Annotated in this window: 42 protein-coding genes (1 of these 42 running past the window's edge); 18 read left to right on the top strand and 24 right to left on the bottom strand. The window is 58.0% G+C overall.

The window, feature by feature from the left end; all coding sequences use genetic code 11:
• The 4 genes from EN857_RS06190 to EN857_RS06205 form a co-directional block, all read right to left on the bottom strand.
• A protein-coding gene (locus tag EN857_RS06190) for a hypothetical protein (RefSeq protein WP_135858122.1) crosses the window boundary here: on the bottom strand, window positions 1–984 show its beginning. It extends 1,269 nt beyond the left edge of the window; the window shows 984 of its 2,253 coding nt (coding positions 1–984); the start codon lies at window positions 982–984; its stop codon lies off the left edge, out of view.
• Window positions 981–3,056, bottom strand: a complete 2,076-nt coding sequence (locus EN857_RS06195; RefSeq protein ID WP_189521633.1) for an AAA family ATPase — start codon at window positions 3,054–3,056, stop codon at window positions 981–983. The genes EN857_RS06190 and EN857_RS06195 overlap by 4 nt, the downstream gene beginning before the upstream one ends.
• Window positions 3,057–3,061: 5 nt before the next feature.
• Complete coding sequence (locus tag EN857_RS06200; protein ID WP_135858126.1) at window positions 3,062–4,621, bottom strand: primase-helicase family protein; 1,560 nt, start codon at window positions 4,619–4,621, stop codon at window positions 3,062–3,064.
• A gap of 422 nt (window positions 4,622–5,043) precedes the next feature.
• Entirely contained in the window at window positions 5,044–6,003 is a 960-nt protein-coding gene (locus EN857_RS06205) for a hypothetical protein (protein ID WP_135858128.1), read from the bottom strand.
• A 268-nt stretch (window positions 6,004–6,271) separates the two neighbouring features.
• Here EN857_RS06205 and EN857_RS06210 point away from each other — a divergent pair, with 268 nt between their 5' ends.
• The 6 genes from EN857_RS06210 to EN857_RS06235 all read left to right on the top strand — a co-directional run bounded on the left by EN857_RS06210 (window position 6,272) and on the right by EN857_RS06235 (window position 12,127).
• Window positions 6,272–7,150, top strand: coding sequence for a L,D-transpeptidase family protein (locus EN857_RS06210; RefSeq protein ID WP_135858130.1), 879 nt, complete (start codon window positions 6,272–6,274; stop codon window positions 7,148–7,150).
• Window positions 7,151–7,287: 137 nt separating this feature from the next.
• Window positions 7,288–8,058, top strand: coding sequence for a hypothetical protein (locus tag EN857_RS06215; RefSeq protein WP_135858132.1), 771 nt, complete (start codon window positions 7,288–7,290; stop codon window positions 8,056–8,058).
• 148 nt (window positions 8,059–8,206) lie between these two features.
• The gene (locus EN857_RS06220) at window positions 8,207–9,088 is read left to right on the top strand and encodes a zincin-like metallopeptidase domain-containing protein (RefSeq protein ID WP_135858134.1); all 882 of its coding nucleotides are present in this window, start codon (window positions 8,207–8,209) and stop codon (window positions 9,086–9,088) included.
• Window positions 9,089–9,149: 61 nt separating this feature from the next.
• Window positions 9,150–10,115, top strand: coding sequence for a non-homologous end-joining DNA ligase (gene ligD / locus EN857_RS06225; RefSeq protein ID WP_189521634.1), 966 nt, complete (start codon window positions 9,150–9,152; stop codon window positions 10,113–10,115).
• A gap of 296 nt (window positions 10,116–10,411) precedes the next feature.
• On the top strand, window positions 10,412–11,548 hold the full coding sequence (locus EN857_RS06230) for a hypothetical protein (protein WP_135858138.1): 1,137 nt from the start codon (window positions 10,412–10,414) through the stop codon (window positions 11,546–11,548).
• A gap of 264 nt (window positions 11,549–11,812) precedes the next feature.
• Window positions 11,813–12,127, top strand: coding sequence for a hypothetical protein (locus EN857_RS06235; RefSeq protein WP_135858140.1), 315 nt, complete (start codon window positions 11,813–11,815; stop codon window positions 12,125–12,127).
• Between the two features lie 532 nt (window positions 12,128–12,659).
• Here the strand turns inward: EN857_RS06235 and EN857_RS06240 are convergent.
• Window positions 12,660–12,884: a helix-turn-helix transcriptional regulator gene (locus EN857_RS06240; protein ID WP_135858142.1), complete on the bottom strand. Its 225-nt coding sequence runs from the start codon at window positions 12,882–12,884 to the stop codon at window positions 12,660–12,662.
• A gap of 157 nt (window positions 12,885–13,041) precedes the next feature.
• Here EN857_RS06240 and EN857_RS06245 point away from each other — a divergent pair, with 157 nt between their 5' ends.
• The 5 genes from EN857_RS06245 to EN857_RS06265 all read left to right on the top strand — a co-directional run bounded on the left by EN857_RS06245 (window position 13,042) and on the right by EN857_RS06265 (window position 20,732).
• Entirely contained in the window at window positions 13,042–14,187 is a 1,146-nt protein-coding gene (locus tag EN857_RS06245; protein ID WP_135858145.1) for a hypothetical protein, read from the top strand.
• A gap of 342 nt (window positions 14,188–14,529) precedes the next feature.
• The gene (locus EN857_RS06250) at window positions 14,530–15,879 is read left to right on the top strand and encodes a DUF3560 domain-containing protein (protein WP_135858148.1); all 1,350 of its coding nucleotides are present in this window, start codon (window positions 14,530–14,532) and stop codon (window positions 15,877–15,879) included.
• Window positions 15,876–16,481: a methyltransferase type 11 gene (locus EN857_RS06255; RefSeq protein WP_135858151.1), complete on the top strand. Its 606-nt coding sequence runs from the start codon at window positions 15,876–15,878 to the stop codon at window positions 16,479–16,481. The genes EN857_RS06250 and EN857_RS06255 overlap by 4 nt, the downstream gene beginning before the upstream one ends.
• A 121-nt stretch (window positions 16,482–16,602) precedes the next feature.
• The gene (locus EN857_RS06260) at window positions 16,603–17,199 is read left to right on the top strand and encodes a hypothetical protein (RefSeq protein ID WP_135858154.1); all 597 of its coding nucleotides are present in this window, start codon (window positions 16,603–16,605) and stop codon (window positions 17,197–17,199) included.
• An 80-nt stretch (window positions 17,200–17,279) separates the two neighbouring features.
• Window positions 17,280–20,732: a DNA methyltransferase gene (locus EN857_RS06265; RefSeq protein ID WP_135858156.1), complete on the top strand. Its 3,453-nt coding sequence runs from the start codon at window positions 17,280–17,282 to the stop codon at window positions 20,730–20,732.
• 264 nt (window positions 20,733–20,996) lie between these two features.
• On the opposite strand, the gene EN857_RS06270 is transcribed toward EN857_RS06265, so the two are convergent.
• Window positions 20,997–22,409, bottom strand: a complete 1,413-nt coding sequence (locus EN857_RS06270; protein WP_135858160.1) for a UvrD-helicase domain-containing protein — start codon at window positions 22,407–22,409, stop codon at window positions 20,997–20,999.
• Window positions 22,406–24,136 carry an ATP-binding protein gene (locus EN857_RS06275; protein WP_135858161.1) on the bottom strand — a complete coding sequence of 577 codons (1,731 nt, stop codon included), beginning with the start codon at window positions 24,134–24,136 and terminating at the stop codon, window positions 22,406–22,408. Before EN857_RS06275 ends, EN857_RS06270 begins: the two co-directional genes overlap by 4 nt.
• A 177-nt stretch (window positions 24,137–24,313) precedes the next feature.
• Here EN857_RS06275 and EN857_RS35520 point away from each other — a divergent pair, with 177 nt between their 5' ends.
• Together EN857_RS35520 and EN857_RS06280 are read left to right on the top strand one after the other, a co-directional pair.
• Complete coding sequence (locus EN857_RS35520; protein WP_245511269.1) at window positions 24,314–24,646, top strand: DUF262 domain-containing protein; 333 nt, start codon at window positions 24,314–24,316, stop codon at window positions 24,644–24,646.
• 25 nt (window positions 24,647–24,671) lie between these two features.
• Window positions 24,672–25,616, top strand: a complete 945-nt coding sequence (locus EN857_RS06280; RefSeq protein ID WP_245511270.1) for a hypothetical protein — start codon at window positions 24,672–24,674, stop codon at window positions 25,614–25,616.
• A gap of 146 nt (window positions 25,617–25,762) precedes the next feature.
• Here EN857_RS06280 and EN857_RS06285 read toward each other — a convergent pair whose 3' ends face one another.
• Window positions 25,763–25,996, bottom strand: a complete 234-nt coding sequence (locus EN857_RS06285) for a hypothetical protein (protein ID WP_135858163.1) — start codon at window positions 25,994–25,996, stop codon at window positions 25,763–25,765.
• Window positions 25,997–26,300: 304 nt separating this feature from the next.
• Between EN857_RS06285 and EN857_RS06290 the strand changes: the two genes are divergently transcribed.
• A complete protein-coding gene (locus EN857_RS06290; protein ID WP_135858164.1) occupies window positions 26,301–26,855 on the top strand; it encodes a hypothetical protein in 555 nt (184 codons plus the stop codon).
• A gap of 23 nt (window positions 26,856–26,878) precedes the next feature.
• Here the strand turns inward: EN857_RS06290 and EN857_RS06295 are convergent, their stop codons facing one another.
• From EN857_RS06295 to EN857_RS06305, 3 genes are all read right to left on the bottom strand, one after another.
• Entirely contained in the window at window positions 26,879–30,349 is a 3,471-nt protein-coding gene (locus EN857_RS06295) for an AAA family ATPase (protein ID WP_135858165.1), read from the bottom strand.
• Window positions 30,346–31,608, bottom strand: a complete 1,263-nt coding sequence (locus EN857_RS06300; RefSeq protein ID WP_135858167.1) for a DNA repair exonuclease — start codon at window positions 31,606–31,608, stop codon at window positions 30,346–30,348. Before EN857_RS06300 ends, EN857_RS06295 begins: the two co-directional genes overlap by 4 nt.
• Window positions 31,609–31,694: 86 nt before the next feature.
• Window positions 31,695–37,265: a DUF3320 domain-containing protein gene (locus EN857_RS06305; protein ID WP_135858168.1), complete on the bottom strand. Its 5,571-nt coding sequence runs from the start codon at window positions 37,263–37,265 to the stop codon at window positions 31,695–31,697.
• Between the two features lie 787 nt (window positions 37,266–38,052).
• On the opposite strand from EN857_RS06305, the gene EN857_RS06310 reads away from it, so the two are divergent.
• The 4 genes from EN857_RS06310 (at window position 38,053) to EN857_RS06325 (ending at window position 41,300) form a co-directional block, all read left to right on the top strand.
• Window positions 38,053–39,270 (top strand): hypothetical protein, encoded by a 1,218-nt coding sequence (locus EN857_RS06310; RefSeq protein WP_135858169.1) that lies wholly within the window; start codon window positions 38,053–38,055, stop codon window positions 39,268–39,270.
• Window positions 39,267–39,896 (top strand): hypothetical protein, encoded by a 630-nt coding sequence (locus tag EN857_RS06315; RefSeq protein ID WP_135858171.1) that lies wholly within the window; start codon window positions 39,267–39,269, stop codon window positions 39,894–39,896. The genes EN857_RS06310 and EN857_RS06315 overlap by 4 nt, the downstream gene beginning before the upstream one ends.
• A gap of 94 nt (window positions 39,897–39,990) precedes the next feature.
• Window positions 39,991–40,437 (top strand): MucR family transcriptional regulator, encoded by a 447-nt coding sequence (locus EN857_RS06320; RefSeq protein WP_189521635.1) that lies wholly within the window; start codon window positions 39,991–39,993, stop codon window positions 40,435–40,437.
• Window positions 40,438–40,571: 134 nt separating this feature from the next.
• Window positions 40,572–41,300, top strand: coding sequence for a thermonuclease family protein (locus tag EN857_RS06325; RefSeq protein ID WP_245511271.1), 729 nt, complete (start codon window positions 40,572–40,574; stop codon window positions 41,298–41,300).
• A gap of 47 nt (window positions 41,301–41,347) precedes the next feature.
• On the opposite strand, the gene EN857_RS06330 is transcribed toward EN857_RS06325, so the two are convergent.
• The 13 genes from EN857_RS06330 to EN857_RS06390 all read right to left on the bottom strand — a co-directional run bounded on the left by EN857_RS06330 (window position 41,348) and on the right by EN857_RS06390 (window position 57,573).
• Window positions 41,348–42,883, bottom strand: a complete 1,536-nt coding sequence (locus tag EN857_RS06330; protein WP_135858175.1) for a hypothetical protein — start codon at window positions 42,881–42,883, stop codon at window positions 41,348–41,350.
• A 50-nt stretch (window positions 42,884–42,933) separates the two neighbouring features.
• A complete protein-coding gene (locus EN857_RS06335; protein WP_135858177.1) occupies window positions 42,934–44,091 on the bottom strand; it encodes a DUF4236 domain-containing protein in 1,158 nt (385 codons plus the stop codon).
• A 58-nt stretch (window positions 44,092–44,149) separates the two neighbouring features.
• A complete protein-coding gene (locus tag EN857_RS06340) occupies window positions 44,150–45,196 on the bottom strand; it encodes a hypothetical protein (protein ID WP_189521636.1) in 1,047 nt (348 codons plus the stop codon).
• Window positions 45,193–46,506: a hypothetical protein gene (locus tag EN857_RS06345; RefSeq protein ID WP_135858179.1), complete on the bottom strand. Its 1,314-nt coding sequence runs from the start codon at window positions 46,504–46,506 to the stop codon at window positions 45,193–45,195. The genes EN857_RS06340 and EN857_RS06345 overlap by 4 nt, the downstream gene beginning before the upstream one ends.
• The gene (locus EN857_RS06350) at window positions 46,506–47,102 is read right to left on the bottom strand and encodes a hypothetical protein (RefSeq protein WP_135858180.1); all 597 of its coding nucleotides are present in this window, start codon (window positions 47,100–47,102) and stop codon (window positions 46,506–46,508) included. Before EN857_RS06350 ends, EN857_RS06345 begins: the two co-directional genes overlap by 1 nt.
• A 214-nt stretch (window positions 47,103–47,316) precedes the next feature.
• Window positions 47,317–48,756, bottom strand: a complete 1,440-nt coding sequence (locus tag EN857_RS06355; RefSeq protein WP_135858181.1) for an MFS transporter — start codon at window positions 48,754–48,756, stop codon at window positions 47,317–47,319.
• Window positions 48,757–49,002: 246 nt separating this feature from the next.
• A complete protein-coding gene (locus tag EN857_RS06360; protein WP_135858183.1) occupies window positions 49,003–50,187 on the bottom strand; it encodes a S1/P1 nuclease in 1,185 nt (394 codons plus the stop codon).
• Window positions 50,188–50,242: 55 nt separating this feature from the next.
• Entirely contained in the window at window positions 50,243–51,454 is a 1,212-nt protein-coding gene (locus tag EN857_RS06365; protein WP_135858185.1) for a hypothetical protein, read from the bottom strand.
• Between the two features lie 20 nt (window positions 51,455–51,474).
• Complete coding sequence (locus EN857_RS06370) at window positions 51,475–51,906, bottom strand: hypothetical protein (protein WP_135858187.1); 432 nt, start codon at window positions 51,904–51,906, stop codon at window positions 51,475–51,477.
• A gap of 186 nt (window positions 51,907–52,092) precedes the next feature.
• On the bottom strand, window positions 52,093–53,490 hold the full coding sequence (locus EN857_RS06375; RefSeq protein WP_135858190.1) for a hypothetical protein: 1,398 nt from the start codon (window positions 53,488–53,490) through the stop codon (window positions 52,093–52,095).
• Window positions 53,487–54,842: a CHAT domain-containing protein gene (locus tag EN857_RS06380; RefSeq protein WP_135858192.1), complete on the bottom strand. Its 1,356-nt coding sequence runs from the start codon at window positions 54,840–54,842 to the stop codon at window positions 53,487–53,489. Before EN857_RS06380 ends, EN857_RS06375 begins: the two co-directional genes overlap by 4 nt.
• A gap of 2 nt (window positions 54,843–54,844) precedes the next feature.
• Window positions 54,845–56,242, bottom strand: coding sequence for a hypothetical protein (locus EN857_RS06385; protein ID WP_135858194.1), 1,398 nt, complete (start codon window positions 56,240–56,242; stop codon window positions 54,845–54,847).
• A 2-nt stretch (window positions 56,243–56,244) separates the two neighbouring features.
• Window positions 56,245–57,573, bottom strand: coding sequence for a hypothetical protein (locus tag EN857_RS06390; RefSeq protein ID WP_135858196.1), 1,329 nt, complete (start codon window positions 57,571–57,573; stop codon window positions 56,245–56,247).
• Window positions 57,574–57,671: the final 98 nt, after the last annotated feature.

Below are 57,671 nucleotides of genomic sequence, written 5' to 3' on the forward strand. Positions count from 1 at the left end.
CCAGAGCCCAGACAGCCGATCCCGGTCCGACAACTCACTGCGGAAACGATAGTCGCGCAGCATCTGTTCGACGGTGTAGACGAAGGAGTCGGGCAACACCTGTTCGTCGCCTTGATCGTACGCGGCAGCGCGCAGCCTTGCAGTCCACGCGACCACCAAAGCCGTCCACAGGACGAGGTCGTGGCCCATGACGTCCTTGGTCCGCCCGCCGAGACGCCTGGCACTGAGACGATGCAATTCGTCGACGAGCAAACTTTTGGACCACCCATTCCTCAATCTCAAATCGATCGCATGAGCGATGTCGGCCTCGTGGCTCGAGAGCGGGTCGCGCACAAAGGCCACCAACGGTCGAGCCAAAAGACTACGCTCCTTCGCTTCCGTCTCCAGTTGCGCGTCGTCGACCAGCCGGCCCGATGCCATATCGACATGTAGCGCCACATAGCTGTCGAACGCATGGACCAGCTCTGGTACCGCTACCTTGCCGCCTGATAGGTGGGCCTCGAAACGGACTTTGAGCTCTTTTGTTTCCAGGGCCTGCTGCGGAGCCAGGTCGCAGCTTATCCGGAGAAAATCCCAGATCGCCGCGGGGACTGCGTCGGTTGCTATGATTGGCTCCTCGAGCATCAAAACGCCGTCGGCGCCGATCCACGAACGATCGGAAAACAACCGAGACCCGTAACTGGCGAAGATCGCGACGTTGGACGTCGAGGGGCTAGTGATCGTCGAAATCAACGAAGCAATGTCCACGCCGGCTCCGCTCGAAAGTTCGCAGAAGTATGCGCCAGGAATCAAAGAAGCGCCACTTCCCACAATCTCAAGTTCCGACGGCTCGCATTGATGAAGGTCCAGACCATGCTGTCCGTAGAGATCCCGCAGAGTATCCATCAAACGGCGCCGCAGAGCGCCGGTCCGCATCCGGTAGACAAGCACGCGGGCTGGCAATTGCGGTTTGAGCAGAAACTCAACGTCAAGAGCGGTTGTCATGGCATGGCCCTCCACCAGCCTGTCCAGTGCCGACGCCGGGCTTTCGCTGTGGCCCACTCGGCAGTAAGCCGCTGCCTTTCGGCATTGACACGTTCCGCGTCATAAATCGCCAAATCTGCCACTTGCTGACGGCGGCTCGCGCACTCCTTGATGCGATCCCTGTGCTCTTTCAACTCCCATCCGGATGTGAGGTGTCCCAAAGCTCTATCGTCGAACGCTGACAGGAACTCCATGCCGTTCGCAGTGGCTGCGTCAATGGCCGCGTTGCCGACAAGGCCCTGGAAGTACAGTACCCTAAACGGCAGCATCCCCGGCTGCCGCCAGTCTTTTCTTATGCCAATGTCCCTCAAGGCGCGAGTGGCGCCTTGATCGTCTTCAATAAAGGCCTCTCCACCGAGACCCGCGCAAAGCTTGAACACTTGGGCCCAATGAAATCTCATGCCCTTGTTGTCATTGGAGAACGACACCTCGACGTCGTGCCCGTCGGCGCCGCCGTTGGCCTGGTCTCCCCGGTCGCACCACCTTCGAAGTCTTGGACCGCGGGATGGATCATCAAGACCCTCAATGTGAGCACAGACGTATCCGATGACATTGCCCGTCCCACTCGCCTCCAACACGGTAATCGAAGCAGTGGACCGAGGCAGATCAGGTCCGCCAACCTGCAAGGCGCGAACGAAGTCCGCAATGAACGTTGTTGTCGTCGCAAGCTTGATGTCGGAGGCTAACGGCCGGATTTCGAAAGCAGCGTTCATCGTCCAGCCTGTTGCCTGCGTGAACCAGCTCGCTCGATTTACGATTTCGCGGACATCTTTGAGACTGAGGCTTTGCTGATCGCCCAGCTCGTCGTCGCCCTGGCCTAGCCCCAGCAGATCGGCGTCAGGGTATTCTCGATGCCGATCGCTATGATATTCGGCAAGTAGATCGTGTTTTGCCGCTCTGAAGTGATTAGCTCGCATGGGAGGAGTTGCCGAATGGTTCAGCGAACCTGCCAAGCGATGGTTGACCAGATCCTGAAATAGGGCCAGTCGCAGCTGGAAATCAGCTTCCTGGACTGAATGCGACCGATCCCAAAATGACAACATGCGCTCCCAATAGGGAAGGAGCTGGATCGATGACTGAAGGCCCAGTCGGCGACAAAATCCTTCAACAATGGCGGCTCGACCGTCCTTGATCGAGAACGTGATTGGGTCACCGACGAAATCAACGCCGAGAATGTCGCAGTATCGGATCGATGTGAGGAAGGCGCGAATCCAATCGATCTTGACCGATAGCTCCTCCGGCCAATCAGCCAGCACTTTCAGCTGTCTGCCCTCGTCGCCGCTCGCCAGGGCCAGAAACAGCTCGACGAGGCGCTCGGTTTGATCGAGGCCGAACATCTCCTTGACGGCGGCGACGGTGACGGCCGTATCCAGGCCTCCGACCTGGTCGAGACCCATCAGCAGATCACGGGGATAGCCCCGCTTGATTGACGCCAACAACGCCAGGCCGTCGACATCGTACTCGATGCCCTCACGATCGGCGACATCGCGCAAAAGCCGGACGGCATCGCTTAAACCGAGACGCCGCACCTCAAGACGCATAAGACGCGATCGAAGCGTATACCTCAAGGCGCTTGGCTCTGTCGTCGCGAAGACGAAAGCAACGCCTGGCGCTGACTCTTCTACTCTCTTCAGAAGGCTATCCGCAGTCCTTGGGGATAGACCGTGAGCCTCGTCGAAAAAGAGCACTGACGTCTTGTGATCGACCGGCGTTCGATAGCGGCCCTCGAGCCAAGCTGCGACGTCGTCCTCGCTCCCACCCTTACCAGGCACATCGTACTCGAACAGGCCGTCGCGATCCGTGCAGAAGGCGCATATGTTGCAGGGTGAACCATCCACAGCAACGTTGGAGCAATTGAGCGCCTTGGCGTAGATGCGAGCCAACGTCGTCTTGCCCGACGCGTGCGAGCCGCACAGAAGGAGATGTCTCGGTCGCGCCTGGCAGAGCACCAGGCGCGACAAATAGCCAACAGCATGCGGCTGGCCCAACACGTCCGAAAACCGCGTTGGGCGATACTTGTTTGCGAGGTCCACTGTTCTCACTCCGGCAGTTCGGTGCCGCCAGGTTCAAGGTCCGGCGATGCTGCTGGCGATGCGGGCGTTGGTGGCGTTGACGGTGATGATGGTGGTGGCGGAGGTGGCGGAGGTGACGGAGGTGGTGCAGATGGCGGGGCTGGTGGAGGTGGTGGTGATCGCGGGGGTGGCGAAGATGGCGGGGCCGCTGCAGGCAACACGCCCGCAGCACGGCGCTTGAAGATGTAGACATAGCCGGTCTTGAGCTTCTGCCTTCCCGAGAATGGAACGTCGGGGTTGTCGGCGTTCTTGAGAATGTCGTTCGAGAACGCCTGCGGGCTAGGTTCTTGTCTCGTTTGCTTCATGTAAAGCTCATGCAGCTCACCGGCCATGACACCGGATTTGTGTGAGATCGCCCGGACCTCGGGAGAATTTACGTCCAGCCTTTTCAACCACGACAGGATCGGGCTTTCGGGAATGAAGCGACCTTGATGCCGGTAAAGTTGCGTGAGGAATACCCGGATGGGCGACGGCTCGAACGGCGACACCGAACGCCACAGCAACTCGTAATCAAGCGCCTTCACGGTCTCCCAAACGCGTTCACTACCGCCCTTCTCTACCGATCCGTTTCGGAACGGCATCATCGCGAAGCGCCTGTTGCCGGTCTCGTCGCGGACCAAGTGTTGGATTTGCGTGTTGGCCGTTCCAATGAACGACGAAAGCACCCGGTGACGCGCGGTGGAAGATGTACCAAGGCGCCGGTTCGTCGCGATATCCGCCGTCAGCCAGGACTTGAGGATGGGTACGGCCCGCGGCTCAAGCGCTTGCATGTCATCGACAACAACTACCGGGAAGCTGAAAATCTGCCCTGCCCGCGTGTCGGCGATGTCGCTGAGAAAGGCAAATGAGGCAAGCTCTTCAAGCTGTGCAACCAGCGCCTTCACGAAGGTAGTTTTGCCGGACCCTTGGTCGGCCCCCCAGACGATCGGCATCAAGTGATGCTGCATCGGCAGTCGCAGCGCCTTCGTCTTTACCTGCCAGACGAAGTGCTGGAGGATCGCCACACTCAGGTTGCTGTCCATGGCGAAGAGCGAGGCGACATCCGACCACTGCGATCGTGCGGCGACGATCTCGACATCGCGAAGCTTGCGTTCGATCAGAGGACCCAGCACCGCTTCCCGGCGTGCCCCTTTTTCGCGCTTCACCACCTGTCGGCAGGCGGTCGAGATGGCTGACCGCTTGAACGAATAGTGCTCCTTCTGCGCGAACAAGACCATCCGGTCAGTCAGATCTGCGATCGTCTCGTCTTCCTTGGCGAGCGTCTGTTTCACGGTCTCGGGCGTCGCTGGCTTTGGTTCGGAGCCGAGCTGCGCAATCGCACCGTCGTAGAGAATCCGAATGCGGTGGAGGCGAAGGAAATCAGTCACAAAGGCAACCGGATCGCTCTCGTGTAGACGTGGTGGCGGAGGGACCGAGACATCATTGGTCTCCCTCGACAAGAGTAGATCGGCGCCCTCGGCAAGGTCGGGCTGATGAGTTAGTTCGATCGCTGCAGGCTCAGCCGGCAATTTTGTGATGTCGTCCATAGCGGGTTCTCCGTTGCTAACGGACGCATAGATAGTTCCTCAATTTTCGGACGCGCAGACTGTAAATGGATCTGTTTCGGACGCACTTACCATTCACATGGCAGCCAATGGCGGGCGCCTCTTTGCATCGGAAGACTCTACCATCCAGGAAGTCCCTGCAGGATGTATCTACGTCTGACAATCGCGGAAATATGTGCTTGAACGGCCTGGTAGAAATGACATTAAAAAGCCCGCCAAAGGCGGGCTTTCGAAGGCGATGGGTCATGGAGCCATGACATCAACTGGCGCTAATGCAGCCAGAGGTGCCCCTTCTTGGGACGGACGATGTGGTCGAACATTTTCATGGCATCACCTTTCGTGAGAAACCGCTAAATAACGTAGGTATGGCTCTTTGGTTCCGCAAGACCCGTCCCACGCTGCCGCTAGCGTGGACAAGAACCAGATCCGGTCAATTTGGCTGGCTTGTCGAGGGTCAGGGTCATCGGTCGGCTCAACTCCGCGCCGAGATGCGCCAATTCGTCCCTCACTCTTATCTGAATCTTGCCTGACCAGTTGGTGAGATCCTTGGCGTCAGCACATTCGATCATTGCGGCAATCGGCACACCCTGTCCTTCTGTCAAGCTAAAGGCCTTCAAAACGCTTTCGCTTCCCAAAGCCTTGGCGATGGAGAAGGTCTTCCAGTCATCAACCCGCTTCAGGTCGATGTTGGCCGACCATGCCGCCGTCTGCGAGTCTGCCTTCAGGCCAACCACTTCAATCGATGCATCAACGTCGCCGTCATTCGTGACCACTAAGCCGTCGATGACAAAGCCAAGCACGAGGGTGAAGTCCTCCGGCTTCTTGATCGTGAAATAGTTGCCGGGCCTGACTTCGAGCCGCGATACCGCCTCGCCCTGTTTTAGATGCTCGTCAAACAGGCGTTCGTGGCTAAGGGATAGGGCCTTCGGGATCGGAGGCGGTGGCACCGGGCGGGGCAGGAGATAGTAAACCAGTCCTGCCAAAGCGATTAGCAACAAGACAATTGAGGACCATCTTGCTAGATCACGCCTTGCCAATGCACGTGTATCGACAATCTTTTGCAGATCGACGCCGTTCTTGATTTTGTCGTACAATTTTGAGGCTTGAGCGGTATCCTGATTTTTATGGGCCAGGAACGCCCGGAGCGCTTTCAATCGCATCGCATCATCTCGGAAGGTCCTGAGGATCTCCAAGACCTGGCGTTCCGTGAAAAGCGGATAGCCTTCAACAATGATCCGAAGCGACTCCTCCGCCGCTGTGACTTCCTTCGCGGGACCGACTACATAAAAATAGGCAATGAGAGCAAGGAAACCGAAAACGCCGGATGTGCCCGCTATTGCAGCGACGACCTGCGGCTCCACCACGATGCGACCCCTCCATCCACACAGCAGCACGCCGCATCATGGCGCTTCGCCGAGATCTCAACCTAGCACGACTGCCCAGAGCTAAACAACTTCTCGAACGGGCGATCAGCAGTCGATTGTCGCCCTCTCAGCAACAATGTTCGGTTCCGAACTCGTGTCATTTTGCTGTCAATTATGTTCTCACTGATTTTTTACGCCTTCTGGCTTTTACAAACTGCTCCGTTTTGTCTTATGGTGCTGCGTGGGTGTAATTCTGGGGGTGCAGTACATGCCGCGCAATTTCGATCAATTGTTGAAGGACTTGAATTCTGCGACCGCCGTCGGGTCACTCTCGGAGACTTACGAAAATGTTTTGCTGCCGGATGTACTGGCATTCGGCGCCAATGTAGAGAGCAGTCCGACTCAGGACAACATCGCGCAGTGGCTTCGCGTATATTCAATTATATCGGGGCTGGCGATCGAGGGAGCCCCTGAAATAACGGAGCGTTTGGCCGCTGCCCATCCAGCAGAATATGATTTGGCCCTCAAGTCGTTGCCGGCCCCAGTCCAGAGCGACTCAAATGCGTTGATACTCGCCACGCACGGCCCAGCTTTCACGTTCAAGGATCTGGAAACAGCAACCTCCGAAATCTTCGCATCGTCGACCATCAGCGCTGCGCTAAGCGGAGGGTTACCCGTTCTTGCCACATTCGTTGCCACAGCCGCGATGGATACCTCGCGCGTGGCTCGATACACCGGGACACTGACGGTTTACGATCCCAACAAGAATGTCATCGGGACCTATAGCGCCTCAACCGGCGGATTCGTCGCGGACTACAAAAAGCAGAATGGACCGACCCCTCCCGGTCTCTACATCGTCAGCAATTATCGCTCGGATCGGACTGGCGCTCCTGGGATGAGCCGCGGAGGGATCAGCTACTCATTCGATCTGTCCGAAGTGGTCCCAACCGCGTATAGGCCGGGCGTCTATCGAAGTGCGTTTCGGATTCATCCTGATGGTCCGCCGCCCGGCACACACGGGTGCGTTGGTGTCGACGAGGACGGCGCGACGCTGCGGGACTGTGCTCAAAAGCTCAGTCAGACCCTTCAAAGCGGACACTTCCAATTGCTGGTCAGCTATGGGTCGAATCCCCTGGCCACAAGCTGATCCCGCAGCTTCGAAGCTACCCGTGAGGTTCCGGAACGCTGCTGCAGCGTTCTCCGCGGCTTGGCATTAAGAAGCAGAAAACCGTTGGCAAGTAGACCTCCATCTTCCCGCCCCCCTTAACGATCAACAATTTCCGGATGAAAATCGCCATGCCTGACCCCTCTCGCTACGCTACTCCACCAGACAATGACAACTCAGCCTTGGCGTGGCAAATCGTGCAAGAAAGCATCGAAGCCATATGCAATGCAGATCCGGGCGCGGTGAAGGAAATAATCCTTGTTACGCCGGTCAAGGACCAGATCAAGAATGGATCGCTCGCAACCCATCTTGGAGAGCAGAGCGCAACGTCCCTTTTCAAGGGGGACAAAATCGTGTTGCCCTCGGGGGTTAGCTGTCGCCATGCGAGTCTGAAGACGATGGGGCGCTCTGCCACCGATGCTGTCGTCGTCGTCTACTATGCCGATGACGAAATGCTGGAGAAAGCAGATGGTCTACTAGGGCCTCGCGGAATCGTCGCCGTTCCCTGGGTCGATGGCGATATCGACAAATGGATCAAGCGCTGGAACCCAACGATCATTGGCAAGGCCCCTGCTCCGGCTGCAACGTTGCTCAGCGATAAGGTGGTCGAGCGGGCGCTGCTGGCGCTAACCCAATCGGTCAATCTGTCTAAAGGCGCCCTTGGTCCTCTCGACAAACGTGATGCCGAGGAAGTGCTGCGCATTCTGCGAGCACATGGCCACGCGTTGACGCCTGACGATATCAAATCCTGGGCCATAAAGAATCGCTGGAAGCCTTCAGCGGCCGCCGAGTTGGGGAAGCTCGCGGCAAAAATTGGCAAGCTTAAGGCCAAGCCGTCGCTTTCCAAGTATCACAAGCCACATGATCGATACCAACGATGGCTTCATTGACGTCGAGCGGGCTAATGCATTTGCAGCATGAGCCCATACCTTGACCGGGCCTGGTCTGTTTCCTCGCCGAGCCCAATCCTAAGCCACAAGGCAACACGAGCACCGCAAAGCTGAACCCACGGCCATCTGATGATCGGAGGGTTTTAGAATGAGAGGGTTTTACCGCCAGATTACGGACGCCGTTCTCGCGCAGCTCAATCAGACAAGCACTGGCACCTGGATTTGCCCCTGGCATCGTCCCACGGGTGGCCTGCCCATCAATGGCATAACGGGACAACGATATCGCGGCGCAAATGTTCTGAGCCTTTGGTGCTCCAGCGACCGCGCCGGGTATGCTGATAGCCGGTGGGCAACCTATCGCCAGTGGCACAACCAAGGTGCACAAGTTCGCCGCGGTGAAAAAGGCACCGTCGTGGTCTTCTACAAACCCATGGGGAGCCCCGACGGCGACGGAGTCGCAAATGCCTCGTCCGACCGCCGTTACGTCCTGCGCATGTCCGTGGCCTTCAACGCCGAACAATGCGATGGCGTCATCCCGCGGCGAGAGCAGGCGAACGCCCAAGGTTGGACAACCTCCAACTTCGATGAGTTCGTCGAAAAGACAGGCGCCACTATTCGCTTTGATGGAACCAAGGCTTATTACAGCCCAGTCTCCGACGAAATCCGGCTACCTGCACGAGACTGCTTCAGCAATGCGCAGGGCTATGCAGCCACCCTAGCCCATGAACTCATCCACTGGTCTGGGGCCAAGCCGCGGCTAGCGCGCGATCTTTCCGGTCGCTTTGGCGATCGAGCCTATGCGGCGGAAGAACTCATCGCGGAGCTCGGGGCCGCCTTCGTCCTTGCGGGGCTGGGCCTGGCAAGCACCCCTCATCAAAATCATTCGGAATACATAAAGGACTGGCTGCCCCTCTTGCGCGAAGATCCTGGCGCGATCTTTTCCGCGGCAGCCCAAGCCTCACGAGCCGCGGATTGGCTCTTCGAGATCACCGCGCAAAATGCTGGCGAGAACGGGCCGCCCGCTGGCTGAGGACGACGCAAAAACATCAGTAGCTCGACGAAACCCCACAGCCCTTTTTCCGAGGCGGTTCATGCTCAAATTCGTTCCATGCCAACTCGCCACGCCCTCTCGCACTCTGCCTTCGGGTGACAACCTTCTTTTCGAGCCGAAATACGACGGATACCGGTGCCAGCTCTGGGTCCGAGACGGCAAGCTTCGGCTCTTCACCCGAGGAGGACTGGACTGGACAACGCGTCTCGGTCGATCGCTACCGAGCGAGGTGCCACATGAGCACGACTACGTGCTCGACGGCGAGATCTGCGTGCTCGACAAAACAGGCCGGCCTGACTTCGGACTGCTCTGCAAAGCGCTTTCCGATGTCAGTCTGCCCTTTTCATTTTTTGCGTTCGATTTGCTTGCGAGTTTTGGGCAGGACCTGACCTGGCTGCCGCTACGCGCCAGAAAGGACGTCCTTTCTCAAGCGGTCGAGAGCCTGAACATCGAGGGGCTGAACTTCGTTGACCATTTCAGCGATGGCGAGGCCCTAGCCGCAAGGCTTGAGGCAGCCCGCTGGGAGGGCCTGATGGCAAAAGATGGCCACGCGCCTTACAAGCCAGGCGAAAGGTCTCCTGCCTGGAGAAAATTCAAATTCAAGCAGCGTCAGGAATTCCTCATAGCGGGATGGCGACCCGACAACAAAACCGGTGCCGTCAAGTCCATCGTACTGGCGACCATGGATGACGGCGCCCTTACGCTAAGGGGTAGCGTAGGCAGCGGCTTTTCTGGGAGCCAAAGAAAACAGCTGGCCGAATTCCTCTCAAACCCCGCCTCTCTTGACTTGTCAGCGCCTCAAGCGACCATCAAGGGCGACATCCGTTTCGTGTCTCCACAGCTCGTCGCCGAAGTCGAATTTCTGGAATTCAGTTCGAGCGGTTGCGTGCGGGGCGCGAGCTTTATCGGCCTACGAGAGGACAAAGCGGCGAGGACGTGCAGCAGGAGACGTTTGCCTCTGACTCCACTGAGAAAATCGCTGAGCCCCTGGCCGCATAGCGGCTAAGACTTGGCTGGTTAAAGCCCTATTTATTATTACCCGATGACGACGTACGTAGACCTACGACGATCTCCGATGAACACCCGCCAAGACCCAGACGAACACCCAAGACGAACACTCCAGACCAACACCCAAGAACGACACCAGATATGAACAGAAAAGGTCCACCTACCCAAAATCGACCAATGACCTCAGCCTAAAAAGCCTACCAATTTCTTGATCTATGATCCGGCCCTCTAGGGCGTCTCCAGAAATTGCTGCCCCCCTTCATTGAACCTTCCGTGTCACTGACAGGAGTTCAAATGGAAACGGCACTATCTCTCACCTACATCGAACCTACCTTTGGCAGCTCCGACCGAGCCCGCACTGTCTTCGAACGACCGCTGGTTCATCCGCCGCTGATCCCTGACTTTGTCCGCAGGGCCAAGCACGCCTTCGTCTCGACGGACAACCGCTTCGGCGCCGCCGCTAGGCTCCTAAGCGCCCTCTGGCGCGAAGAGCACAAGCTCCCGATCGGCGCACTCATCGTAGGCTCCAGGGGCGATACACGGAGGATCAAGCTCGGATCCCGAATATCCGCCGCAGCGGCCCGGGCCGGCGCCAACTTCATGACCAACGACGTCACCGCCTTGGCCAAGGCCGAGCTTCTCTTTCGTGAACCGGGATCCGTATGGGACGAAGAGCGCCTGTGGACCAACCTGCTTTCGTCCCAATGCCTCACAATCAACCTCTGGGCGCCATTTGCCTTCGACCTCGACCTCGCCAGTGCCGTTTGGCGCAACCTCTTGCCGGACTTCGTCCAGACCGTGACGCGAATCCGGTTCGAACATAGTCCCGGCCGATTCCAGGAAAACTACTTCGGCGATGGCACCGCCTTTGACGTCGTCGCGGAAGTCGTCACACCGGACGGTGAGATCGCTTTCATTGCCGTGGAGGTTAAGTACGTCGAAGAGATGCTGGCGCCCGCTGCGCGCCACCGCGATCGCTATGACGAGACAACGCGCGAATCCGGGCTTTACCTCGACCCTGAGGATCCCTTGCTCAAGCGCCCTGGGTTCGAACAGCTTCGTCGCGAACATGTCATGGCGCAGCTCATGGTCGACCACGGCCTTGCCGCACGAGGCAAATTCATAACCATCGCACCACGCCTCAACCGACGCGCCATTGCGTCGAGCGCGATGTACGCCGCTGAACTACAGGACGCTTCAGGCAACACCCAGCACGACGACGGAAGAGAGCGTGTGGGCTTCGAAGCCTTCACTGTCGAGACCATCATTCGTGCGATCGCGGACGCGGGCGAAGCGGAATACGCCTCCCAGCTTTGGGGAAGGTACTGCGACTTTCATCGAGTCGTCCGTCACGTGATGGAGACGATCGTCACAACCCCGGCCGGCAAAGCCTTCGACCGAAACAGTGAGGATGTCCAGGACGAAGCCTGACCCGTTCATTTCCGGCACTGACAGCTAAGGCGACCTGCGCGGCGGTGACGTCCCCGCGCAGGTCAACCTTCAAATCGCTGCCCCACTCGGCTTCGGTCCGATGCTCAAGCGGCTGTAAAGGCGCTACATTATGCAGCCGTTCCTATCCATCGCTTGATCGATCCTTCGATCGCTCTCCCATCCCTTCCCTTCCATCCTTCCATCTCTTCCATCCCTTCCCCTCAATCCGAGAACCACGACAACCAAATCCACCAAGAGGAAAACGTGCAATCTGCCCTCCACAAACCCGACGACTCCATCCAGATGCAACGCGCTATCAAGCGCCTAGTGAGCAACGGATACGACGTTTTGAGGAAATCGCCTCACCAACTGAAAGTCGGGCCGTTCAACTTCTATCCGGACAGGGGCACGATCACTCAGGATGGCGCCAAGCGAATCGAACAGAAGGGCATCGAGCACTTCATCACTCGTCTGAAAGAGCGCGAGGTCCCCACGAAGTCCAGGTCTCTGTTTCGTAAACGAGAGAACAAGGACGCCAGCCTTACGATCGTACTCGAGCCCGATAGCCTGCCGTTCTAAGCGTCAAAGTTCGCCGCAGAACTCGAACGAGAGCAGTGGCCGCCAACTACTTCGAGGCTAAGCCAGCTTCCACCAATCGACGGAATGCCTCCGATCTGGTGGGGAGGTCAGGCTGACCGCGTCGCCATTCGTCAACACGTGCAAGCAAATCACTCGAGAGCCGCAACTCGAAGCGCTCGGTTTTGGTGTCGGCGGGATCAGGAGTATTTGACAATCGGAATGTCCGTAATGTACGGTATGTACGTAACAAGTGGTTCGCTCTCTCAGCCGAACGACGTGCTGCAACACGTCGCTCGGCTTAACCACACCCCAAGCTGTACGGAGCTCGGATCATGGCTGATTCCGACAATACCACGACTTTGCCTTTCGTCATCGGCAGGAGCACATATGCCCCAAACGCTCATTGGGATGCGGGTCGCGATCGACGCACACATTCATCATCCTCAAGAAGGAATTCTCGCAGTGCCGCGGTGCCTACGATTCGCGATCAATTTGGCAGCGTCTTGGCTAACGCGCCCCTGGCGCCTCCAATTTATCTGTCCCGTTTCCCGAGAGGCGTCAGAAGATCCAAATAGCTAACCCCCAGCGCCTCAGCGAGTTCATACACAGTGATGACGGTCGGATTACGCTTACCACGCTCTAAGTCACTCAGGTACTGCTGACTAAATCCTGAGCGGGCCTCAACCTCCTCTTGGGTGAGTCCCTTTTCACGTCGAAGGCGAGCGAAATTCTCTCCGACCAGAGCGCGCATATCCATGCAGCACTGGGTTGCGGAATTCGTCGCGCAAAAGTATCAACTATAATATGTATTTGCCAACGCGCTTCATCGCAGGCGGCCCTCCCCTTGGACGCAAGCAATCTTCGTGCCGCTCAACTGAACCCGCCCAACGCCACAACAGCCACTGAGGGAAGAAATGGACGTCAAGCGACTTCTAGCGCCATCACTATTGGCAGCGGTCCTCGGCATCGAACCAGTAGCCGCTTCGTCGACAAGTTCGTTCATCGATGTCTTGAGCGGCGGGAGCAGCTCCAAAATGGACCTAGTCGCACAGAGCGAGAGCGACGAGCAAGTCGTGCCAGGCATCTCACCCGTATTCCTCGCGAAGCTCTCGGCAATCACAGAAGACGCCTCCCCCACAGACAAAAAGCTATCCGACATTGACTCGCTGGTGCGCTCCTACGGATGGCCATCAACCCCACCAGCCATTGCGCAGGTTGTCGCCGCTGCCCGCGTCAAAATACTGGCCCAAAAAACGAAACCGGCAGATCTGATCGTCGGTGAGATCCCCTGTGAAGATGTCACAATCGACTTCAACAGCAAGCAGCAGTGGTACCCTGGAGGAACTCCCTTCGGAATCCCTTTCGAACAATGGACCGTTAGTTCATTCAACGCGTTGAAAGCCCGAATATCCGAATGTGGAAACCCAGATGGACAAGGTCTGATCAGCTACCTTGATTATTCCGTGGGAAATCCGATGGCAGAGCGAGAGGCGGACTCGGATCGTACGAAAGAACTCCTGGATGAGCTCGCCGCAATCGTACGGGATCAGAAAAATCCGACGCAAAGACTGGCCGCTATCGACGACTTTCTACGGCGCCTCAAATGGGCGGCCCCGCCCGAGGTGGAGCGAGAGATAGAGCGAGCCATGGCAGTCGCGCAGGTTGAGGAGCGAGCGACAGAATCCGCTCAATCCCAAGCCACAAGGCAACGAGAAGAAGCAACCATAAAAATCGACGACGCCGCCCTCCAGGAGGCGCAGGAGGTTACGATTTTCAGGCAATTCTCCACAAAATACTACGTTGCAAACTATTGCGCGGAACACGACGCCTTTTTCACGGCCGAGGAGGTCGAACGCCTTCGAGCGGAACTCCAGTCGACATTCGCCGCTATGCACTTATCCCAAGAGAAAAGAGACGCGGCGTGGAACCACATCCAGGCCACAGCGCCAGCGCAGCTTGCAGGCGTTGCCGATGAGGATTGTGCATCCGAGAAGCGAGCCTACGCACTGATTTGGCCTCAGGTTTTTGCTCCGACCAGCCCCGTCGAAAACCCGTTTTAGATCGGCAGATGTAGAGCCCAACGCCGACAGCCCTTTACGTCGAGCGCCACGATGGCGCTTGGCCTGTCTTCAAGACGATCCAAACGTCCTCGCCGGCACTCCCGGCGCCGTCCCGCTCTCATCATGCCCTACGAGCATTGCGCCACGCATATTCCGGCGGGCGAAACAACGCCGCTCTAAATGCTGGACGGTGGTAAAGAAGAGCACACGCCAAACGAAAATTGATTGCGGCTGGGCTGCCCTGCATCACTGAGCCGAGCCTGGTTCACGCCTGCTTTGGCTCGTGTCGGCGCCCCGCCGGGCCCCCAATTCATTCAACAGCTCGAGGGAAACGATCCGCAGATGAAGATCAGCGCAACCTACTCGGCGGAAGACAACAAGGTTCGGCTTTACGCTTCTTCTCGCCTGGATAGCGAGACCTACCAACGCGTCAGAGACGCTGGTTTCGTCTGGGCGCCAAAACAGGAACTCTTCGTCGCTCCGAAGTGGTCTCCTGCGCGAGAGGATCTGGCCATCGAATTGGCCGGTGAAATCGAACCGGAAGAGATGACGCTCGCGGAACGCGCACAGGCCAAGGCTGACCGCCTCGACGAACTCGCAAACAGGCGCCATCGCCAGGCAAATGCATTCCAGCGCGCCGCGCAGGATCTATCCGAGGCGTTCGCCTTTGGACAGCCAATCCTGGTCGGACATCATTCGGAACGCAAAGCGCGAAAAACCCAGGAACGGATGCAAGCCGCCATGACCAATGCCAACAAGGCCGAGAAGTTGGCAAACTACTGGCTCTATCGCGCCGAAGGCGTCCAACTGCACGCCAACTACAAAAACGACCCCCGCGTGCGGGCCAACCGCATCAAAACTCTGCTTGCCGATCTGCGCGACATGCAGCGCGAGATCAATCACGCCCACCTCACACTCGCGATGTGGGAGAAGATTACCCAGGACGAAGCCATCAAGGTCGCGGTCGGCCGCAGCATACCCACGGGCCAACTTGCACCTTGGGACCTTTGGGGCAAGGTCGAGAAAGGTGAGGTGTCGCCCCAGGAGGCGCGGCAACAATGCATTGATTCCGCGCAACGATCGATTTCCAGCGACAAGCGGCGCCGCTACATCCAACACACGCTCAACCGGCTCAGCTACGAACGCGAACTGCTCGGGCCGGTGCGCCGATACAAGGGTGAGCTCACGCCAGTGATCCTACAGGCCTTTGCCCGCGAACACGGCGCGCACAAGCCGCAAGCGCGTGCGATCGACTCCGACACCTTCGTGCTCGAAAGCGAGGCCACGCTGCCACTCCACCTCGCCAACGACACGAAGCTTTCATTGTCCGCCGAACAATGGCGCGACCTGATGCAGTCCGCTGGCTACGAGGTCCCGCAGGAGAAGGATGCGTTGCCGCCCATCCTGAACCTGAAGGCAAAGGCGCTCCGGTCGCGGCATCGCTATTACCGCGATCAGGTACAAACCTTCCGGGTGGTCGAAATGACCAAATCAAGATATGCCCAGTTTCATCTTGAGCAGCGTGGATGTCGGTTGTCTCTTTGCGGCGGCTTTCGCTTCCGCATCTGCATCGACCCGAACCATGAACCACGCCACCTGGCGCCCTTCGTGGCCGCCTTCTTCACCGACGCAAAGGCCCACCCAATGCCCGACAGCGTCGCCACGCTCGAAAACTTGGATGGCGCACAATGAAGCGCGCCATCTACACCCGCCCCGATAAGCCGATGCGGATCCTCGTCAAGCGCCGCGACAGCTATGGCAAGCTGGAGCCCATCCGGGTCAACGAACCCGTCATCGTCGACAAGTTCACTGAGTGCCACGTCACACCCGACGACGTGGCCAACCGCATGGTCGCATACCTTGGTCCGCAGGGCGATTTCCTCACGCTGGAACCCAGCGCCGGCACCGGACAACTCACCAAGGCTTTACTGGCGTCCGGTCACAGCCGATACGAACTCACGCAGGTCGAACGACACACCAGGCTCGCGAGCGGACTTCATCAATTCGGCCCAGTCATCAACCGGTGCTTTCTTGAGTGGGCTGCCGAGGTTAGAGGACGCGTCGAATACCCGCGCATCATTATGAACCCGCCCTTCAGCGAGGTCCGCAAACACGTCGCGGCCGCACTACCATTGCTCGGACGCGGCGGTCATGACCTACCCGCGGTCCTGGTAGCGTTGGTGCCGACCACATTCGTACACGCTGACGCCGAAACGCTCGAGATCCTCCCGACCGACACTTTCGCGACGGCCAAGGTACGCACCAAAATCATCGGGATCACCAAACCAAACTAAGGCGTTCGGCCCACTCTGTCCCTCTTCTTGATGACGCAGCACGCAAGCACGCCCCGCGATCAGGGCCTTGCTTGTTTTATTTATCGGGCCACCGATTGGTCTTTCGAACGAGGAGCAATTCATGAAGTTCAGGATCTACCACGCCTATGACGAGAACCGACATGGCACCGCATCAATCGTCAAAGCCACCCAAGCCGAAATCGACCATTATTTTTGGAACGACGCGTTCGAACATAGCGAACACCTCGACGCCGACACCATGGAGGAATTCAAGGCGCTCTTCGATAATGACGTATCGGAGGCGATGGCGAGCTGCCGTCCGTACACTTCATGGGGCATCGACCGTGATGAAATCGAGACAGCGCCAATCGTGCCCACGGATGTGGTAAGCGCCGCGCGTACCGCGGTGGAGGCGCTCGCCTTTGCGCGTGACTGCTTGAAAGCGGCCGGTGCCCTTCGCGCCGCGAACAAGACACGGCTCGCGCTCTCCTCAGCCAAGGGAGCAGTCCGCCACGCCGAAAACAAGTCCTACGACCAGGTCGGCCATCTCAGCCAACTGGTCGCCAAGCACGACGCCGCCATGGCGACAGCACGGGCCGCGCGGGAGCCCTTGCCCGCCATCAAATGGTCGGAACGGGGCCGTGAGCCGCCCGTCCGCTTCGAGGCAACTCATCAGAAAGTGGCCGAACAAAATGCTCCCGAGAGTTGGCTGAGGTAAGCAGAAACAGCCACCCGCCAGCACCTTTCATCTCGTCCCAGAGTCGAACACATCTCCTTTATCGGTTTAGTAACTACGCAATGTCAGATTATTGCGTGGGACAGGGGCAGAATCTTAATAGAGAATTACCGATCGCCGCATTTATCAGGCGATGGTCCAATCTTGATGGAGGTCAAGAGCGGGCAAACTACTCTCTTTTCTTGGCAGAGCTTTGTGATGTAATTGGGGTTAGGCGACCCGATCCTGCACTGGCTGCTCACGATTTCAACGACTACGTGTTCGAGCGGCGCGTCGAAAGAAAGCTCCCTGACGGGACGACCGAGGCTGGGCGCATCGATCTCTACAAGCGAGGGTGCTTTATCCTTGAGGCGAAGCAAAGCCGCCTCCGCGGCGGTAAGAAAGCGGTGCCAGAAGGTCAGACGGACCTATTCGCCACAGCGGAGAGAGGGCCCGTCGACACAGCGGTGCCCGGCCTTGATCATGTCATGGTCCATGCGCGCCGGCAGGCGGAAGGATACGCAACCAAACTGCCCGCGGACCATCCCTATCCGCCCTTCATCATCGCGTGCGATGTCGGGCGAGCCATCGAGCTCTATGCCGATTTTTCCGGTTACGGACGCCACTACGCCCAGTTTCCCGATGCGCGGCAGTTTCGCATCGAACTCAGCCAACTGGCGAATCCTGATAACCGAGAACTGCTGCGCGCGGTATGGGAACAGCCCCAATCCCTAGATCCGGCACAGAAGACGGCCAAGGTAACGAGAGAGATTGCCGGGCAGCTGGCGGAAATCTCGAAAGCCCTTGAGGGACGCGGTTTCGAGGCACGCAGCGTGGCAGTTTTCCTCATGCGGTGCCTTTTCACGATGTTCGTCGAGGATGTGGGGCTGCTCCGCAAGAAGGGCTTCACGGAGCTGCTTACGAAGTGCGTCGACGACCCCACCCGGTTCACCTTCGAAATCGACGACCTCTGGCGGCACATGGACCGAGGAGACTATTCGCCCGGGATTGGTGAGAGGCTGCTTCGATTCAACGGCAAGCTGTTCAAGAACGCGGCGTCGCTTCCCCTGACCACGGACGAGATACGTCTTCTCCGCGACGCCTCGGATGCGGACTGGCGCGATCTGGAGCCTGCAATATTCGGGACCCTGTTCGAACAGGCGCTGGACCCGATCGAGCGCAAGCGTCTCGGTGCGCACTACACGCCCCGCGCCTATGTCGAACGGGTTGTGGATACCACGATCATCGAGCCTCTCACCAAGGACTGGATTGGCCATCAGTCGGCTGCCGAGCGCGAAATTCGTGCTGGCTCGACGGCAGCCGCCATCCGTGAGGTCGAAGACTTCCTCAGGCGCCTGGCGTCCGTGCGGGTACTCGATCCGGCATGTGGCACGGGGAATTTCCTGTATGTCGCCCTCCGTCGGATGAAGCAGCTGGAAGGCGAGGCGCTCAAGCAATTGCAGGATATCGGCGGCGAAGAGGCGGTTGCGCGCGTCACGGACATCTCGGTGAAGCCGGAGCAGTTCTTCGGCATGGAACTCAACGAGCGCGCCGTCGAGATTGCCGAGCTGGTGCTCTGGATAGGATACATCCAGTGGCACATGCGGACCCGGTCCACCGTCCCGCCCGAGCCGGTCCTAGGCAGCAGCGACCATGTTCATGCGAAGGATGCGCTCATCACCTGGACAGGCTACCCGCATCCGCAGCTCAAGCGAGACGCGTTGGGTAAGCCCGTAACCGATGGCCAAGGCAACGAGCTCTATGTCTATCCGAATGCGATCAGCGCCGACTGGCCCGAGGCTGACTTCGTCGTGGGAAATCCTCCATTCATCGGCGGGAAGGATATTCGCGGGCGGCTGGGTGCGGGTTACGCCGAAGCCCTGTGGGGTGCCCACCCGCAGATGAACCCTGCGGCGGACTTCGTGATGTATTGGTGGGATCATGCCGCCGAACTGCTCGTCCGGAAGGGAACGCGACTGCGCCGTTTCGGCTTCGTCACGACCAATTCGATTACGCAGGTATTCCAACGGCGGGTCCTTGAGAGACATCTGGCAGGCACTTCGCCCGTTTCCCTGGTGCTCGCCATTCCCGATCATCCATGGACTAAGGCATCAAAGGATGCCGCCGCGGTCAGGATTGCGATGACCGTAGCGGAAGCTGGCGAACGAGGTGGCGTCGTGCGCCTCGTGACGAAAGAGGCAGGTCTCGACACCGACGAGCCCATGATCGAGTTCGTGGAACGTGAGGGGAAGATCAATCCCGACCTCACAATCGGGGTCGATGTCACCAGAGCGAAGGCACTGGTAGCCAATGATACGATCTGCTCACCGGGTGTTAAGCTTCATGGCGATGGCTTCATCATCACGCGGGAAAAAGCACTGGAACTCGGCCTTGGAAAACGCCCAGGCCTCAACCGTCACATCCGCGAATATCGAAATGGCAGGGATCTGACATCGCGGCCCCGTGGAGTGATGGTTATCGACCTGTTTGGTCGCGCTTCCGATGAAGTCCGACGGGAATTCCCCGAGGTCTATCAGCACCTGCTGGATACGGTGAAGCCGGAGCGGGACCGAAATAATCGGGCCTCATATCGAGATAAGTGGTGGTGGTTTGGCGAACCACGACGGGAACTCCGACCAGCAATGGAAGGCTTGCCCCGTTACATCGCCACCGTCGAGACCATGAAACATCGCATCTTCCAGTTCATGGAGGCCACGGTGCTTCCAGACAACATGCTGATCGCAATTGCATCGGATGATCCCTTTCATCTCGGCGTTCTATCCTCGAAAATCCATGTGACCTGGGCGTTGCGCGCCGGAGGCCGGCAGGGTGTTGGCAACGATCCGAGGTATTCCAAGTCTCGGTGCTTTGATCCTTTCCCGTTTCCCGACGCCACCGCGTCGGCCCGCGTCGAAATCGGTGCCATTGCCGAAGAATTAGACGAGACGCGAAAGAGGGTTTTCGCAGAGCACCCCGACCTTACTCTCACCGCGCTCTACAATGTTCTTGAAGCTGTCCAAACTGGCGCTGCACTCACTCACAAGGATCAGGACATCCGAAGCCGCAGCCGTGTTCTGATCCTGCGGGAGCTTCATGATCGTCTCGACGCCGCCGTCGCAAAATCCTTCGGGTGGAAGGCGGATCTCGACGCTGAGCAGATTCTCGACGGCCTCGTGCGGCTTAACGAAGTCCGGGCCGCAGAGGAGCGGGGGGGATTTATGAAGTGGCTGCGCCCTGAGTATCAGATCGACAAGATTGGCCCGCTGGCCCACCGGGGCGACCGCATCCAAGCGATCCTCTCGACCAAGATCAGGGTGAAGAGGGCCGCATTCCCGGCAGCACGACTGGATCAGGCGCGGGTCGTGCTCGACCTCATGGCCCGTGCGAAAGCGCCTCTCTCACCAGAGGAAATCGCTCTAACGTTCACATCGTCGGATGAAACAGTCGCCGAAGTGCGGGACGTGCTTCAGTCATTGGTCAGGCTTGGCCAGGCAGAGAGCTACGATAAAGGAAGAAGCTTCTTTCGAGCCGCATAGCGCCGCTCCTTCATATCACCTACCTGTTCGTCAAATCGCCTGCCGGATAGGGGCCGGTAGCGGCCTGTCCGGACAGCATCTTTGGGCAGGGCATAGCCGACCTTCAAGTGACGAATTCGTTGTCTTCGACAAGCTCACAGTTGTCGCCGCCCGGCACCCGCCGTCTGTTCGATTATGACCGCGGCTGGAGCGGGAGGCGTTCTATCGACCGAGTTCGGCGGTTGAACATTGTCAGTCGCCCCCCTGTTAACCGAGCAGAGCAATTCATCTAGGTGAAATGAAACTGCTTTCGGAGCAAACAACAATTTTGCGAGCACCACGAGTGAGTGCGACATACAAGTCCTGGGCAGAGAAGGACGAGGTGTCCAGTAACACAGCTACATCCGCCTCGAGTCCCTTCAAAAGGAGAGTGCTTCCTACAGCTCTGCCCTTGATTTCGCGTCCAACCACTCTCTGCTGTTCCCGAACCGACATCGCGAGCTCATGAAATCTTTCAGCATCTTCGCACGAATTCAACGTCCGGAGGCAGGCCGAAAGAATTGCAGGGCGATGTGGTCTTACCCCTGCCTGCTTGTTTATCTCCACAAGCACCTTGTTCGCATTCATGGGAGAAGGACTTGCAGCGAAGTCTAGCGTGGCCTGCTCTGCAGCGGATGCTGCTTTTGTCGCCGTTCCATTTCTGAGGGCGTTGATCCGGGCCTTCATCGACGATCCATCCACGCCCGTCATGACCGACGCGGCGAAGTCGATCAGATCGCTGGTCGCCGCGGCATCGTCGAAAGAGAACGTCTCGGCGAACTTGACGAAGTCGGTCAGGTCGACATTCTCGACTACCACCGCGCCAGGAGTATGCCGTGCTACATTTTGCTGCCGTGCCTTGTCTGTTCCAGCGCAGAGGATAAGGATCGACCCTCCCTTGACCGGAGCGGGGGTTCGAGCCGCCTTCAACAGCGCTGGCGCATCCTTGGGACCATCTATTTGCATCCACTCGACTTCCTTTGGTGCCTTGAGCAAATCGATCGCTGAGCCCGAGCGGAGCAGTGGGCGAATGTCGAGCAGCCATTGTCCGAGGTCATGACAATCCACATTGTCCCAGCGGTAGGGAACGTCGAGTTCCCCAACAAGTGGAAAGAATTTGAGCACCTCCGAATCCCAATCTACCTTGGGTCCCGACCAGCCGAAGATGCACTGAAGGTCGTCTCCGAGGACGCAAGTCGGAAGCAGGCCCGCCAAAGCAATGACGATGTCGTGCTGGGGTTTCATGCAATCCTGATATTCGTCGACGAAAAGTCGCGAGTAGCTGGCCTTCAAGACGTCACTGACATGAGCCGCGTTCAGCAATCCCAGCGCGTGCTTCTTTAGCGCCGGATAGTCGCGACTTGGGATCTTGAGCTCGAGAAGCGCCGGATGATGCCCACTTCGTCCCGGGAAAGTGGAAATCAGTTGCAGTGCCCATCCGTCGATCGTCGTTAGACGATAGTTCCGCGCCGGGACGCTCAGTCCGTCGAGCCGCTTTTTTAGCGCCGCGACGCCCGCGTTGGTGTGGGTCAGCACCAAAATTGGCTTCGCTCCGTCATGGCGAGCGAGCGTCGATGCGATGAGATGCGTCTTGCCGCATCCGGCAGGTGCGCTAATGCATCCCCGCTCGATTTTCAGAAGGTCCGGGACTTCCTTCATTCGGTTGCCCAAGCGATGATCGATTTAGCGACCGTCTTGAAGGGCACATCAAAGTCCTTGAATCTGGGCCCTATTACCTCTCTGGCCAAAAACTCCATCCGCCCGGCGTCTTTAAACCAACCCTTTTTGCCACCTGCCGCCTTCGCGATCCATGATTTCTGTTCTGGCGATAGACAATCCAGATCGGCGAGGGCCTCTGCGCCTTCGAGATCCAGTTTTCCGCCCGAAGCACTTTTGAGCCTGCTATCCAGAAACTCTACATCGTCAGGGTTCAACCGTTCGGCCGTTTTCAAGATTGCCAGGATGACCGAATCCGTCGCCGAGCAAATAATGGCGTCTTCGATCGACTGGCCTTCGGCCCAATGAAAAAGTGTTCCACCGTTTTCGACGAAGGTTTTCGCCTCCGCTTCTGGAATGGGCCTGTCGTTGTCGATGAAGATGCCGACGCGATATCCCAGCGCCTGAAACGCCGCCGCCCTTTCGAATGGCCGCGTCTCCGACCCTCCATCGCAATCGAGCAAAGAGACCCCCGCGGCGTCGATGGATTCCGCACCTTTCTCCTCGACCCGGAAAAGGTCTATACCCCTTAAGAAGCCGATCTCAGTCTTTCCCTCGCAAACAAGCACGGACTTGGCGAGGAACGAACTCGACGTGGCCCGCAGCGCTCCTTGGACTTCGCGGGGCGCGGCAAGAACCGAAGTCTGGCCGCCGGCCTTGTCCTGCCGAACGATGAAGAGCTGATTGAAAGCGAGTTCCTGCAGCGCTACTGGCGAATGGGATGTCGCGAAGACCTGCATGGTTGGTTCGGTTTCCTTGGACCCGAGAGATTTCAAGAATCTCACGATGCGATGCGGTTCCAGTCCCATTTCGATCTCGTCGATCAGGGCAATCGATTTCGACCTAGACGCTTCTTTGTGCAGCCCAGCGGTGAGCAAGCGCTTCGAGCCAGTACCCATTCCCCTCAGCGGAATCCCGGTTTCGTCGTGCAACGATATGGACCCCGACCCAAATGCGACGGCATGGATATCTAGCATCGCAGTCGCGGTCGAACCGACCGAGATGCCGAGGCCCTTCGCCGTGGCGTTGACGATCTCGATCGCGTCTTTAAGCTGGTCCTTCGCCTTGTCAGCGAACGCTTTCCTGGCGTCACGCGCGGCGACCGAAAGGACGCCAGAAGTGTCGGGTTTCTCATCCGAGAGCTTGTTCAACAGTGATCCACGGCGCCATGCCAAATGACTATCGCCACCCGCACCTAGCCTCAGCGGTGACAAGCGTTCCCGATCCGCCCACTTGAGATTTCTCTCCAATCCCTTCGCGGCCGCCCTTGAGGACTCCAGTGACCACGCAGGTTCCAGATCTTGAGCCACCGTCAGCCGCAGGCATAGGGCCGTCTCGAGGCCACTGCCTGGCTCCTCCTCGAGCTCGTTCTTGGCGGCGTCGTACCCACGCAGAAAATCCCCATAGGCATCGATGCTCTTCAGGGCGTCCTCAAGCGCACCCAAGATAACCGTGATCGACAGCGGTTGCGATACGTCGACGTTGTGGAAGTCGGTGTCGGTGAACGAAACGATTCGCTTCGCGCCCAAGCAGAGGTCGATCGCGTCGAGCACCGACGTCTTGCCCGAGTCTCCGGGTCCAATTAGACAATTGAATCCTGGTCCGGGGTTCCAGGATAGGCTCTTGATACCTCTGAAGTTCCGAATTTCTAACTTTCTGATCGCCGGCATAGCCCTTTACCCCCTTTTAGCAACATCGTCGAAGACCAGTTCCGCAAGAATCCGTCCACTTCGCGCCAACCTGTAAATTTCGTTACCCGGCGCCAATCCAGCTTCGCACAATCCTGCGGTAGCTTATTGATCCAAGAGATTCGGGTTCATGGGTAATAGCTAAGGGGAGAATAGCGGTTGTATAAGCCTGGGGGTACTATCGCCGAAGCGCTTGGCCGGATACAGACGAAGAGCTACGTTCTTCCGGCAATCCAGCGCGAGTTCGTCTGGAAACCCGAGCAGATTGAGCGGCTGTTCGATAGCCTGATGCAGGGTTATCCATTTGGCACTTTTTTATTTTGGAAGGTGGAAGCTTCTACGAGCTCGAAATTCAAGTTTTATGACTTTGTCCTGAACTATCACCAGCGGGACGCCGCACATTGCCCGGAACTCCCGAAGCTTTACCACCAGAGCGTTACAGCGGTTTTGGATGGCCAGCAACGCCTGACGGCGCTGATGGAAGCAGGTTGATGCGCGAGCCGAGATTCACAAGTTGGTGGACGAGCTCAACAGGATCGGAACGGGATTTGCGCTGAGCCAGGATTTTGTCCTGAAGGCCGGCCTCATGCTCGCCGATATCGCTTCAGTCGGCTTCAAGGTGGAGAATTTCACGACCGCCAACATGCTGGCGCTCGAATCGAATTGGCCGGCGATCCGTGCTGCGCTGGTCCGAACGGTAGAACTCGCCGCCAGTTTCGGCCTGAATGGACAGACACTCAGGGCCGACAGCTCTCTCCTCCCGATCGCATATTATCTTTACAAGCGTGGCGCCCCCTCAAACTATGTCACCCATAGCCAGTTTGCGGAGGATCGAAGTGCGATCCGAGGCTGGCTGGTGAGATCAATTGTCAAAGCTTCCGGCATTTGGGGCAGCGGTCTCGACACCTTGCTCACAGCGCTCAGGGAGATGATCCAATCCAGTGGCGCGGCAGCGTTTCCAGTAGAGCAACTTCGACAAGTGATGAGCCAGCGTGGCAAGTCTCTAGCCTTTGAACCTGCCGAGATCGAGGACTTGCTCCATCTGGAGTACGGAGACAAGCGCACCTTCCCCCTGCTCTCGCTGCTGTTCCCCTTCGTCGACCTTCGCAACCAGTTCCACGTTGATCACGTGTTTCCGATCTCGCGGTTCACCGCGGCTAAACTCCAGCGCCAAGGTTTCAGCGATTCGCAGGCTGAGCTCATGGCTCGCCATGCGGACACGCTACCCAACCTTCAACTACTTGATGGCGCGATCAACAATGAGAAGCGAGCAACCCTACCCGCGGCATGGCTTAATGCACACTTGCCTGACGCCATTGGCCAACAGCACTACTGCACGAACCATGAGCTCGGCAACGTGCCTGCAGATCTTGACGGCTTCGAAGCCTTTTATACCGCCCGCCAAGATCGTCTCCGGGTCAGGCTAACCGAACTGCTTGGCGCGACCAACGCCGCCCCCTGACCTAGTGCCTCGATTGGGGGAACCGGCAAGATCACACTGCATGGAAGATCGGGGCTGGCACCGAAAGGCAACGTGCCGGTCCCCGATCGACCCTTGAATCTCGCCGTCCAGGTTAGCGGGACCCTACCCTCTTGTTGCCAATCACCTCAAATGCCCTCTGGCCAGCGGATCTCAAACTCCCCTGTTTCTAAGGGCCAGGCCAGCCCGAAGCCGTTGTCCAGCGCCAGACTTAGATCGTTCTCGCTCGTCACCTTCGCGCCGACGAGAACGATCTGGCGACCGCTCCACCGCTGATGCTGCCGGTAATCGAGCAGTTGGCCAATGGCAGAGCGGATCGCGAAGCGAACCGTGGCCGGATCAGCGGGCTTTATCTCGACCATCACCTCAGGCATTCCCTTAACAGCAAACCGAAGGTCGTCTCGGAAACAATTCGGGAAAGTGATACGAGGATATTGCTTGCTGAGAAACGCAACGAATTGCTCATGCAGCGTGTGGTGCGGCAGCTCCAGCTGGCCTCCCAGGGCCCGGGTCTCTATCGGGCGATATTCCGATGGGAGCGACGGCTGGGTCGTCCATGGAGGCCTTTACCCTCCTGACGAACGCTCTGGCGGAGCGATCGGTTGTATCCTCGGCATACCACCAACTCGCCTGGCCACTCCAACCTTCGCCACGCTGTAGTCGAAGATGGCGCTCTTCGGGCCGCAATACAAAGGCGTTTTCGGCCAAGGTTTTGACCATGAACGATCTGATTTTGTCCCTTCGGTGCTGAGCGGAAGGGTAACGACCCTTGAATTCTTGGCGACGGCGATACAGCCGCGCATTGCGATACCATCCGACAACCATGCGCGGATCTCGGCCTTCTTCCGGAGCGGTCCACACAATATCTACCCCGTCGATAAAACCGTCGGACTTTTCTGCGCCCAGGTTCTCGATGAGCACTTGCCGATCCAATGTGCCCTTAATCGTCTCGAAGTGGCCGTATACGTAGCCATCGTCGGCCTCGACAAAATTGCATTCTTCGCCGCAAAACCCCTCCCTATTCGGAAATGCTCCACCCCCAAGCGGCGGGTCGTCTACGCTCCGCCCGCCGTAGTCCTTCATCCAAGCGATATTGCAGAACAAAACTGGCATCTGTCGGTCTCCGCCGAAGGGACCTCTTACCGATTACGATTCCGCTCGGGCATCCCCTCCCCCAATTCGGACCGTAGGTTGAAACGTTCAAACGAGCAGATTGAATAGAAGATACGGCTCGGCTCGAAGACCTATTCGAGCTGATGGATGGTCGCCTCAGGCACAACCGCCTTAGCGATTTCGCATAGATGTTTATGATGAGTTAGGTAGATCACCTGGCCGATGCCCGCCATTTCGCCGAAGAGCCTGAACACTTCTTCCGATCGAATATGGTCGAACGTCTCCATGATGTCGTCCGCTATGAATGGGACGGACTGTTGGAACTGCGCGAATTCGTAATATCCCGCGAGTCTCAGGGCTAGATAGAGCTGAAACCGCGCGCCTTTTGATAGCGCATCGGCGACCTTGGATTGACCGTCGCGCTGCATCGCGATCAGAACTTCGCCGCCCTTTAAAGGCTGGGTCGTGAGACCAGAATACTGGCCTTGCGTCATCAGCTTGAACGCGTCCGAAGCACGCGCCATCATTCCTGACCGGTGGCGCTCACGGTAGGCGCGTAAAGCGTTCCCGGCCGACATGATGCCGAGCTTGAGTTCGATATAGCGTGTCGCTGTCTCTTCGATCTCTAGCACAATGGTGCGACGCTCGGCGTCAAGACGGGCGACAGCGCTGTCGCCTCCAATGTCATCAATCTTATCCGCCGCGCGCGTTTGTCGGATCAGCTGTTGTTGGAGCGCGCTGTCGAGCTGCTGGACCCGCTGCTCACCTTGTCCCTTCTCGATCGCCAGGCTCTCGAAGTCGGTCTCGTCAAGCACCGCGCGGGCCTCCTCAAACTTCTCCAATGAAAGTTCGGCCGCCACGCGATCCTCAAGCTCGGCCACGCTAGTGCGCAAGCGATCTCTCTCGCGCAGCAACTCGTCGCGCTGCGCCACATCGGTCAATGAGTCGACGCCGAACGCGATCAGCACTTCATTCTTGCGGCGCTCATGGATCGAAGTCTCGTTGTCGACTATATTGCGCTCGCCCTGCAAGCGCTTGAGATCGGCCAAAAGGGCTGCCTTCGTGTCCCGCGCCCTTTCAGCGCGGTCCAGGCGTTCGCCAAGGCGAACTGCTAACTGCTCCGCCTCTCCATCCTTCGCTGCCTCTCCAACGTCTGCTGCGATTGATCTGACCTCGCTGAGGAAATCCGTTCTGTCATCTTCCATCTTGTCGATGCGCAGCTGGAGGGCGTCTCGCTCCTGCACGCTTTTGGCCAGGTTACTCAGCTGCTCGAGTACGGTGCTTAAGCCGGATGCGGACACGCCATTCTCGAGCCAGGTCCCCTTAAGCGTCTCGCCTATCGTGGCGAGCCACTCCTCTTCTCGTCGCTCGGCCATGGCGAGAGCACGGCGTCTAACGACAAGGTCCTCTTCCCTACCGTTCACCGTCCTTAGCGCTTCAGCATGTTCCGCGTCTAACTTGCGCTGCCGATCCAGAAACAATTCAGCGAGGGCCACAGCGGCTTCCAGCGTGTCATCCGGCGCCGGTGCTATTCCGACGCTCGTCAAGGCCCTAATCAGCTCTATTTGGATCTGCTCGCCAGCCTCGGCGGCCCGCTCCGCCTTTTTGCGAGAGAGCTCGATCTGCCCCCATGCAGCGAGCGCATCAGCGCGAACCTCAACTCGATCCTCCAAGCGCCCTATCAGGCGCTCTAGCGACGGCTCGATTCCGTGACCTAGCAACTCACCGCCGGCCTGATGGACTTCAGCCGCTTTGGTTTCAAGGTCGAGGCCCTGTTGTGCGTATTGCTGGCGCAAACGAGACAGATCCGCGGAAGCCTCGGCAAGCGCCCTGGTCGTTGCGCGCATTTCCGCTAAATCCGAGGCGTTCGCCAAGCGCCCTAGGCCCACACCGTCGTCGCGGGCTAGCGCCAGAGCAAAGTCGTCAGCTGTTTCGCTCGACAGCGCCGCCCTATGCGTCTCCCAAGCTACGTCACGCGCGCGCCGGCTCGCTGCCGCGGCTTCGTCGTCGACCACATCGCTCGACGCTCGAAATGCGTCGAGTCGTGCCGCGTGTCTTGTGGAACTGCTCTCGCATTCAGCCAGACGCTCGGCGAGGAGGGAACCGGCTCTGGCCAAATCTGTTGCCGTCGTCTTCCAGGACTCAATCTGCCCTTCACTCGGAACTGTCATGCTGCCGAGTGCACGACCATCGCCGGCCCATGGCCCGAGCGCAGCCCGCAACTCCTCCCATCGAATTGCTGCTGCGTCTTCCTCTTCGCGGGCTGCCCTTATTTCGGCTTGATGGCTGCTGGCGCGGGCCTTCGACAAGGCTGAGCCGAGCTTGGCCCTCACCGACTCCGGTACTGCCCTCTCTTCCCCCACCCTGTCTCTAGCAGATTGAAGTGCATCGAGCGCAGCTGCGATTTCGTCATGGGCGGCGCGCACCGTGGTGGTGATCCCAGACCGCTGCTCAATCAACGTGCGTAAAGTCCCTACCGTCGCCGCTGGCAAAAGCAGCTTCGCCGGGTCCTTTTCAGAAGTGCGCCCCAACGCGCTTAGGCAAGTCGCGACGGTATTGTTGAGGATTTGCAGCTGGACATTGCGTGTGGGCAGATCAAAGCCGGCCGACGAAAAGCGCACCTTGCTCTCTGCCAAGTTTCGGACGCGCTCGGAGACATCTAAGATCAGCTCGTCCACTTCTGTGGACGCAATGCTTGCCGCCAGCCGCTCAACTTCGCCGACATTGCCAGCCAAACGCGTTCTGAGGCTCGCATCGTCATCGATCAGCTCGGCTATCGAGCCCCTCCAAGTGCGCGTTGGTGATGCAGTTTCCGGTAATCCCTCCAATTGTATGCGTTTTCGCCGAATATCGGCCAGCATCGGTCGCGCACGCTCGAACCGTGCGATCGCCTCGAGCCGCGCCGCCAGAATCGCCCGTTCGTTGACTATGTCGTCATACTGCTGCGCCGCGTCTCGACGTTCGGCCTCTAGCCCTTCGTAAGTCGAAGCCAGCGTGTCGATATCGTCTCTGCGACTTTTTAGGTCGGCCAACCGCTTCTTGAGTAGCGCGATCTCCGTACCTTGAGCCTGCTTGCGATGCAGGGCGTCGGCGTCTGCCTCCAAGGCATTCAGGGTATCAGTGGCATGCCCAAGACCTGCGCTGGCAGTGAACAACAGCTTGCCGAGATCACCGCGTGACTCCAGGATTGCCTCTCCGCCAGCCTCCAGCGTGTCATCATCCAACGAAAACATCGTCGCGTAGGCATCGCGAGACAGGCCGGCAAGATGTGCCGTGATCGCCATCTCGCTGATCGGCTTCCCGGTCGCGTCGAGGAGCGAATTGTTCCGCTGTTTCGTGCGGGTAAATGCTTGCTCCACACCTGCCAACTCGAGCACCCCGCCGAGTCGCATGGCGCTGTACTCGTGAATGAAATTGTATTTGCTGCGCTCCTCGATTCCGAACAAGAGGTCCATAAAGCCAGAAAGCGCGGTCGACTTGCCGGCTTCATTGAGGCCGAAGACGATATGAAGATCCGGCTCGGATGTAGGCTTGGGTCCGAAGTCGATGGTCCGATCGGTGAACTTTCCATAGCGAACGAGGTCAAGGCGTCGCAGTCTCATGACGACGCTCCGGCCTTGAGACGTGCGATGACCTGATCAATGCCCCTGGTCAGCGCTCTATCAAGGAAGAGCTCGAGCTCGGCTTCGCTCTTACCAGCAAAGTCGCGCCCTTCCGCCGGAAGTTCGGCAACCGTCTTTTGAATGAACGCCCTCGCTTCGGCCCGGAACGCCTCCGCCGCGGCGTCGCCACGCATCGACGCGGCGAGTTCGTAAATAGGGTCGGCCGTGTCCTTGCCTGCTTCGGCTCCGGGCGAAACGACCTCGAGATCGAGCTTCTCGATCCAGGTGTCACCGAGTTGTCCAGCCACCTGTTGCGCCTCGGCCAGAAGCAGGTCCTTGTCGCGAATGAGCTTCCACGACAGCGGCGTCGCCCCGGTCAAACTGACTCGGGCCAGAGCGTGGCGCGATCGAACATTGGATCGCAGCTCTTCAAGTGCGACCCGGAGGCGCGCGACAACCTCGGGCCACTCAACGGTTTCGGCAATGTCGACGGTAAGGCGTTCGAACTGTGCGACACTGGTCAGCCTCTCCTCGACCTCAAAAGAACCGTCATCACGTATCGTCACGAGTGTTGCCGATTTCTCGCCGGCCTCATTGATATCCCTGCCCTGCGGAATACCCGGCATCACGACAGTCGCGCGTGCGCCCGGATAGACTTGGCGAACATGGATGTGCCCCAGCGCCCAGTAGTCGAAACCATGATTGTGCAAGTCAGCCACACTGCAGGGCGCGTACACGTCGTGACCGGGCGAACCTGCCAGGCTGGTGTGCATGATACCGACATTGATCGAACCATCACGAGATATTGGGTATTTCGGCAACAGGCTTTCCGGCGCCTTAGGGTGCGCGAAGCTCAGGCCATGAAAAGCTACGTCGAGACCGCCGGCAGTCAGCGTTACCGATTGGGCGCGGCCGCCGAAGATAGTCACGCTGTCTGGAAACACGAGCTGCTTTGAGATGCGCGACAGGGCATCATGGTTGCCACGGATCTTGAAGACCCTGATACCCGCCTGGTGCAGTCGTCCGATTTGGGTCCCGACGAACCGGGCGGTCTTCATCGACGTTTGATCGCCATCGTAGAGGTCGCCGGCAATGACCAGCGCATCCACCCGTTCTTCGAGACACAAATCCACTATTGAAATGAAGGCTTGGCGGCTGGCGTCGCCCACGAGCTCCGCGAGTTCGAGATTTCGCAACGCTAGCGAGCGCAGCGGTGAATCCAGATGGATGTCGGCCGTGTGAACAAATCGAAACGCCATTCAGCCTCCAGCCAAGGACAGACCTCGTCCAAGGTTCGTCATGTCAGGCGAGGATGGCAGCGCACCCTCGCGTTCTCGCTGATTCCTCACTGACCGTTTGCGCCGTCGATCAGCAATCCGTCCTGGTACCGCAACGATCCATTCGCGACAGCACCGGCGACCGCCGACGAAATCAACTGCTTCAATTGCGCGCTGGTGGCCTTGAAGCCCAGCATCCTCGAAACGCTCGTTGCGATTTCGTCTTCGGTCGCGCCAAGGTTGCTTCTCACCACCTCGATTGCTCCTTGGGCAACTTCCTCCGACGAGATCATTTCGGGCTTACGCAAGCCAGGCGACATGACACCACTGCGGTCGCGAAGCTGAACAGCGGCGCCGGGCTTGAAGCAGAAGTCGCCTCGACGCGCCACCGCTCCCCGTGCCTCGGCGACAATCAGGCCGCGCTCAATTGCGTCCTGAATCCTACCGCCAGCCCGTTGAAGACCCCAAGCATCCCGGATGCGTGAAATCACCTCGTCGAGATGGATTGGCGTCTCGGCTGCCACGACTTGCTCGACCAGCCCCGCCAGAAGGCCGGTAGGCGTCTCGTGAAGCTCAAACTGTCCGACCGGTCTTTGGACGCGGGCTTCCGCGTAGGCTCGATCAGGTGCCGAGGCTCCATTCATAGTATCCAAGCCGATTTCGGTGACGTTACCTCGGTCGACCGTCACGACTTGTACCGCCGCGGCGCGGCTTCTCTGGTTTCCCAACTCCGCACGTTCAGCGAGTTCTCTCGTTGCAGCCTCGATCGCAGCCACCGTCCGCTCAAGCTGTTCACGCGGACGCTGGAACCAGTCAGCACTCCAGATTCGATGAATGATCCAGCCATGGTCTTCAAGCACGGCCTGGCGCAAGCGATCCCGATCCCTCGCGGAGCGCGAGGAGTGATATTCAGCACCGTCGCATTCGATGCCCAGCAGGTAGCGTCCTGGCCGCTCCGGATCCGCAACTGCCAGATCAATGAAGAAGCCTGCGATGCCCACCTGTGCATGGACCTGATAGCCTCGTTCAATCAATGCGTTGGCTACCTGTTCTTCAAAGATTGAATCCATCTCGCGGGTCGTCGTCTGCGCGAGCGAGATGCGCCCAGTCCTCGCATAGTGCAAGAAGAGCTTGAAGGCGAAGACCCCCTTACCTTTTCCGCGCTCAAGGTCGATGTCCTCATCTGTTATCGATGCATACACCTCACAGGCACGCTTGGCCCGGCTTATAAGGACGTTGAGGCGACGCTCGCCACCCTCCGAACCGAGTGGGCCAAAGCGCATGGCCATATAACCCTGGGCATTCTTGGCGTAACCAACCGAGATCATGATCACATCCCGCTCGTCGCCTTGAACGTTCTCCAGGTTCTTGACGAAAAACGGCTCACTCGGATGGGCGTGGAAGAATTCTTCCGTGTCGGGATTTAACCGCCGCAGCGCTTCAAGCTCGTCTTGGATCGCACGACGCTGGCTAACGGAAAAAGTCGCAACGCCCAGAGACTCTTGCGGATTCGACTTCGCGTGACGGATGATCGCTTCTGCTACCGCTCGTGCCTCGATCGGGTTCGTCCCAGCCCCACCTGAATCGAACACGCCATCCGGCACGTGATGGAACCGCAGCCCCATGCCGGCCTCTTGGGTGTATGGGCTCGGCACAATGAACAGTCGGTTCTCGTAGAACTGACTATTCGACACCGCGATCAGGGATTGATGTCGGCTGCGATAGTGCCAGCGAAGCATGCGCTGCGGCAAGCCACGGGCCGTAAAAAGCCCGAGGATACTTTCAATATCGGCAACCTGCGCACCCTCGCCGTCGTCATCTTCAGACTGCGAGCCGGTCATCTTCGCGAAGAATGTCGTCGGAGGCAGTTGGCGTTCATCGCCTACGACCACCACCTGGTTCGCCCTGGCAATGGCACCGAGCGCATCAACCGGCTGGATCTGAGATGCTTCGTCCATGACCAAGAGGTCGAACGACATTCGACCAGGCGACAAAAACTGCGCCACGGAAAGTGGGCTCATCATGAAGACGGGCTTCAGCGCTTGGACAGCGGGCCCTGCCCTCAGCATCAGCTGCCGGATAGGCATATGGCCTCGTCTGCGCGCCATCTCGGATCGAAGCAATCCCACTGGGCCAGCTCCGCCATCCCTTGAAGGGATCTTGCGGTGGTGTGCGGTCACGACCTCGATGGCACTAGCCTTGATCCTTTGTCGATCCAGATCGGCAAAGTCCCGGACAGCCCTGGAATGAAGCTCGCCATCAAACCTTCCGAGCTCAGGCTCTTTCGTCGCCATCGCCGTCAGTACTTTCTCGTAGTAGGCCATGTCGAAAACCGACCGCGCCGATGCGGTCGGAATCTGACCGTTGGCCAGTCCGTCGATCAACTGCCCTAGTCCGGCCTTTCGGGCGCTCTCAGACCGTTCTTCGTAGGCAACCCATTTCGAGAGTTGTTCCTGATGCTCGACCCAGCCTTCCAGTCGAGCAATCAACTCGGCAATGACAACCTCCGAGAAATCGCCTGCTGCGAACAAGGACGAAGCATCAGCCTTCAGATTCTCTGCAAGCGCCTTCAATTGCAATGCCGCGGCTTGGGTCGCCTCTCGCGTTGAACGCGCCGATTTCGCAATCTCGACCCTGTCAGGCAAACGCGCGACCAGATGTCGAAGTGCGCTATTATCTTTAAACCAAAGCTCGGCTTGCGTAAGCGCGGCCCAATTGGATCCTCGCCCAAGCCAAGACGAGCCGAATGCGGACATGCCAAGGCCTTCTGCGGCATCGATCTCTTGAGCGAGCTTTTGTAGCGCTCCCAGGCGCCGTACAAGCTCCAGCCGATGCGACAACTGATCGGGTACGCTGGCCAGAATCCCTCGAGACGCTTCGTCCGCTTGAGCCACGGAGCGCGCCTTCTCTTCCATCAGCTGTAATGAAGCCCTTTCCGCGGAAGCCACGTCAGCCAGCATGGACGGCGCAAGGTGGCCAAGATCATTCCAGAAACCCTCGATCATCGGCCGGCCGATATCGATCACCTTGCGAACTCGGAGCGCCCGCGCGCCCGCTTCAGAGCGCTCGGCCATTCGACCGGCAATAAGCCGCGGTTCCGAGCCAAGCCCCCTCAGCGTGCGCATCCATTCGACTAGCGCCAAGAGCGGTGCCGACGACGATTTCTCCCGGCGCCAATCTGCTCCGAAGGCCGAACGACCAAAGGCGTCGCCATCACGAACCCTCGCGGCCGCCGCTTGCCCCTTCATCAACACATCTAGGAGACGCACTATCTCGGTTGAAGGCGCGTTGGGATCGACGAGAAGGGATCGGACAAGTGCTTTGGCGCGACGGTAGTCGCCGCTCAACGCCTTCAACAGTCCGGTATGAGTAGCGAGGGCCTGCCTTGTCTGTGCTACGTCCGTGTTCCAGGCGGCATCGACAACCTTGCCCTTCAGCTCTGCTTGAACCGCCTCAAGTGTGGCGACGCTCTCGGCAAGATCTGCTGCTTGTTCAAGGCCAGAGTCCCACACGGTCGCCGCAAACGCTTCGGGGCTTGCGTCAGGGGCGGCCGCAACTCTCTCCCCCGTCGCGATCAATCTAACGATCCCCGCCAGCGTGTCCGGTACAACCGTTGACCCGAGTTCCTGGTTCAACCGCTCGGCTTCATCCCGCAAGCGCGGCAGCAGCACGGTCAGTTGGTGCCCGCGGACAAACCCGTCCTTCGGAAATTCCGATGGCAGCTTTGCAAGCTCTGTCTCGAGACCTTCAATTGGGGTTTCTATCGCCGCCGGCGCCAGGTGCTGCGAAATGTCTTCCAGTTTGCGGGCGAAATCCGATCCTGTCCAAAGAAGCGACGAGATCTCCTTAGGCTGGTCGTCCCAGGCCAGCGAGACCAACGCGTCGGCGGGCAGCTCTGGTGCGGACGCGAGCAGTTCCGCGCGATCTTCTATCTCGCCGCTATCGCTCAGAATTCTGGGAGGCTCTGCCTCGATCCGCGCGGCAATGTCGATCAGTTTGGCCCGCACGGCCCTCGCTTGATCCAGCAACGACCCAATGCGCGGGACAAGCCGCTCCACAGTGGTTGGCAGCACGACATCCAGGCTGACTCCTCTCCAGGGATGGTGGATGGGCAGCCCGATTTCGTTAATCCGCTGAGAGACCTCGTCGAGCAGCTTCCGGCGTGACGAAACGCCCTCGCTCGTCCAATCGGTGGCACCTTCAAGTTCGACATCTACGGGTTTTTGCCCGCTCTGCCTGAGGCGGGTGAGCTGGCCGAAAACCTGGTAGGGCGTCAGGGCGGATGCGCCAAACGGAACGTGCATCCTGTCGGCATGCCCATTGAGCTTGTCGCGCGCCTGCAACAACTGGTCAGTCAGCGCCGACGGGAATTGTCCCCGAGGCGATCCGAGCTGCCAGGTGCGGCGCAGCTCCTCCAGCATCATGCGCTTGTTAGCCTTGTTGCTGTGGAGTTCCAGACAGGCATCCCCTACCCCGGCATTGTCGAGGCGGCGCTTCACAACCTCCAGCGCCGCCATTTTTTCGGCCACGAAAAGGACGGTCTTTCCGTCCGCCACGGCCGAGGCAACAACGTTTGCAATCGTCTGCGATTTACCTGTTCCCGGAGGACCTTGGATCACAAGGTCGCGACCCTTCCTGACATCATGGATCGCCAGCGTCTGGGAACTGTCACTATCGACGATATGCAACATCTCTGCGGGCGCGATGTGCGGATCAATCGCGACATCCTCCGACATCAGCGGCTCGCGTGCTTCAAAGCCGTCTGAAAGCAGCGAGCGGATCTTCGGCTGCTCGATGATCTTCGAGCCCTCGGGCCAGATCTCGGGATCAAGGTCCCGGTACATCAAGAACTTCGCGAACGAGAAGAAGCCGAGCACCATGTCGTCCCGGAGGACCTCCCAGCCCTCTTTTGTGGAGATCGCTTCGGCCACGGCATCGAGATACCTTGAAGCGTCGAAGTCGTCTCCAGCATCGAAGCTCGGCACGGCGAGTTTGTGCATGCGATCGAGATAGAGCTCGAGAGAGAGATTTGCGCTCTGATCCTCTGGCCTAGCGCGCAGCCGGAACTTCTCTCCGGCCGTTCCTCGCTCAAGTCGGACCGGCACCAAAATGAGCGGCGCTTGACGGATGTTTTCCTTGTTGTTCGGGTCAATCCATTTCAGCATCCCGAGAGCCAGGAAGAGGATGTTGACGCCCTGCTCCTCTTCTAGGGTCCTGGCATCGTGATAGAGATCGAGAAGCCGGCGTTGCAACCCGGTGGGGGTCATGCGCGTCTGCAGCTTTGTGTCTGAGTGTCGCGCGGAGATCCCCCGATCGTCGACCTCATCGTCCTCTGGCTGAGCAAGGGAAATTGGGGAGTAGTCGATCTCTTCTTCCGCGGAGGTGCCTTCTTGGCCTGCCTTCGGTCTATCGGGCTTGCCGGCGAGGAACGTAAAGGCCTTGCCTTCGTTCACCAGCAACCGATAGATCTCGGACGACTTCTCATCGACAATGTCGATCGTCTTCGCGCTCTTGGAAAACCGCGGCACGTTCAAAAGGCGATTGCGCGCGGAAAGATCGAGCAGCTCCATCCTGGCGCGCTCGAGTTTCTCCTTCAGAGGCAGGTCGCTCTGGAAGACCGATTTTTCGACGTCAGACAACTACACCCCCCGTGCAGAACCAAACACATAGAACCTACCGAACGGCAGTCGCAACAAAAAACAGTCGCTTTTGGAACCTTGTGAATAATGCCCTCATTCCGACCGCGCCTCAACATTTGTGAATGCGATCGGACAGGTTGCTAACTTTCTGCTTTGCCTTGTGTCTCAAGCAATCCCGCAAATCCCGGCATGTTTGGACAATTGCCGAAACTACAATCGCAACCGCAACCGCATATCACCACAGTTCCTGCTTTTTTCGACTTGAGACGGTTCCCCACCCGATATCGCGTCGGTAGGGAGAAAACCAAACGCAGAGACGGACCAGTTCTGTTCGAGAACTGGTCCAGCCTCTGGCCACCTTTAAGTTGGCTTGCAGTTAGTCGCTGTCTGATGACGAAGATTTCTCCCGGGAGGCGTAAGCTGCGCGGGCGATTAGATCATTATGCTCCACCGACAATCCGTCCCCCACTCGTAAGGCCCCGGCGCCTGGGTTTCGTTGCAATTCCTCAATTTCGCTCGACGTCAGAGCGCGCGGGGGCGCCTCCTCGGTGGGGTCCGTCGAGTCTTTGGTCGAGGTTACCGAAGCGTCGCTCGGGTCTTTGGTCGAAGTTTCGGAATCGCCGGTGGGGTCTTTGGAAGATGTCACTATCTGAGCCTCTGCGATTTTGTTGTGGACAGATGTCTCAGTAGACAACTCTGCCCCGATTCTTCAATACCAGAGGCCTTCTCCTATCGGCTGGCCTCAATTGTCTGCGCGGCCAGGCGACTCGTATTTCAATGCTGAAGCTTGAACGCCCGCATTGTGGTCGCGCATATTTCTATCCGCGACCTCGCGTTTTCACAAAGGCGTGCCATGGCAAAACAGCCGACAAGTCAGCCAAACCTACTGACGATTCCGCCTAGAGCGGCAGTCCTTCTGCTGAGAAATGGCGGCGTTCATCATTGCCCACCCCTTAGGTCAGAGGAATTTTTACAATTCTGTACGCTGTGCGGCATCGCGATCAATGAGCCAAGGCTTTTGCAGTTCGAGCGACTTGGAATCTTCATGCCATTGTTTCGTGTCTATCGGTCCAAGGCTAGACAGCCACTCCGACTGCCGCTTGCCAACAATCGATGGTTCCGGCTTGGCTATGCCGTCGACTGCACGCAAGGAGAGACGCACGCGGTCCCTGAAAGGAACGGCGGTGACAGCGAGGCCTACTATTCACGATTCCAAATCGCCTCACTCCTTTTCGTGCTTGCGCAGTTCACGATGTCGATCAATCTAGAAGAGTTTCTCGACAATCACCTGAACGACGCTGCATGGGTTGGCAGGGGCGCTCAGTTGAGGAGACTCGCAAAGCAATTTGGCAAGTTGAGCGACTATACCCGTCAGTTCCGCCCGGCCATCGATCTTTTATGTCAGTTCATTTCAGACCGCTACTTCCCGCATACGCGCAGCAATCAACGCACGAGGGAGGTGTCCCAGGGAGGACTGAAATGGGACCGCTGGATGGTTGTTGGTGATACTGCGTGGCGATGGGAGCAATATGCGCGGGTCTGGGACTCCAGCGTCACCAAGCGGGCATTCAAGCTCACGCCTGACAGGCTGCGGCACGCGTACGAAGCCCTGTCCCTGCAGCAATCTCACCATGATCCATTGGAGCATTGGTATCAGTTGATGCAGTTTGCGTCGCCGCGCGAGCGTGATCGGCTGAAGGGCAAAGCGTTCGCTGCACAGGCCATGCGTGGTGGCGCCCTTATGTTGCGGCTGCTGTATCGCGATTTGTACCGCGAGGAGTTGCCAGATCCCAACGAGGTCCGTGGAACCATACTCACACACATCCCAGAGCTTGCAGTTCGTGCCGACGCCCGGCGTCACATGGAGCTCATCACAAATCGCTTCGATTTAAATTCCGCACCGAAACTGACGTTGTTTGTCGAAGGCGCCAGCGAGGAAGCCGCGGGAAAACGATCTTCGAGCGATTTTTTGGCGCACATGCCGGAACCCATCAGATCGAGGTGATCAACCTCGGCGGAGTCGACAACGCCACGGGCGGTAGAAAGATGGATCGTTTTCGCGCAATCCTGCGATTGGTCGACTATTTGCACCACCACCAAACCTTCACTTTTTTGATCCTCGACAACGAGAACAACGCGCGCAAACTAAAAGAGGCTGCCAAAAGTTTTGCGTCGACACTCCACACAAATCGCTACGCGACTCGACCGGAATATATAAAAATTTGGCGCTCCTCCTTCGAGTTCGACAACTTTTCAGCCACCGAAATCGCCCACGCGATGACCGCGCTCGCTCGTGGCAACGCAGCTTTTTCCCCGCAAGACATCATCCATTGTAAGAAATCCGAGAACCCCGGGGCAAAACTTTCGGATCTCTATTCCCAGCGTACGAACGCTGGCCTCAATAAGGTCGATCTTAGTGCGGCACTGGTCGAAATGATGTTCGATCCAGAAACTCGCAAGGCACCCGCCAACCGCCCCTTGATCAGCACCTTGGCTCAGGTCGTCCGGCTCGCCGCCAAAAACCCTTTCCCCACGATGCAGGAAGTCTGGGAACGCAATCAGGTCTCAAGCTACCTTGGGAGGACTCGTCTTCGAATAAGGCGAAAGCCCAAGAAGAAGGGACAGGGCTAACCTCATATCTTCAGGATAATGGTTCCGGTCTACTGGTTTTTTGCGGCGATGCGGGTAATAGATGCGCCATACCTGTTTTCCATGGAGCAAAAAATTGGCCGACGATTCTCACAGCCACGCAGGGTCACTTATCGAACTTACCGCTGATATCGTTTCAGCCTATGTCAGCAAAAATGCCGTACCTGTTGCGTCGCTGGCCGATCTTATCGAGAGCGTAAATTCATCGTTGGTGCGTATCGGTCAGCCTCTTGAACCCGAAAAGCCAGCACAGGTCCCTGCAGTTAATCCCAAGCGATCGGTGACCCCGGACTACATCATCTGTCTCGAGGACGGAAAGAAGTTCAAATCGCTTAAGCGGCATTTGGCCACCCATTTCGGCCTCACCCCTGACGAGTATCGGCAAAAGTGGGGACTGCCACACGACTACCCGATGGTCGCTCCCGCTTATTCGGAAAGCCGCTCCAATCTCGCCAAATCGCTCGGTCTTGGCCGCAAGACGGTAACAAAGAAGGCGCCGGCCAAGAGAGGTCGAGGACGCTAGGCCGTCATTTCTCGTGGGGGAGCTAACAATTGAAGAATGATCGGCAATCACACCGGCACCGGCCGCGCTTAAGGCGTGGCCGCCGAAGCCCTATTGCCCGCGCTTCCCGCGGCCGGAGCTTTGCGATCGTTTCTTTGGCAATCGCCGGCCTGGCTGCATCAGCGTTTGCTGCTTTTTCCCTCACAGGAGACAGCCACAGCGACCTCGGCGCAGCAGTAACCAACTGGACTGCAGCAAGCCCACCGGCGATCGTGGGGATGGCCTCGGTTGTGGACGGTGACACGATCGAAATCCACGGTCAGCGCATCCGCTTCAACGGGATCGACGCGCCTGAAAGCCGTCAGCTCTGCAAAGATGCCAATGGCGTGGACTATCCATGTGGGCGTCGATCCGCCGAGGCCCTCGACACCTTTTTGGCCGCGTCTCGACCAGTGCAATGCACCTTCGTGGCATGGGATAGGTATCACCGCTTCGTTGGCGACTGTCACCGGGCGGACGGCGCCAGCGTCGCGTCTTGGATGGTTGAGCACGGCCAGGCTCTCGATTGGCCTCGATATAGCCACGGTGCTTACGCTGAACTGCAGGCACAAGCTAAGACTGCCAAAATTGGGGTGTGGACTGGCGAATTCGAGGCGCCATGGGATTGGCGCGCCGATCACTCCGACGATCCAAAGCCCCCAGCAAACCGTAAGTTCGACCTAATCACCAAAGGTCAGATCGCACAGAGCTACTCATGCCAGCCCCGACGCTATTGCTCTCAAATTTCCTCCTGCGAGGAAGCGCGTTGGTATCTGAACAATTGCTCTTGGGGCAGCAAGTTGGATCGTGACGGCGACGGAATTCCTTGCGAAGGGCTTTGCTGAGCGGTCTGACGCATTAAGCAGCACTCTACTGACGCTGCCCATAGCGGTCATCGTCCAGGGATACCGCAAAACCTCAAAAATTCAGGCGCGAAACCGACATGGTGAACGCCGTTCTCATCCGTCTGATCGTAGCTAAAAACATATACGCCCAACGCTTCGATCGCCTTACGCAGCGAAGCCTTCAGTTCCCCTTTCAGCAATAGAACCGGAACGTGTCCTCTGAAATTGCTGAAAAGCTGCCGGTAGAGATGCAACTGGCCGATGCCAGTATGCAAGTCATCCGCACCACAGCCAGATTTGATTTCCAGCAGCAACGCATCTTCATCCGGACGGTCGATTTTCATGTCGATCTCGTAACCGCCCTGCTGCCGCCGCTTCTCGTAGGGGATACCCTGAGCCGAAAGCTTCTCGGCTAACGCAATCCAAACCTCTCCCTGGAGCTTCTTGATCTGGCGCGCCTCACTCGCCGTTTTCGGGCCGACCGTGTAGAAGCCACCAGTCTCCGCGCGTGCCAGGGTTTCGCCTATGCTACCTTGTGGCCTCGGCGTTGCTCGCCCGGGCATGCGTGCCGACCAGCAAAAATCTACGAATCGAGCGGTATCGCGCCTAATGGCCTCTGGAGGGTCATCAAGGTTTGCGACCAAAAACCATCGGCGAGCTGCCGCGTTGCCTGTCGCTCCAACCTCAACATTCGAGAGTCCTGTTCGAGCAGCAAACTCCCCCTCTTGGATGGTCGCAGCAGTTGGCCCTCCGTGGAGCCGGCCCTGCCGAAGCAGATATCGGCCGCCGGTCTCGTCCTCTGCGATCGCCGAAAGCGCGTTATAGTCGCCTGGCTTAGTTGCTTCGTTGATCTCCACTGCCCATTCGACGCCGCGCGGATCCTGACCGAATTTCGTCTCGACCTTCCCGCTGCTATCGCTACGACGCATGAAGACAAGATGGTCAGTCAGCGCTAGGACTGCCCCCCTCCGGACAGCTGTTTCGGTCATCACGTCGGCCCATCGCGCAAAATGATCGCGGCAGACTTGCGTGTCTGTCACCAAGCGCATCGGCCCTTCTAAAAGCCCTAGCTCGCGGGCAACAGTGTCATAGCTGATTTCAAATCGGCCAATTTCCTCGACGCTCCAGGCCACGAGCTCCTCGCGAGTTAGTCGAAGACCGTCTCGCTGCGAAAGATTTGCAGCCACCGGCGAAGCCAAGTAGTTGCCGCCGGTTATTCGGTCGTAGCGCTCGCGGATTGTTTCGCTCTGGAAAACGGTATCGATCTTGACGCAGAACCAACCGCTCGCATCGATGCCTACGGTGTAGGCCAGTTCTTCTGGTGCTTCTGGCCGGGGATAGATCCTGACCCAGGTGTAAGGCTTGAAACGCTGAGCCTGGTTGGTCGGCTTGGAAAGCTTTTTGACTATGCCCCGTGGAAACAGGATCGCACAAACTTCCCGTGCCCACGCCGCCGTCGCCTCATAGGCCTCGACCAGCTTCTCATAGGCCTCGTTTTGAGCGGGATCGCCCTTGTTGCGTTTCGCGCCCTTCCATGTTTGCAGCAACTCAAAATGCTCTAAAGAAAATCCACTTGCTGCCATGGGAATTCAAATCCTCGAGCCGGTTTCTTCAAGTGATGAGCCCAGCCCGCCTAGCGACGAACGTCCGGCCGGGCTTCAAGTTTGATCGTCTGGCGAACAGGGGTTAGATGCAGTTGCGCAATCGCCGAAAGCGCCTGGCAAAACGGCTGGCTGACATTCGTTTTCGAGAACTCAACAAGTTCATTCAATCCGCTCGAGCTCGATAGCCGCAAAGCCTCGTAACGACAGATCGGTATCTGTCTATTGTCTTTGAACCGCCTATCTGGCCCACCGCTTTTGTTGGGATGCGCCCAAGTATGCCCAACCACTTGAGCGTCGGCTGGAACTTGGCCGGTTTCGATGAAATTGCTTGGGGCAAACTGGGTTCGAAGATCACCATAGCCGATGGCACCGTACCGGTTTCCGTCCTTGACCAGGACTAGGTCCGGCATGAAGTAGAGCACCTGCCGGCCGACGTGGATCGAAGGCGGGGTGACGTTGCTGCGAACAACCTGAGGTAATGTGCTCGCAAGTGTCGTCGGCTTTTTGTCGACTAGCATGCTGGCGCCGGCGTTGCGCTTCCAAGTCGTCAGATCCTCGATCTTGCCCCCTGCCGCGACATGCCACCTTCCCGCGCAACCGGTGAGCGTCTCGAACGCGGCCACCAGCCTGCCATAGGCAGCCTCGGCGTCCTGTTCCAGATCGTAGTAAAGCACGCTCACCCGACGATAGCCGTCAAACCATTTGCCGATCAGCATGCCCGGCAGGAAGGCAGCGACTCCCACAACTGGGCCGGCACCGCCGATTGCCTTTCCGACAAGGAAACCCACGATGCCGAACAAGACCGCCAGGATTACCGAGAGCCGCGTCTGCGACTGTCTGGCGTTGATTTCGTCCAACACTTCGGCAGAGCTCTCGTCGCGCATCTCCATCACGTCGCCGGACTCAATCTCCCTCATCACGACGCCATCGGTCACGTATTCCGGCGCTGACGGTTGCAGCTGTGTTTGCAACGTTTGCGAGACCGGCTGTCGAGCAATGTGTCTCGCTCCAGCCTTTCCGAGCGTGCCGCGGTAATAGAGACCACCCACGCCAGCATGGATGTAATGACCTCGTGGACCCGTCCCGATCCGAAGGCCCTTCACGCCAACGGAGACGCCAACTCCGCCCGAGGAAAAGTTGAACCGGAACGGTCCTGCGCTGACCGATTTGCGAACGTAAAACCCCATCCCTTTGAGTCCCCCAACTCAATGCTGCGAGCGCTAGGTCACCAGCATTCTTTCCCGCTCATGACTTTGATCCCCCGGCGGGCACCAGATCCGTCTCGCGGGAGCGCTGTCTCACCCTGATTTCAATTCGTCGTCTTGCCTTCACGTCGCCAGCCTGCGCTCCATCGGTCAGACGATCGCCAGGAAGTATCAGCTGGCCACCAGACATCGGCAGGATGGTGAACCCTTTCAACTCGGGCATGTCGCGAAGGATGCTCGTGACCGAAATTGCTCGCGCCAAACCGAGGCCCGCATTGTCAGCCGGATGAAGCGTTCCAACCTCAACCTTGCGTGCCAAGACCGGTTGGAGGCTCTTGTCCATGTTCGACGCCAGGCCCGACATCGCCTGCTCGTCCGTGTGGCCAATGACTTCGATGACGTCGACGCCATACGAGGTCGCAATGCCCGCAATCGTCTTCGACAGATCGCGCAGCCTCGTCTTAAACCGGTCTGAAAGCTCGGCGCTGCCTGTATCGAAATTGTAGCCGTCGAGTTCGCTCAGGCTGATGATCGGTGGCCAATCGTTCGGTTTGGCAGCAACCACGGCCTCACCGGCCTTCTTCAACGCCTCAGAAAGGTCCTTGGAGGTCTTGGCCGCACCTAAGTAGCCATACTCCTTCAGCACCTTCATGTGCTCGATCATCTCCTTGGCCTGATCGACGTCGACGTCGTTCTCAGCAAGGACCTTGGTGACCGGCGCCCTTTTCACCACCTCTTCAACCGTTAGCCCGGCCTTCTTGATTGTTTCGACGACCTCTTTCGCTAGGACAAGTTCGCGCCATTCTTGATCGGAGACATTGCGTCCCGTCGCGGGCTTGAACGCATTTAGCTGAGCAAGCAGCCGCTTGTTCTCCTCGTCAAGCTTGCGAACGGTCTCCTGGACGGATTGCGCAATCTTCTGCGCCTCGGCCGCCTCCTTTTCCTTCTTGGCGATGATGGCGCCGGCCGCCAACAGAAGGCAGAAAACTAAGAGCAGCATTGTCTCGGCCATCGTCAGGCCAAGGATCAGGCCGCGGCCATAGCCCTTGCGCTCGAAAGCAACTGATGTTCCGCCGGCGTCGCTCACCTGCCCCACCAACTGGATCTTCTGGGCGGTTCGACCTTATCCGCCTGAGGTGTTCCGCTCAAAGTTTGGAAGGAATCGGCTTGTGGGCTCTCGGAAATCTTGATCGGCGCCTCTTCGCCGACACTGGCCGGAGGCGCCACCGAAGGCGCCGGCTCGATCGCTATTGGGCCGTTGGCGGGGTGGTTCGCACGCGCAACGTGAAGACTCTTTTCCGCGAGCATTGCGACAAGCTCGCTCGTGTCCTTGCTTTGCTTTTGCACAACTGCCGCAAGCGCCTGGGTGACGTTCTGCTGAGCTTGCACGGTCTCCGCGGTCTTCTCCGCGGCAGCCGCCGCCCGCTCCACGCCGCTCGCGACCTTGCCCACCGCATCGGCGAGGCTGGTCATGCGAGCTTGCTGCTCCTGCGACGCGGTCTCGGTCTTCACGGCATACTGCGCGACAGCGCTGCCAAGGATCTTCACCATCGGCGCCAGATCGTTCTTCAGCACCTCGTCGGGAACGACAACCTTCTCCAGCTTCGTGGCCACCGTGTCTGCCTGCGCGCCAAGCTTGCTCACGGACGAGGACATCGAGCCATTGGCCTTGTCGAGCAAATCCGCGGCGGCCTCCACGCGCTGTGCAATCGAGGAGAACTGACTTTCGACCTGACCGAAATTGTCCTTGAGTGCGTCGCTGAGCTTGCCTGACGCCTCCTGCACCGGCTTGATCGCTTCCATCGCGATCTTGTCCAGGGCGGATCTAATGTGCTCCCCGTTCCGCTCCGCCTGCACGGCAATCTCGGCGAAGCCTTCTTCGAGCATTTGATGACTGACGCGCCGGAAGTCGGCGAACTCCCTGGTAACGCTCTCCATCTCGGCTCTCACCCGCCGGGTCATATCGGCGAGTTCATGCCTCGCGGTCCGCTCGATATCGGCAGGGTCGCGGCGCATCTGATTGTAGAAGATTCTGAGCGCAATACCGGTGATCGTCGACGTCACCGCGATACCGAAGTTCCTGACGATGGCCTCGGTCGAACCTTCCGACCCGAACTGAAACAGCGATACCCCAAGGCTCGTTAGCGTGAACAGGAAGCCCATGTAGTAAAGGTTGTCGCCGGTCTGTTCATCGTGCAGCCGCAGCTTCCCCGTGAAAACCGACACACCCAGATAGAAGAACATCAGGCAGACCGGTATGCCCGCCCCCACAATTGGGTTCACACCCGACAGCTTGGCGATGGCGATGAAGACGCAGCCACCGAGGGTGAGTGCTGCAAAGACGACGAGTGGAAAGCCCGGATGGCCCAACAGCGATTGGTCGTGTTTCCTGGCCATCAGTTTAACCCCTCCAAGCCAACCAGCTTTTCGAACTCGCCATGATGGCTCTGGACCCACTGCGTCCAGAACTCGGCGTGGTCGAGCGACTGAAATGGCTTCTTTGCCCGGTCGAGATAGAGAATCGTGACGTTCACCCCATCGAGCGAGGTGCCGTAGGTTCGATCGGCGGCGCTGTTGAGATACTTCTGATAATCGAGCCCCGATCGGTATTGTGAATAGAGGGCGGTATGCTCAATCATGTCCGATGCGACAACCAACCGCTTTGGGCTGCCCTGTTTCGCCAAGTTGCTGTCGAAGAGTGACAGTTTGATTTTCTGGATGCCGGCCATGATGGGCGACTGGCTTACCGAATCACCATTCGGGATTTTGTCAGGAAGCTTGCTCAATGGATCGCCGAAGGCGTCTTCCCACTTCCTTTGGCGGCGCGCAGGGTTGTTCGTCCAACTATCGACCGTCGACCCGTCTCCCGGGTTGCATCCATCGAACATCACCGTCAGGTCGCCGGGCTCTGAGTTCAGCGTGTAGATTCTCACATACCCGCCGGGCTCGACCCGTCCGATGGTCTTCCGGAACTCGTTCTTCAGATCGGACATCGTCGTCCCCGAAATCGGATCCGTGGCGTCGATGAGAACAGCTGTCAGACTGGTTGGCCCGCCCAACGGACAGTTTGTGCTGGCATCGATCTGGCCCTTCCCAGATCTTGACCACATCCAGCCAATGCCGGCCAACATGGCAACTGATAGTACCCCAAGAGCGACCGCCGCGACGATTGTGCCCGCATCGCCCTTCTTGCGCCTGCGAGCCCGCCTAGCCATTCACGCTGTCCGGATGAATCTTGTCGAGATCCCGGTACTGCTCAATACCTCGCTCACACTCTTGGCCGATGAGTCGGACCTGAGCGTTGAGTTCCTCCTGGGCCTCGCGGATCGACGCGCCGATGTCTCCTTCGCTCCACTCCCCACCACCTGAAATTTGAGGTTTGATGCGATCGAGTTTGTAGGGCGCTCCAAAATGCTTGGGCGCCGGCTCTTTCCGGGCCTGGATATTTGCTTCCCTGTATTTCGACAGAAGTTGGTTGCAGGCTCGTTCCAATTGATCCTGATGTTGCGCAAAGAGCGCTAGAAGCCTCCCACGGTGATCGACAATCGCGCGATGCTCCCTGCGGCGACTGCCGAGATCCTTGACAATTTCCTCAACCTTTTCGTTGTGGTCATCTCGAACGTCTTGCAGCTCCTCGATCAACTCCTTCTTTCGCTCGATATAATCCTCGCGCCTGCCAACCAATCGATTCTCTACGCCCGCGTATCCTGGATAAGGGTCGAACACGAACCAGCCATCGATAAATGCGAAGATCGAAAACATGAGGCCGATCGCAAAGAGCAACCATGACTTCACGTCTGTGAGCCCGGCCGGATCGGCGCGTAGATTGCGGATGACCTCCGCACCAGCGCCGTCCGCAAGCGTCCCACTCACTTCCCGATAGTGCGCCAGGGCCAAGTTTATGGTGACGGCTAGCGCGACATAAAAAATGATCGAGCCAATCCCTACCAGCTTCCCAAAGATGGACCGGTGAGTGACCAGTCGCGCGCAAAAAACCGCCAGGAGCAACGCGGCGCCGATGTTGATGAAGGAGAATGCCGCGGCCTCGAGGATGCCGCCAAAAAACCCCTGCTCGTTTCCCTTGGCGAGGAAACTGCCGTTCATCGCGGTCTCGATGAGAAACAGGAACAACAGCAGCGAGAGCCTAAAGACATGAGCCACGCCGTGCTGCACCCTCGCGGCACGAACCAGGCCATGCTTTTCCTTAAACCAAGAGTGCTCTTTTTCGGCGTCGTTAAGAGCCCTTCTCAGTCCATGTAGCTCATCCAGTCCGACGGCGACCGAAGCCTTGAAGTCAGACACGCTCGCTGCATTTGCCTGGCGGATTAGACCAAATTGTTCTTCGAAATCCAGGCCGGCAAGGCGCCCGCCGAGAAGCTGCAAGCTGTCCTCAAGAGTGTGATAGGACGCCTTCTTCTCATCCTCAACACGTTCGATAATGGCATGTTCGACATCGTCGAGATTCTTGGTGTTCTTTGGGGGCTGATTCGCCTCGCCACGTTCCTTCCCGCGACCAGCGAGATCCATATCGCGATCGATCTTGGCGACGTCCAAGCTGCTGAACAACTGGGTACTCGCACGGAAATCATGGTTAGACTCGCGAAGCGACTCGCGCAGCCTGTTTAGCTTTTCGAATTTAGAACCCACGCCCCACTACCCAACCCTTAAAGCCGCCCGGCACAGTGCTTCTATGCACAGTAGAAGCAAAGGGCAATCGCGCATTCACAAATGTCCACTTGGTTGTCACGACAAATTAGATTGGGTGTGACCTGTCGCCGCGCGCTTCAGATATCGTCATGGCTCGATCCTCCACGCTTGCCTTGTGGGCTCACATAGAGGTCCGAACAAATCTAAGGCTAGCCACCGAGACGACTGACGATGAGGCGCACGCGGTCAGGGTTTAGGCTGGTCCGTCGACGAATCGATCTTGTTCGTGATCTCCGCGGTCAACTTTGAGCTCCAGGGACACCAATGCGCCTTTGGCAGGTAGCTTCCGCCGATCTCGTCGACATGTTGTTCGACCTGCGCCATGTTCGCATCGCAGACTTCAATCGCCTGCTCAAAAAAGCCGATGCTCTCAGGGATCAGCGAATACGACCAGGCAGGATTGTACGGCACCTTCTTGACTACGATCGTCCCTTGCACATGCCGATCCATTCCTGTCTTCAAGATCTTTCTGGCCATCGCGACGGTGCGTTGGTCAATCAACTTGAATGCGAACGAGTTGCTGGGGCTCTTGTCTGGGCCCCGCTGCTCAAAGGTGAAGTAGGCCGGGGCGTCCAGATCCGGTAGGCTTTCGAGTATGGCTGCTAGTCTGGAACCCGCCAACGCCAGCTGCTGATCAACATTGCCAATGTGAGTGTTGTAGTAATCGTCGCCGAGCACGTCACCGCTTTTGACGTAAGCGGCTTTTGCAATGCGGTGGCTGGACTCCGCCCATCTGATGGGATCGGCCTCGGCGACGTCAGCGGGCGCGAGCTTCGGGACAACGTCCCTCGACAGATGGTCAACATATTGTTCGGCAGTAAGTTGGGTGTGGAGGATAAGGCCGCTGTCCCAAACCGAATGAAGATTGGTCTTCTTGTCATCGAAGAACGTCACTTTGACCAAGTTGCCACCTTGATCAGAATTGCCGTCGACCGTGCGCTCGATTGCGTGGAAGGGCTGATGAATATCCCCAACGAAATGCACCAACCTTTTAAGCGCGTCGGCGCGATCATAGACAGAAGCCTCGGGATTAACGATCAGCTCCTTTTCTCGCCCGATGGCCGCAATCACACAGTCGCCCGTGACCTCTGCCGCACAGTCTCTACCCGCGTCGAAATGATCCTCTTCGTATGGAATGTCGGCGAAATGCCATCGCGCCGTTTCCGGTCGCGAAATTCGGATGTCATCGGCCATGACGGCACCTGTCACCAATGGCGCGCCAAACAATATCTTGCGGATCTTAGACTTGGCCTCGGGGGATAGCTTGGCCTCGGCTAACATCGCCACCACCGCGTGGCCTTCCGGACCCCACGCCAATGCCGGAGATGCCAGTAGGACTGCCGCTGCTGCTGCCGCGAACACGTTCTTCATATTCGCCTCCCAGGTACAGGCCGCTTTAAATTGGATGCATCTTCGTGGTGATAGCTCACCACTTCGCCGCGAGACCGATTTTTGCTTGATTCACGAATTGGGCAGTCTCTTCGATATCGCCACGGGAGTAGCTGAGCTTCAACGCTGTGTGACCATCTTCGTCCAAATTGAAATTCAGACCCAGACTTAGCAATGAATAGTCGTGGCCCGAATCCACATCCTCCAACCACTCATAAGTGGTAAAAAATGATGCTGGCTGCAGCCATTTGGGAACGAGCAGATCGTTCTGCTTAGGTTTGACGGTTAGTGCGAGAACACCACCAACTCGAAGCGAGCTGTCGTCATCTTGGAATAGCGGCGACGACACATCTCCCAGCTTCTCGCTGTAAATGAGCCGAGCGATCGGATCCAGTTCCCAAGTGAAAGGTCCGAGGCCGTTCGGGACGCTGACTGAGATCCCGTCGGTGATCCAATAGGGCTGCCATTCCGCCGTGGCCGACCACGAACGAGGGTCACCGTTGAAGGTTGTGTTCAGCGCCGGCCTAAACCGCACGTACTGGGTGCCACCAAGCACGTTTCCAAGCGCCAGTTCACTGGTCGCCGCGAACGAAAGCACATCGATGTTCTTAGATTTCTGACTTACGAGCGTGTTCACGACCCTGTTGAACGAGATGGAGGGTGCAAATGCATAGCCTACGACGTAGGGTGCAAACGGGTCGCTAGGCGGATCGAGTGCGACGCTGTAGCCTAGCGCGGCGACGCCTTTCGCGGACCAAACATCGTTGTCCGATACCTTGTCGCGGCTCCAGTCGAACTGTGCACCCTTGGCATCCTTTGCAGCTTTCGGACACGTGAAGATGGACACATCCTCAAAGCTATCTCGCAGCAAATACCTCCAGCCGGGAGCGCAAGGATCCTTTTCCGGATCATTTTTTCCGATCACAACAGGGACTGTCTCCCCGTCGGCCGTCACGCGAATTGGATGGCCCTCGGCGGCATGCCTCTCCACGCTATGCAAAGCCGACGCGACCTTGGCGTCCTCGTCGCCGGTATACGTTGCGACTTCGTCAGCACCGAGCTTGCCGTCACAATCGACATCGTAGTTTTGGAAAACCGGGCTGTTCTTGTGTAGCAAAAATACGTGCCACTCGCTCTGATTGGCAGGTGCTCCGGCTGGGCCGGTGTATTTGCAAGCCACAGGCTTTGCCACTGCGTCTACCGGAAAGAGCATCATAGCCGCAAAGAGCGCTGCGCATAGATTCTTCATGGAACCCCCCGACCTCGCCTTTAGGTCTCTGCCGATTTCTTGGCCTTGGCACGCCTTGGCTTTTTCTTAGGTGAGGTCTCTCGAATTTTCTGCGCTACCTTGGCTTCCATGAATTCATGGGCCTTCATTAAGCTGTCGAGGGTCAACACCTCTGACGCTATTGTCGGCACGGCCACGACATGTTGCAACTTGCGAACGATCAGGTTCGCCAGTTGCTGAATCTGAGGAACCGTCACCATCTCTTTTTGAGCCAGGCGAACGTGAAGTTTTACCATCCATGGCAACTTGCTCAGCGCGTCGGCGAAAGCCGCCCATCCCAAGGTATTGATATTATATGTTTTCGGAATGTTAGTCGCCGGAGTTAGCACTGATGGATCGTCGCCAAAATGACTAGAGAAGTAGTCGATAAGGCGATCTTCGATTTCTTGTTGAGAAACAGAGACAAGATTCACATCACCCTCCCCTCGAAGGCTGATTATTATGGTTTTAAGATTTACTAATTAAGCTACTTCGTCAATACCAAATTTTACCGCTTGGCTAGATAATATATGTCTAACTCTTGATAGCATATTTCTGCGCTAACATATTGAAATAAATAATATTTCTACAAAAAAATTCCACCTCTATTCACCGCGTAGTTAACCGGCGAAAGGTGGCAGCGCCACTGTAGGATCACCCAGTATCACCAAGGCCTGACGATCCATCGCGACCAGTTGGCAGTAGAGGGCCCAGTCCCGCGCGTGCGGAACCGCTTTGTTGACGTTCTCCATTGCCGTTCGCCAACCTCCAAGGAATGAACCCGCTTCTCGATAGACGCGTGAGAGCGCCAACCCGATGGGGGTGCGGATCCCACTGCGATAGATTTCATTCCAAAGGCACGTGACCAAGGCATGCGTCACCACCTGCCCATTTTGTGGGTCTCGCAGCGTCCAATCAAACGTAGGCTCGACGTGCCCGACGAATGCACGGATGGGTCGCTTTCTGCCTAGCAGCTCACGAGGCAAGGGCGCCACCATGGCTCCGGCGGCCGCGGCAATGCCCGCGAGCATCGTTGCAACGTCACCGGCAGGAAGTAAGCCCGCATAGCGCGTCTCGGAGTCCGAGCCGGCTGAACAGCACGCATGAGCGTACCAAATTGCACCGGCCGCCGCGGTTTGTCCCAGTGCATTCGAAGCCAATGGTAAGTGATCAGCGTCAACAAGGCTGCCGAGCCTCGCCCGCAAGCCATCGGGATCATTCAGTGGCCCCGTTAGCCCGTGGCTAGTGGTAATGATCAAAGCAGGCTTATGGGCATCGATCGCCGATGTCAGTCGACTTCCTGTTGCATCGGCGTCTCCCAGCCAGCCGCGAGCACCTAGATCGTTATCTTGAGCATAATTATCATAAAGTTTTCGCCCGATCGCGCGGGCCATCAACCAAGTGATATCGGGGCTCCCGTGGTCTACGCTCCAAATGAGCGGCGCCCGAGCATCGACCTCGTCGAACCCGTGTATCAGTGCCGCGACATAGTTTGCGAGGTCATCTCCGTCCAGATCCAGCCTTCCAACGCAGCATGACATATTCAGCGCATATTGGACGGCCCACGGGATCCGCACCGGGCTGGCGTAAATCATGAGATAGCGAGGTATGCGCCCCTTGCGCGTTCCAGGCGTCGGGCTCTGCGCAGAAAGATCTTGGACGCTGCCATCCTCGTAATAGCGCCGAAGAAATCCAACGCCCAAATCCGCGCGAAAGCGCAAAATCGGCGAACCAGGCCGGTCGATTAGGAGAGTCCGCAAAGGCTCAGGTAAGTCGTCACCCCGCGCCTTCTCGACAATGCCAAGGACATCGTTGTCGGGAACGACAATGCCCCAACCAACGTCGGCGTTGCGCCAGTCACGCTCATCTAGCTCCGGCGGCGCTAACCACTGTGCCGCACGATATGCATGCGGCTGCAGCTCCCATTTCGACACTAACGGAAGTTGTTGGGTTAGAGCTTTTGTTCCATCCCAAGCGTTCGCACGGAGAATCTCAGGCCTGTCGATCGGCTCGTTCAACCATTCCCCCCGACATCCACCTTGCCAAACCTACCGAACCGATCAGGCCGCAGCGGGACGGGCACCACGGGCGGCTTTTCCAAAATCGCCAATATCTGATCACGGACTACGCTCGGGGTGCTTGCCGGGAGATTGCGCAATGCCTCGGCTACCGTGTCGACCCGAGCCTTCATCTCGGGATCAAGGAGGGAGCGAACTTGCAGAGATACCGGGTTCTCATAAAACACCGGAAGCGACCAACGCCCAAACGCCTCGGGCGGTTTGTTCTGGTACATCCCATAAAAATGTTGACGTACTGCAACTATTGCAGGCGAGACATCTATCTCCGCCACTTCGCCACCAGCGCCTGCAAGTGCCGCCCCGACAATGTCTAAAACTTCGCGATAAAAGGTTCGGGTAAAATGCGTCGCATCACCTGCATCGATCGGATCGTTCATACCTACGGCGATTGGCGATCCTCGCTCGGCAATTTTGAACGCCATGGAATTGAGGTGCTGTACTGGTCGCGCCCCGGAGCAACTGTTGAGCACTGTCAGCCAAGAAGACCTCTGTATTTCAAGGGCAGCCACCAACTCGTCGACCACCAACTTGACGGATCCGGACGCAGCATCGCCCTCCTTGTCAGCGATCGTCGCGAACTCCAGGGTAGATACACCCAATGCCGTCCCGCCATGGCAAAAGAGATGCAAAAATTGGAACTCTTGAACCTTTATTTCGGCTTTTATGGCGTCCGCCGAATCTGGAATGGGCAAGAACTTGAACCCCGGCTCTGCCTTGCCTTGTTTCTCGGCCAAGAGGGCTTGATCGCCGAGATAAATTTGGGCTTCGATAGGCAGATTTTTCCCCCGCGCGGCCACTATCTGGGCCATTAATTCGTCGAGCTCGGGACGCGCGTCAATGCCTGCCGCAGAAACGAAAGCCATCACCTTCAAAGGTAAGGTGTAGGTACGAACACCGATACACCCGTCAGAGATATGTGAGACAAGTCGAGTTATGCGACATCCTGGAGCCACGGCGAGAAATTGGCGTTCCGGTCGACACAGAGTTTCCCAGCGCACTCGCTCTGCAAGGGGCGTCTCAATGCGAAACTGCAAAGCGTCCACCTCGGCTCCGGGCATTGCCGCCAGCCGTTGAATTTCAGTGCCAATCGCTTGATGGCTGGAGAGGGCGCCGAATAGCGTTTCTCCGTACGCGATCATGTTTGCGTCCGTGTCGCACTCTGGCATGGGATCAGGCAAATTCAAAAGGCTCGGATCCATCCCTCCGGGATGGTCGACTGGAGCACGGTAGAGCCTCGCCGCCAATCCTGAACCGTTGGAATCGCGCTGTATAGCAATAACGACTGGCGCCATCCTCAGTCCTTCGGGGGCATAGTATGTTGATCGATAATTTTTTGAATGTCGCTAAGCGTGCTTTGCACGGCATTGTTGGCGCTCAAAGCAGAACTGCTCACCGTTTCGGTAAGAAACTTTCCTTGTGCGGTTCGCAGAAAGCGAGAAGAGTCCAACGAGGCCTTTTCAACAAAACGCTGCGCTGCTGATGTCCACATCGGGGCTTCCGGCAAGTGGTAGTCTGGTATCAGGTCAGTCTGCTGCGTAACCCTTGCCAGAATTCGCTGCGCTATCGACGCGCGAGGCGGACCCAGCACCTCGGTGCGTTCCGCATCCCAGTTTTGGTAGTTACTGACGAGAGCGGGTTGGCAATAAAGGAAATCCCTCCGCAACTGCGGGGCTTCTGAAGGGTCCGACGCAAACAAAAACTGATAAACCTTGTCTAATCGGTTGCGTACCTGCTCAATGTCGTCATCAAACTCGTGATACAGCACCGGTCCCGGCCTTATCTGAGCCAGGTTATCCGCGAAGTACCTGCAAGACTCTTCGGTACCAGACCCCTGAGGCGGGGAAAAAAGCACTGCCCAAGCGCCAATCCGCTGCAGAAAACTGGCCACCTCCGATGGATAGACAGCAGTCAATGATTTAGCCTCGTCCACACCAGGCGATGCCCGTAGCAGCAAATTGGATCTCTCGTCGGATGACTCGGTGGGGCAGATGAAATGCACAGCGTCAAGAGCTTCATCCCGTAGCACGCTCTCGATCCACCCGAGCCACGGCGAGAACGATCGAGGGCCAGCAAATCCACTTTCGGATGCACTCAAAGCCGGCGCCGGACTATGAATATTCAAGCGTGGGATTGGGTAGGCGCCGAAGTGTTCAGCGATTTTGGGTGTCGTAAATAGGTGAGCGACGACCTGAGCTCTAGGTGCGTCGAATGCACTACAGATCACGTCATGTACGCGCCTAAAGTCGGCGAAATGATCGCCTTTGATGGAGGGGTCAAAGCAAACAGCGATCTCTAATGTGTCGGGGTCTTCCTTCGACCGCTCAAGAAAATCTGGCAACCTCAGAATCGGGCGGTTAACCACATCCCCGAGCAACCTTTCCCAAGGCATCGCACCCAAAAGCCCGTAGGGTCTGATTAGATGGAGCCAAAGTGGCTCAGATGGACCGGTACGCGCATTTTCATTGGCAGTAGCTGCGATCTCATGCGCCAACCCATGCGGCAGGTGTGGACCCTGCGGCAAGCTCGACCTTTCCTCCCGGGTTAGCCCGAGCATCGATGCGGGGAGCTTCCAGTTCTTTTTGGAACTTCCGCCACTTTCAAACTCTATCCAAACGTATGGGTCTCCTGACCAAGCCAATAGCTCCATTCGCAATGACATGAGCTGGTGTTCGCGTTTTAGCTCTTCGGCCATGTTCAGGCCCTCGCAATTTGAGTGCGCAACGCCCAGGCAGTGTAGGAATTCGCAACGTCCCCATGGGAGGTAATCCGCTTGTCGGAGCCGTCGAGCGCAACAATCCTGTAGTCGGCCAAAGCAGGATAGTCGTCTCCGACTGCCGGAATCGGATCGATTTGAGTTCGATCCTCCATGCCCCTCGGACCATAGCCGCCCAGAGCGGCATACCGACCAGGTGGCTCACCGGCAGCACCGATTTGTAGCTCTCCGAGATCCGATGGTCTTCGTAGGGCCAAATGGAAGACGTTGTGAAGGGGAAAGTCCATGCTGCTATACGTCGTAAAGACCGGCGATCTCACCAGACTCAACGCCGCTCTGTAGCCCCCTGGGCCAGCTCGCCCAAGAACGGTCTCCGCGAAGCACAGATGTGAAATCGCCGGCTGCAGCAACAGAAGCGAGCTTGGCTGGCGCGAAAGCGGTTCTGGCGCACATAGGGCCGACAACATGACCTTTGATCCAAACGAGTGGCCGAACACGTGAACGCCGCCTTTGGCTGCGGACAAAACGTCCCGCAGCAGTGTGGCCACGCCGCGACTTCCAACTCGCCCGGCCCGATCTTTCATCTGGAAGAGCGAGGCAAGGCGGATAAGATCTCTTGGATCCCAGCTCTCACCGGCCGCTGCTAAGGGACGGGCCCCGCCTCCCACCACGCCGATTTCGTCAATGTCGATGTCTTCCTCTGCAGATCCCGACTCGGCGGTCCGCATCAAGCTCGCCAACTTGAGAATGCCCTCTTCGCCAATCGGCTCGCCGTCAGCGCCGTCCACCTCTTCTGGTGGGTGCGATATGATACCCGACACAATGGCTGCCAGTCTCAGGGCCTGCTCTCGCCCAAGCATCCCTGAATCGATCAGCTCATAGAAGTCTGCACGATCCTCGTGCGAAATATCCGACGCGATCTCGGAGATCACTTTCTCGAACAGATTAGCGTCGGATGACTGCTGCGCGTCACCTTCCGCGGCCATTTGCGGCCCAGGCGTTGAGGGCATCCACGCGCTTGGCCAAGTTATCCCGACAAAAATCGGTGAGAACCCCGGCAACGGGTGCTCGTGAATTACCGCTTCAAAGGCACGCAGAAAGCGACTGTACTGATCGACAGCTGCCGCGAAATCGGTGTTCCAACCATGAGCGTAGAAGAGCACGCTCGAATAGTCTCCGGAGCGCATCTTCCCAATGAGCGCCGCCGCCGTTCCTGGAGACGTGCATTGCCCGTCTTTGTCGAAACGAACAAGCCAGCTCGGCATGCTCACACCAGGTAAAGCATAAGGTCCTGCCGGCACCAACGACATACGTTCCTCCCCGCAGCGCGATTGCCTGACAAGTCTATATTACTTCAGCGCCTACTTTCCAGACCTCTAATACTTTTCGCACAAGCGGACGCCGCTAA

It is taken from the genome of Mesorhizobium sp. M4B.F.Ca.ET.214.01.1.1 (assembly GCF_004791545.1).
Lineage (GTDB): Bacteria > Pseudomonadota > Alphaproteobacteria > Rhizobiales > Rhizobiaceae > Mesorhizobium > Mesorhizobium abyssinicae.

Bases quoted from the DNA above. Each gene is read 5' to 3' on its own strand.
- EN857_RS06265 (WP_135858156.1), top strand. From the start codon at position 17,280: ATGTCAGATTATTGCGTGGGACAGGGGCAGAATCTTAATAGAGAATTA.
- EN857_RS06240 (WP_135858142.1), bottom strand. From the start codon at position 12,884: ATGGATATGCGCGCTCTGGTCGGAGAGAATTTCGCTCGCCTTCGACGT.
- EN857_RS06215 (WP_135858132.1), top strand. From the start codon at position 7,288: ATGAAAATCGCCATGCCTGACCCCTCTCGCTACGCTACTCCACCAGAC.
- EN857_RS06230 (WP_135858138.1), top strand. From the start codon at position 10,412: ATGGAAACGGCACTATCTCTCACCTACATCGAACCTACCTTTGGCAGC.
- EN857_RS06350 (WP_135858180.1), bottom strand. From the start codon at position 47,102: ATGTCCGATCTGAAGAACGAGTTCCGGAAGACCATCGGACGGGTCGAG.
- EN857_RS06335 (WP_135858177.1), bottom strand. From the start codon at position 44,091: ATGGGGTTTTACGTTCGCAAATCGGTCAGCGCAGGACCGTTCCGGTTC.
- EN857_RS06385 (WP_135858194.1), bottom strand. From the start codon at position 56,242: ATGGCCGAAGAGCTAAAACGCGAACACCAGCTCATGTCATTGCGAATG.
- EN857_RS06245 (WP_135858145.1), top strand. From the start codon at position 13,042: ATGGACGTCAAGCGACTTCTAGCGCCATCACTATTGGCAGCGGTCCTC.
- EN857_RS06285 (WP_135858163.1), bottom strand. From the start codon at position 25,996: ATGGTCGAGATAAAGCCCGCTGATCCGGCCACGGTTCGCTTCGCGATC.
- EN857_RS06210 (WP_135858130.1), top strand. From the start codon at position 6,272: ATGCCGCGCAATTTCGATCAATTGTTGAAGGACTTGAATTCTGCGACC.
- EN857_RS06220 (WP_135858134.1), top strand. From the start codon at position 8,207: ATGAGAGGGTTTTACCGCCAGATTACGGACGCCGTTCTCGCGCAGCTC.
- EN857_RS06380 (WP_135858192.1), bottom strand. From the start codon at position 54,842: ATGGCGCCAGTCGTTATTGCTATACAGCGCGATTCCAACGGTTCAGGA.
- EN857_RS06270 (WP_135858160.1), bottom strand. From the start codon at position 22,409: ATGAAGGAAGTCCCGGACCTTCTGAAAATCGAGCGGGGATGCATTAGC.
- EN857_RS06260 (WP_135858154.1), top strand. From the start codon at position 16,603: ATGAAGTTCAGGATCTACCACGCCTATGACGAGAACCGACATGGCACC.
- EN857_RS06250 (WP_135858148.1), top strand. From the start codon at position 14,530: ATGAAGATCAGCGCAACCTACTCGGCGGAAGACAACAAGGTTCGGCTT.
- EN857_RS06255 (WP_135858151.1), top strand. From the start codon at position 15,876: ATGAAGCGCGCCATCTACACCCGCCCCGATAAGCCGATGCGGATCCTC.
- EN857_RS06295 (WP_135858165.1), bottom strand. From the start codon at position 30,349: ATGAGACTGCGACGCCTTGACCTCGTTCGCTATGGAAAGTTCACCGAT.
- EN857_RS06275 (WP_135858161.1), bottom strand. From the start codon at position 24,136: ATGCCGGCGATCAGAAAGTTAGAAATTCGGAACTTCAGAGGTATCAAG.
- EN857_RS06360 (WP_135858183.1), bottom strand. From the start codon at position 50,187: ATGAAGAACGTGTTCGCGGCAGCAGCAGCGGCAGTCCTACTGGCATCT.
- ligD (WP_189521634.1), top strand. From the start codon at position 9,150: ATGCTCAAATTCGTTCCATGCCAACTCGCCACGCCCTCTCGCACTCTG.
- EN857_RS06290 (WP_135858164.1), top strand. From the start codon at position 26,301: ATGGCGCTCTTCGGGCCGCAATACAAAGGCGTTTTCGGCCAAGGTTTT.
- EN857_RS06200 (WP_135858126.1), bottom strand. From the start codon at position 4,621: ATGGACGACATCACAAAATTGCCGGCTGAGCCTGCAGCGATCGAACTA.
- EN857_RS06390 (WP_135858196.1), bottom strand. From the start codon at position 57,573: ATGTCGTTGGTGCCGGCAGGACCTTATGCTTTACCTGGTGTGAGCATG.
- EN857_RS06365 (WP_135858185.1), bottom strand. From the start codon at position 51,454: ATGAAGAATCTATGCGCAGCGCTCTTTGCGGCTATGATGCTCTTTCCG.
- EN857_RS06345 (WP_135858179.1), bottom strand. From the start codon at position 46,506: ATGGCCAGGAAACACGACCAATCGCTGTTGGGCCATCCGGGCTTTCCA.
- EN857_RS06330 (WP_135858175.1), bottom strand. From the start codon at position 42,883: ATGGCAGCAAGTGGATTTTCTTTAGAGCATTTTGAGTTGCTGCAAACA.
- EN857_RS06300 (WP_135858167.1), bottom strand. From the start codon at position 31,608: ATGGCGTTTCGATTTGTTCACACGGCCGACATCCATCTGGATTCACCG.